A 57671-nucleotide genomic window follows, 5' to 3' on the forward strand; every position below is an offset into this window, starting at 1 on the left:
TACTTTGGGGCGTTTGCCAAAGTGACCCGCTGTAAGAGCGGAACCGCCAGCGGCCGCACCCGAAGAAACGGATATACACCCAAAACCACCACAGCATGGCCGGCCCAAAGGCCGCCAAGCCAAAAGTCCAAAAGCCAAAGCCAAAGCCAAAGCCAAAGCCCAAAAGCCGAAACTGACAGCGCCGTCAGCCAGCCGTCACCCTCCTGACCCCCAAACAAGTTTATAAAGACACAACCTGCCCAAACCCCGTCCCCCCTGGCGCCTCACAAGCATGCAAATCCAGAAGAAAAAGGCCCTGCTCGCCACCCTGCTGATAATCGTCGCAGGCCTCGGCCTGTGGTACGCGATGAAACCCGCACCGGCCAAGATCGTCGCCTCTACGGCAATCCCGGTGCGCGTGGTCAGCGTCAGCGCCAAAGACGTGCCGCGCTACACCAGCGGCATCGGTTCGGTGCTGTCGCTGCACAGCGTGGTGGTACGCCCGCAGATCGACGGCATCCTCACCAGGATCCTGGTCAAAGAAGGCCAACTGGTGAACAAGGGCGATCTGCTGGCAACCATCGACGACCGCTCGATCCGCGCCAGCCTCGACCAGGCCCGGGCACAACTGGGCGAAAGCCAGGCGCAACTGCAAGTGGCCCTGGTCAACCTCAAGCGCTACAAGCTGCTCAGCGTCGACGACGGCGTATCGAAGCAGACCTACGACCAGCAACAGGCGCTGGTCAACCAGTTGAAAGCCACTGCCCAGGGCAACCAGGCGGCGATTGACGCGGCGCAAGTACAACTTTCCTACACCCAGATTCACTCCCCGGTCACCGGCCGCGTCGGCATTCGTACAGTCGACGAAGGCAACTTCCTGCGCATGACCGATGCCCAGGGCCTGTTCACCGTGACCCAGATCGACCCGATTGCGGTGGAATTCTCCCTGCCGCAGCAAATGCTGCCGACCCTGCAAGGCCTGATCAACGATCCCCAACACGCGCAGGTCAAGGCCTACATCGGGGCCGACACCGACGGCGAAACCGGCAACCTGCTCGGCGAGGGGCACCTGACCCTGATCGACAACCAGATCAACGCCAACACCGGCACCATCCGCGCCAAGGCCGAATTCGCCAACCCCGGGCAGAAGCTGTGGCCCGGCCTGCTGGTCACGGTAAAGATTCAGACAGCATTGGATAAAGATGCGCTGGTGGTGCCGCCCACTGTCGTACAACGTGGCCTCGATCAACACTTCGTGTACCGGGTCAACGGCGACAAGGTTGAAGTGGTGCAGGTGCAGATGGTTTATCAGGGCAGCGGTCAGGACATCATCAAAGGCGTGAACCCCGGCGACGTCCTGGTCAGTGACGGCCAGTCGCGGCTCAAGCCCGGTTCGACCGTGCAGGTCATGAGCGAACCGCCGCAGGTGGTGCAAGCGGAGCCCAAGCCATGAAGCAGCACAAAGGCGTTTCGACCTGGTGCATCGATCACCCGGTGGCGACCATTCTGCTGACCATCGCCCTGGTGCTGGTCGGCGTGATTGCCTTCCCGCGCCTGCCGATTGCGCCGCTGCCGGAAGCCGAATTCCCGACCATTCAGGTCTCCGCACAACTGCCCGGCGCCAGCCCCGACACCATGGCGTCATCGGTGGCCACGCCGTTGGAAGTGCAATTCAGCGCCATTCCCGGCATGACCCAGATGACCTCCAGCAGCGCCCTCGGGTCGAGCCTGCTGACCCTGCAATTCACCCTCGACAAGAGCATCGACACCGCCGCCCAGGAAGTGCAGGCCGCGATCAACACCGCCGCCGGCAAGCTGCCCAAGGACATGCCGACCCTGCCGACCTGGAAGAAGGTCAACCCGGCCGACAGCCCGGTGCTGATCCTCAGCGTCAGCTCCACGCAAATGCCCGGCACCGAACTCAGCGACCTGGTGGAAACCCTGCTGGCGCGTCAGATCAGTCAGATCGATGGCGTCGGCCAGATCAACATCACCGGTCAGCAACGTCCGGCGATTCGGGTCCAGGCCTCGGCGGACAAACTCGCCGCCATCGGCCTGACCCTCGCCGACATTCGCCTGGCGATCCAGCAGACCAGCCTCAACCTGGCCAAAGGCGCGCTGTACGGTGAGTCGAGCATTTCCACACTGTCGACCAACGACCAGTTGTTCCACCCCGAGGAATACAGCCAACTCATCGTTTCCTACAAGGATGGCGCACCGGTTCACCTGCGCGATGTCGCCAAAGTCGTCAACGGTTCGGAAGATGCCTACGTGCAGGCCTGGGCCGGCGATCAACCGGGGGTCAACCTGGTGATCTCGCGGCAACCGGGGGCCAACATCGTCGAGACGGTCGACCGCATTCAGGCGGCGCTGCCGGGCCTTGAGGCGATGCTGCCGGCGTCGGTGCAAGTGAAAGTGCTGATCGACCGCACGCAGACCATCCGTGCGTCCCTGCACGAAGTGGAAATCACCCTGCTGATCGCGATCCTGCTGGTGGTGGCCGTGATGGCGCTGTTCCTGCGCCAGTTGTCGGCGACGCTGATTGTCTCGGCAGTCCTCGGTGTGTCGCTGACCGCCAGTTTCGCCCTGATGTACCTGCTCGGTTTCAGCCTGAACAACCTGACCCTGGTGGCCATCGTGGTGGCCGTGGGGTTTGTGGTCGACGATGCGATTGTGGTGGTGGAGAACATCCATCGCCATCTGGAGGCCGGCGACAACATGCGCGAGGCCGCGGTCAAGGGCGCCGGCGAGATCGGCTTCACCGTGGTCTCGATCAGTTTCTCGCTGGTGGCGGCGTTCATTCCGCTGCTGTTCATGGGCGGTGTGGTCGGGCGGCTGTTCAAGGAATTCGCCCTGACCGCGACCTCGACCATCCTGATCTCGGTGGTGGTGTCGTTGACCCTGGCGCCGACCCTCGCGGCGCTGTTCATGCGCAAACCGCTGCACCACGCGCACGCCAGACCCGGCTTCAGCGAACGCCTGCTCGGCTGGTATGAAAAAGGCCTGCGCCGCGCCCTCGCCCATCAGAAGCTGATGATTGGCGTGTTCGGATTATCCGTGGCGTTGGCCGTCGGCGGTTATGTGTTTATCCCCAAGGGGTTCTTCCCGGTGCAGGACACCGGGTTCGTCCTCGGCACCACCGAAGCCGCGGCGGATATCTCCTACAGCGACATGGTGAAAAAACACCTGGCGATGGCGGAAATCGTCGCCGCCGATCCGGCCGTGCAGGCGTTTTCCCACTCGGTCGGCGTGTCCGGGAGCAACCAGACCATCGCCAACGGCCGTTTCTGGATCGCCCTGAAAAAACGCGGCGAGCGCGATGTTTCGGCCAGTCAGTTCATCGACCGCATTCGTCCGCAACTGATGAAGGTACCGGGCATCGTGCTCTACCTGCGCGCCGGTCAGGACATCAACCTCAGCTCCGGGCCGAGCCGCGCGCAATACCAGTACGTGCTCAAGAGCAACGACGGCGCGACCCTCAGCACCTGGACGCAGAAACTCACCGACAAGCTGCGCAGCAACCCGGCGTTCCGCGACATCTCCAACGACCTGCAACTGGGCGGCAGCATCACCCACATCAGCATCGACCGCAGCGCCGCGGCGCGCTTCGGCCTGACCGCCAGCGATGTCGACGAGGCGCTGTACGACGCGTTCGGGCAACGCCAGATCAACGAGTTCCAGACCCAGGTCAACCAGTACAACGTGATCCTCGAACTGGACACCCGCCAGCGCGGCAAGGCCGAGAGCCTCAACTACTTCTACCTGCGCTCGCCGCTGAGCGGGGAAATGGTGCCGCTGTCGGCGCTGGCCAGATTCGATGCGCCGACCATCGGCCCGCTGTCCATCGCCCATGACGGCATGTTCCCGGCCGCCAACCTGTCGTTCAACCTCGCCCCCGGCGTGGCGTTGGGCGACGCGGTGGTTCTGCTCAACCAGGCCAAGGCCGAAATCGGCATGCCGACCGCGATCAGCGGCAACTTCCAGGGCGCGGCGCAGGCGTTCCAGAGCTCACTCAAGAGTCAGCCCTGGCTGATCCTCGCGGCACTGGTGGCGGTGTACATCATTCTCGGCGTGCTCTACGAGAGTTTCGTCCATCCGCTGACCATCATTTCCACGCTGCCGGCGGCGGGCCTGGGTGCGGTGATCATGCTCTGGCTGTGCGGCCAGGATTTTTCGATCATGGCGCTGATCGGCCTGGTGCTGCTGATCGGCATCGTCAAGAAAAACGGCATCCTGATGATCGACTTCGCCCTCGAGGCGCAGCGCCAGCGCGGGCTGGCGCCGCAGGAGGCGATTTTCGAAGCGTGCCTGACGCGCTTCCGGCCGATCATCATGACCACCCTCGCCGCCCTCCTCGGCGCCCTGCCGCTGATGCTCGGCTATGGCACCGGCGCCGAACTGCGGCAGCCGCTGGGGATCGCGGTGGTGGGCGGCTTGCTGGTCAGCCAGATGCTGACGCTGTTCACCACGCCGGTCATATACTTATGGCTCGAGCGGCTGTTCCATCGGCCCAGACCAGCGTCCGCGAGCGAGCCGACGCTGGCGACCACAGACTGAGGCGGGGTCATGCGCGTTCTGATTATCGAAGACGAGGAAAAAACCGCGGATTATCTGCACCGCGGTCTGACGGAACAGGGTTACACCGTGGACCTGGCCCGTGACGGCATCGAAGGCCTGCACCTGGCGCTGGAAAGCGATTACGCGGTGATCGTCCTCGACGTGATGCTGCCGGGCCTGGACGGCTTCGGCGTGCTGCGCGCACTGCGCGCGCGCAAGCAGACGCCGGTGATCATGCTCACCGCCCGCGAGCGTGTCGAAGACCGGATCAAGGGCCTGCGCGACGGCGCCGACGATTACCTCGGCAAGCCGTTTTCCTTCCTCGAACTGGTGGCGCGCCTGCAAGCGCTGACCCGCCGTAGCGGCGGTCATGAACCGGTGCAGGTGAGCATCGCCGACCTGTGGATCGACCTCATCAGCCGCAAGGCGACCCGCGCCGGCACGCGGCTGGACCTGACCGCCAAGGAGTTCTCGCTGCTCAGCGTGCTCGCTCGGCGACAGGGCGAAATCCTCTCGAAAACGGCGATTGCCGAGATGGTCTGGGACATCAATTTCGACAGCGACGCGAATGTCGTCGAGGTCGCGATCAAACGGCTGCGAGCCAAGCTCGACGGACCGTTCGAGGAGAAACTGCTGCACACCATTCGTGGCATGGGTTATGTCCTGGAGAGCCGTGGTGTCGAGTAATTCCATCGCCCTGCGCCTGAGTGGCATGTTCACCCTGGTCGCCCTGCTGGTCTTCGTGCTGATCGGCGGCGCGCTGTACCAGCAGGTGGACAAGGGCCTGGGCCTGTTGCCCGAAGCCGAACTGGACGCGCGCTACAGCGTGCTGGAATCGGCGCTCAACCGCTATGGCACGCCCGAGCACTGGGTGAAGATCAATGCCAAGCTCAAGCTGCTCGGTGAAGAGGACAAGCGCATCCGTTTCTGGGTGGTGAGCGGCAATCCGGAATACGAATACGGCGCGCCGGATGCCCTGATCCGCGCATTCGCCGCCGGCCCGCCAGGCATGCGCGACCTGCAGTTGCCCGACCATCCCTACCCGCTGAAAGTGCTGCTTACCGAGTTGCCGGCCAAGGATCAGCGCCCGCCGCTGCGCTTCATGATCGGCATCGACACCGAGACGTTCTACCAGACCCAGCACCAATTGCTGATGGCCCTGATCAGCCTGGCGATTGTCGGCGTGCTGCTGGCCTCGGCACTGGGCTACTGGGTGGCGCGGATCGGCCTCAAGCCGCTGATCAAACTCTCCCAGGAAGCCCAGCGCCTGGCGCCGCCATTGCGCGCCGGACGCCTGCGCCTGTCGCCGCTGCCGCCGGAACTGAAGCAGTTCGTCAGCGCGTTCAACTCGACCCTGGAGCGGGTCGAACAGGCGTGGTCGCGGCTGGAGTCGTTCAACGCCGACGTGGCCCATGAACTGCGCTCGCCGCTGACCAACCTGATCGGTCAGACCCAGGTCGCGCTGACCCGCGGGCGCTCGGCGGAGCATTATTTCGAAGTGCTGCAATCGAACCTCGAGGAGCTTGAGCGGCTGCGCTCGATCATCAACGACATGCTGTTCCTGGCCAGTGCCGACCAGGGCAGCAAGGCCACCAAACTGACCACGACATCGCTGGCCGACGAGGTGGCGACAACCCTCGAGTACCTGGATTTCATCCTCGAAGACGCCCAGGTGCAGGTTCAGGTCAGCGGCGACGCGCAGGTACAGATCGAGATCGCCCACCTGCGTCGGGCGCTGATCAATCTGTTGAGCAACGCCGTGCAGCACACCGCGCCGGGCCAGGTCATCGAGGTGCGGATCGAAGTCATGGAACATCAGGTCAGCATCGGCGTGGCCAACCCCGGTGCGCCGATTGCCAGCGAGCATCTGCCGCGCCTGTTCGAACGCTTCTACCGGGTCGATGCCTCGCGCAGCAACAGCGGCAACAACCATGGCCTGGGCCTGGCGATCGTCAAGGCGATTGCGCTGATGCATGGCGGCGATGTGTTCGTGCGCAGTGATCGCGGGATGAACACCTTCGGCATTCACTTGCCGGTCTGACTGCGTCTACGGGCTACAGGGTCTCGCCGGCGCAGAGCGTGGGATCGCTCAGTACGATCGATACTGCAGGCGCTGCCGCAGGCGGCGATCTTTGCCTCTTCTGTAACAGTCATTTATGAAAATCACGCTGTTTCCCCCTGCCCGGCACCCTTATCTTTGCCCGCACCAAACAGCACTTGCCAAGCAAGAAGGTTTTCCAGATGTCCAACAGTATGGGTATTGCCAGCGCTTTCGTTTTGTCCTCATTGATCCTGTCGCCGATGGCGATGGCTGAAGAATCCCACGCCTTCGTCGCGCAGAATTCCGCACGCAACCAGGCGTATGAACAGCACCAGGCAGAAATGATGGCCAAAGCCAAAGACGCCACGCAGGCCCCTCAGGCTGCCGCTTCCCAGGCGCGCTCCGCTGCCGAGAAAGACAGCTGAGGCACGCGCCGCTGCGTTTCCCTCGACGCGGTTGTTTGGCTCTTCCCGTTCAACCGTCGTCCCTGCAGGCCGCTGACTTTCAGCGGCCTTTTTTCGTTGTGGTCTGAAAGCCGTTTGGTGCGTCTTTTCAAACAAGAAACATCCTGCACCTCAATTCATTGCGGTGCCAGTTGACCCAAGGAGCTTTACCGCACGTGCGTTACCCAGTCCGCTTCACCCCGTTGTTCATTGCAATCGCCGCAACGATTGCACCTTGCGCCCATGCCGCCGAGCCTGAACAGGCAGGTTTCATCGAAGGCTCGAGCCTCAACCTCAACGCCCGCAACTACTACATGAACCGCAACCGCCTGCAGCAGACGGATGACAACATCGAGTGGGGCCAGGGCTTTCTCGGGGTATTCCAATCCGGCTACACCGAAGGCACAGTCGGTTTCGGTATCGACGCGCACGCCATGCTCGGGCTGAAACTCGACGGCGGTGGCGGCACGGACAACTCCAGCATCCTGCCGGTCAGCGACGGCAGCGGCAAGGCACCGGGGTCGTTCTCCACGGCCGGTGGCACCTTGAAAATGCGCGCGTTCGACACGGAGCTGAAGGCCGGCGACCTGTTCCTTACCAACCCGGTGATCGCCGGCGGTGACTCGCGCATGCTGCCGCAGACCTTCCGCGGCGTCAGCCTCGCCAACCACAGTTTCGATGGCTGGCTGATCGAGGGTGGCCAGGCCAGCTTCACCAAGCCGTACAACCAGAGTGGCCACACGCGCATCGGCACCTCCTACGGCAGCCTCGCCGACGGCGACGAAAGCCGCCATCTGAACTGGGCCGGGGTGAGCTGGAGCGGCATCGAAGGGCTGACCAGCAACCTCTACGCCGCCGAGCTCAAGGACATCTGGAATCAGTACTACTACGACCTCGACTACACCTGGGCGCTGAACGATCTGGTCAGCCTCAACCCGGGCCTGCACTACTACCACACCCAGGACACCGGCGATGCGCTGCTGGGCGCCATCGACAACAACACCTACAGCCTGCATTTCACCGTCGGTATCGGCAGCCACAGCGTCACTGCCGCCTATCAACGGGTCAACGGCAACACGCCCTTCGACTACATCAGCCAGGGCGACAGCGTCTACCTCGACAATTCGCAGCAATACTCGGACTTCAACGGCCCCAACGAGCGCTCGTGGAAACTCAAGTACGCCTACGACTTCGCCGGTGTCGGCATGCCCGGCCTGACTTCGGCCGTGTCCTACTCGCGCGGCACGCTGGACCTGACCAAGGTCGACCCGGCCAGCCAGGGCTACGCGTCGTGGTACAGCGCCGAAGGGCGCAACGCCAAACACTGGGAACGCGACATCGACCTCAAGTACGTGGTGCAGAGCGGCCAGGCCAAGGATCTGGCCGTACGCCTGCAATGGGCGACCAACCGCGGCGGCAACGGCTATGGCGCCATCGATTCGGACACAGATGAATACCGTGTCATCGTCGACTACCCGATCAACGTCTTCTAAGATCGGCGCTACGCTAAAGAGGCCAGCCTGACGCGCTGGCCTTTTTCATGCCGGCGCCAGCGGCGTTTGTGCAACTACGCTGATAAGACCCTCCAACCGACAGCCCTATCATGATCGCGAGCCGTACCCCACCCTCCACGGGCAAGACCGGACGCCCCGAGCGGCTGTTGATCCTGGGCAGCCTGCTGAGCGTGATCGCGATTGTCTGCATCGTCACCTTCCTGCTGATCCGCGAACATGCCAGCGCCCAGGAGGCGGCCACCCGTGGCGCCACCACCATCGCCCAGTTGATCGACGCCGATGTACTGCGCACCGTCGAGCTGTACGACCTGACGCTGCAAGGGCTGATCGCCGCGGCCCAGCGCGAGGACCTGAAGAATGTCTCGCCGTCGATCCGCCATCTGGCGTTGTTCGACCGCTCCACCACGGCGCGCTTCAAGGGTGACATCCTGCTGCTGGACAAGCACGGCGACGTGATCGCCGATTCCTCGCGGATCGAGCCCAAACCGGGCAACTTCGCCGACCGCGATTATTTCCTCGCCCATGCCTTCAATCGCGACGCCGGCATGTTCATCAGCCGCCCGTTCAAAACCCGCTGCGACTGCGAATACGCCGATCAGTGGCGGATCAGTTTCAGTCGGCGGATGTCCTCCGAGACCGGTGAATTCATCGGCGTGGCCGTGGCGTCGATGAAGCTCGATTACTTCGACGAACTGTTCAACAGCCTCGACATCGGCAGCGACAGCACGCTGAACATCATCAATGACGACGGCGTGCTGCTGGCGCAGAAGCCCTACCTGCAACGCGACTCGATCGGCAAGAGCTTCGCCACCCGGCCGAACGTGGTGCGCATCCTGCGCGAGGGCAATGGCAGCTTCAGCAGCGTCTCGAGCATCGACCAGCAGAAACGGCTCTACACCTACTCGCGGGTCGGCAACCTGCCGTTGACGGTGATCGTTGCGCTGTCCAGCGATGAGGTGTTCGCCGCCTGGCGGCGTACGGCGCTGCTGATCAGCGGCGCCACCGGCGTGCTGTGCATCGGCCTGCTATGGCTGACCTGGCTGCTGGCCCGCGAGTTGCGCCTGCGTCATCGCGCGGAACGCGAACTGGCGCAACTGGCGGCCACCGATGACCTCACGGGCGTGGCCAACCGGCGCATGCTCGACCAGTCCCTGCGCCATGAGTGGTTCCGCGCCCAGCGTTCCGGCAAGCCGTTGTCGGTGATGATGATCGACGCCGACCACTTCAAGGCTTTCAACGATCGCCACGGGCACCAGGCCGGGGATCAGGCGCTGCGCGATCTGGCCCGGGTGATCAGCGCCAACGTGCGACGTCCGGCGGATCTGGTGGCGCGTTATGGCGGTGAGGAGTTCTCGGTGATCCTCGCCGAAACCGATGGCGCCGGCGCGCGGCAGATTGCCGAGCATATCCGCGAAGCGGTGCAGCAGTTGCCGTGGGTCGAAGGCGCCGAGCGGGCCATGACGGTGAGCATCGGCATCAGCACCTGGACCACCCGCAGCGAGAGCACGCTGGAGCAGCTGTTGTTCGCGGCGGACAAGGCCCTGTACCAGGCCAAGGAAAGCGGACGCAACCGGGTGGTCGCTGGCTGAGTGGAGCGCAGGTTTGCAGCGAAAAACCGCAGTCGTGCACAGCACACGGCGGACATAAAAAAAGGCCACCCGAGGGTGGCCTTCAAAAAACTAGAGAGGTTTTTTACTTACACGGCCGCAACCGGGCGCATGTAAGAGATTGGTGCGGTGCTGGCGTCTTCGAACGTCACGACTTCCCAGGCATCTTTCTGCTCAATCAACTTGCGCAGGAGCTGGTTGTTCAGTGCGTGACCGGACTTGAAGCCCTTGAACTCACCAATCAGGCTGTTGCCCAGCAGGTACAGGTCGCCAATCGCATCGAGGATCTTGTGCTTGACGAATTCGTCTTCGTAGCGAAGGCCGTCTTCGTTAAGTACGCCATCGGAATCGACCACGATCGCGTTTTCCACGCTGCCGCCGAGTGCGAGGTTCTGCTTGCGCAGGTACTCGATGTCACTCATGAAACCGAAAGTACGCGCGCGGCTGACTTCTTTTACGAACGAAGTGCTGGAAAAGTCCACGCTTGCACTTTGCGTGCGGTCCCGGAAAACCGGGTGATCGAAATCGATCTCGAAGCTCACCTTGAACCCTTCGAAAGGGACGAAAGTGGCGCGCTTGTCGCCGTCTTCCACTGTCACTTCACGCAGGATGCGGATGAATTTCTTGGCGGCGTCCTGTTCTTCCAGGCCTGCCGATTGAATCAGGAATACGAAGGGTCCGGCGCTGCCATCCATGATCGGGACTTCGGACGCGGAGAGCTCGACGTAGGCGTTATCGATGCCCAGGCCAGCCATGGCCGAGAGCAAGTGCTCTACCGTGTCCACTTTGACGTCACCATTTACCAGGGTGGTCGACATAGTGGTTTCACCGACGTTTTCCGCGCGGGCAGGAATCTGCACCACAGGGTCGAGGTCAGCGCGACAAAACACAATGCCAGTGTCGACAGGCGCAGGCTTGAGGGTCAGATAGACCTTCTCCCCGGAGTGCAGGCCGACACCTGTGGCACGGATAATATTCTTCAGGGTGCGTTGTTTAATCATGGCATGGGCCGCTTCAGCGCAAATTGCGAACTGGTATCAACAAAGGCTGGCGATGATAGCAGACCGAGCCTTTGCTGAACACCAATCACCCGAATACCCCTGATACATTTCATCAATCGGCCTGACGACGCAGGAAAGCCGGGATGTCCAGGTAGTCCAGGTCATCCTGCGGATTCATCTTCGCGGCAGTCGCAGCACCGGCCTGAGCCTGGTTGCGCATGACGGTCGGACGATCCAGGTCACGGTAGTTCACCGCTGGAGCTTCCTGACGAGCGGGTGCCGGCTGTTGCACCTGGGCAGCTGCCATCGAGGTGTGGACGGTGTTGTCGATGACCTTCACAGGCTTCTCGATTTTCGCGCCCAGACCGGTGGCAACCACGGTCACGTGCAGTTCGTCGCGCATGTCCGGATCGATCACGGTACCGACCTTGACCATCGCGTGCTCGGAAGCGAAGGCTTCGATGATGCTACCCACGTCGGAGTACTCACCCAGGGACAGGTCAGGACCGGCGGTGATGTTCACCAGGATGCCGCGTGCGCCTTGCAGGTTCACGTCTTCCAGCAGCGGGTTGCGGATGGCCGCTTCGGTCGCTTCACGTGCACGGTTCGGACCGCTGGCGCAGCCAGTGCCCATCATCGCCATGCCCATTTCGCTCATCACGGTACGCACGTCGGCGAAGTCGACGTTGATCATGCCCGGACGCTTGATGATGTCGGAGATACCGCGCACGGCACCGGCCAGAACATCGTCAGCCTTGGCGAAAGCCGACAAGAGGCTGGCGTCCTTGCCGAGGATGGTCAGCAGTTTTTCGTTCGGAATGGTGATCAGCGAGTCGACGCTTTCCGAGAGCATGCGGATGCCTTCGTCGGCGATCTGCATACGCTTGCGGCCTTCGAACGGGAACGGACGGGTCACCACCGCAACGGTGAGGATGCCCATTTCCTTGGCCACTTCGGCGATGATCGGCGCAGCACCGGTACCGGTACCACCGCCCATGCCAGTGGTGATGAACACCATGTTGGTGCCGGCCAGCACTTCAGCGATGCGCTCGCGATCTTCCAGCGCAGCCTGACGGCCGACTTCCGGGTTGGCACCGGCGCCCAGGCCTTTGGTCACGCCGGTACCCAGTTGCAGGATGGTCCGCGCGCCGATGTTTTTCAGCGCTTGAGCATCGGTGTTGGCGCAGATGAATTCGACGCCTTCGATGTTGCTCTTGACCATGTGGTTGACAGCGTTGCCGCCGCCACCGCCAACACCGATAACTTTGATTACCGGGCTTGCGGGGATGTTGTCTACGAGTTCGAACATTTTCCCTCTCCTTACATTCTCTAGTTTTTTCGCCTACTGCATTTTTGTCGCGGTGTTGCGGTAAAGCGTTAGAAGTTGCCTTGAACCCACTTCTTCAATCGGTCCAGCAACGGCGCTTGCGGCTCTTCGTTGCTGTAGCTGTCGCGGCTGCCGATGCCCGAGAACGAGATCCCGTCGGACTGCTTCTGCAGGCCGTACATCAACAAGCCCACGCCAGTGGAATAAATCGGGTTGCGCACCACGTCATCCAGACCCTTCACGCCGTGCGGCACGCCGAGGCGCACCGGCATGTGGAAGATTTCCTCGGCCAGCTCGGTCGCACCTTCCATCTTCGACGTACCGCCGGTGAGGACGATGCCCGCCGGGATCAGGTCTTCGTAGCCGCTGCGACGCAGTTCGGCCTGGATCAGGGTGAACAGCTCGTCGTAGCGCGGCTCGACCACTTCGGCCAGGGCCTGGCGCGACAGTTCGCGCGGTGGACGGTCGCCGACGCTCGGCACCTTGATGGTTTCACCGGCGCCGGCCAGTTTGGCCAGGGCGCAGGCGTAGCGGATCTTGATCTCTTCGGCGTACTGGGTCGGGGTGCGCAACGCCATGGCGATGTCGTTGGTCACCTGGTCACCGGCAATCGGGATCACCGCGGTGTGGCGGATCGCGCCTTCGGTGAAGATCGCGATGTCGGTGGTGCCACCGCCGATGTCGACCAGGCACACGCCCAACTCTTTTTCGTCGTCGGTCAGCACCGAGTAGGCCGACGCCAGTTGCTCGAGGATGATGTCGTCGATTTCCAGACCGCAGCGACGCACGCATTTTTCAATGTTCTGCGCGGCGTTGACGGCACAGGTGACCACATGGACCTTGGCTTCCAGACGCACGCCGGACATGCCCAGCGGCTCACGCACGCCTTCCTGGTTATCGATCACGTAATCCTGCGGCAGGGTGTGCAGCACGCGCTGGTCGGCCGGGATCGCCACGGCCTGGGCCGCGTCGAGCACGCGCTCGAGGTCCGCCGAGCTGACTTCGCGATCACGGATCGCGACGATGCCGTGGGAGTTCAGGCTGCGGATGTGATTGCCGGCCACGCCGACGAATGCCGAGTGAATGCGGCAACCAGCCATCAGCTGGGCTTCCTCGATCGCGCGCTGGATCGACTGCACGGTGGACTCGATGTTCACCACCACGCCTTTCTTCAGGCCGCGGGACGGATGCGTACCGATCCCGACGATTTCCAGCGTGCCGTCGTCCGCGACCTCGCCGACCAGCGCCACCACCTTGGAGGTGCCGATATCGAGACCGACGATCATTTTGCCGCTTTGCACGTTTGCCATGGGTCCTGCCTCTTCTTAATTCTTTGCGACAGCGGGTTGGGCTGTCGTCGGCGCTACTGGTTCCCGCCAGCCAACGGCGAGGCCGTTGGCGTAGCGCAGATCGATGCGCGCAATGTTCGTAATCTGTTCTTTGAGCGTCTTGTCATAGATGGCAATGAAGCGGCGCATCTTTTCCACCAGGTTGCCGCGGCCCAGCAGCAGTTCGATGCCCGGACCGGCACTGCCGGCGCCGGTGGTCAGGAACCAGCTGCCACGTTCACGCAGCTCCAGGCGCGCAATCGAGAAGCCCAATGGCCTGAGCATCTGGCTCAGCACCTGGTACTGCTGCATCACTTGCTGCTGGGCCCGCTGCGGGCCGAACAGCTGTGGCAGGTGTTCGTAGTTCGCCAGTTCCTTGGGCGTGAACGCCTGGCCCTGGTTGTTGAGCAGCGACTCGTCGCCCCAACGGGCCACGGGCAGTTGCTCCTCGAGGCGGATCACCACCTGGTCCGGCCACACCCGGCGCACTTCGGCGTGAGCGATCCACGGCATCTGCTCCAGCTCGGTGCGCATGCTCGCCAGGTCGATGGTGAAGAAGCTCGACGCCACGTACGGGGCGATGCGCTGCTGTACCGCCTGCTGGCTGATGTAGCTGAGGTCGCCCTGCACGGCGATCTTGGTGATCGGCCGGTCGGCATACGGCAACAGGCGCTGGGCGCCTTCATAGGTGCCGAAACCGAGCGCCACCAGCAACACCGGCCAGAACAGCGCTTTGAGGAAGCCGAAATTGGCTTTGGGCAGGCGCGCGGACATCGGCTCTTTGGCCACCATTCGGCTGGCACCCCGTGGCACCGGCTTGCGGCCGGGTGCGGGAGGCTGATGTCGGAGCTGTGCGCCTTGCATCGTCTTAACCTCGAGGTGCTTCAACACTGGCGGCCAGAATGGCCAGAACCAGTTGCTGGAAATCCAGACCGGCAGCACGCGCCGCCATCGGCACCAGGCTGTGATCGGTCATGCCCGGAGCGGTGTTGACTTCCAGGAACCAGAACTGCCCGTCGGCGTCCTGCATCACGTCCGCCCTGCCCCAACCGGCAATACCCAGCGCCTCACAGGCCTTGGCCGTGAGGTCCATGAGTTCCTGCTCCTTGGCGGCGTCCAGCCCGCACGGAATGCGGTACTGGGTATCGTTGGCGATGTACTTGGCGTCGTAGTCGTAGAACGTGTGCGGTGTACCCAGGGCGATAGGAGGCAACACCTGGTCACGCAGGGTGGCGATGGTGAACTCCGGACCTTGAATCCATTGCTCGACCAAGACTTGCGAATCGTAGGTACTGGCCGCTTTCCAGGCGTCGATCAACTCGGACGCGGAAGTCACTTTGGCCATCCCGATACTTGAACCTTCATGCGCCGGTTTGACGATCAAAGGCAAGCCCAGTTCCGTCACCGCCGAAATACAATCGGCTTCGCTGCACAGTACGGCGTGACGCGGCGTCGGAATCCCGAGGCTGTGCCAGACCTGCTTGGTGCGCAGTTTGTCCATGGCCAGCGCGGAAGCGAGGATACCGCTGCCGGTGTAGGGAATGCCGGCGCATTCGAGCAGGCCCTGCATGGAGCCGTCTTCACCGCCACGGCCGTGGAGAATGATGAACGCACGGTCGATCTTTTCGCTGAGCAGACGCTGCAGCAAATCCTCGCCGACGTCGATGCCGAACGCGTCCACGCCAGCGCTTTGCAGGGCCTCGAGCACGGCCTTGCCGGATTTCAGCGAAACCTCGCGCTCGGCACTCAGGCCGCCGTACAGCACGGCGACGCGGCCGAAGTCTTTCGGCGCGATGGTGGAGAACAGATTGGCGTAGGCAGCAGTCATTTCAACTTCCCCTCGACCGACGCCGCCACGGCGCCAGCGAACAACTCACTTTTCAACAGTTTCGGCGCGAGACCGCCGATATCACCGGCGCCCTGGCACAACAGGATGTCGCCGGCGCGCAGCAGCGGCTTGACCAGCGGCGCCAGATCGACGCCACGCTCGATGTAGATCGGGTCGAGCTGACCGCGCTGGCGGATGCTGTTGCACAGCTTGCGGCTGTCGGCACCCGGGATCGGCTCTTCGCCGGCCGGATAGACTTCCATCAGCAGCAGCACGTTGGCGTCGGCCAGGACATTGACGAAATCGTCGTACAGGTCGCGGGTGCGGCTGTAGCGGTGCGGCTGGTAGACCATCACCAGGCGGCGCTCCGGCCAGCCACCGCGCACGGCCTTGATCACCGCCGCCACTTCGGTCGGGTGGTGACCGTAGTCGTCGACCAGCATGACGTTGCCGCCGTCCACCGGCAGTTCGCCGTAGACCTGGAAGCGTCGGCCGACGCCCTGGAACCCGGACAGGCCCTGGACGATGGCTTCATCGCTGACGCCTTCGTCGCTGGCGATGCAGATGGTCGCCAGCGAATTGAGGACGTTGTGATTGCCCGGCATGTTCACGGACACGTCCAGCGGCTCACGGTCAGGGCGCAGCACGGTGAAGAAGGTCTGCATGCCTTGCTGGCGCACGTTGATCGCGCGCACATCGGCGTCTTCGCTGAAGCCATAGGTGACGGTCGGACGCTTGACCAGCGGCAGGATTTCACGCACCACCGGGTCGTCCAGGCACATCACCGCCAGACCGTAGAACGGCAGGTTGTGCAGGAACTCGACGAAGGTTTTCTTCAGTTTGTTGAAGTCGCCGTCGTAGGTCGCCATGTGGTCGGCGTCGATGTTGGTGACCACGGCCACCAGCGGTTGCAGGTGCAGGAAACTGGCGTCGCTCTCGTCGGCCTCGGCGATCAGGTAGCGGCTGGTGCCGAGCTGGGCATTGGTGCCCGCGGCATTCAGCCGGCCACCGATGACGAAGGTCGGATCCAGGCCACCGGCGGCGAATACCGACGCGATCAGACTGGTGGTGGTGGTCTTGCCATGGGTACCGGCCACGGCAATGCCGTGACGATAGCGCATCAGCTCGGCAAGCATCTCGGCCCGCGGTACCACCGGGATACGGCGTTCCAGCGCGGTCGCGACTTCCGGGTTCGAGGTATTGACGGCGCTCGACACCACCAGCACATCGGCGGCAGCGGCGTTCTCGGCGCGGTGACCGATGAAAATGTGGGCGCCGAACGATTCCAGACGCTCGGTGACCGGCGAGGCCTTGAGGTCGGAACCGGACACTTCATAGCCCAGGTTCAGCAACACTTCGGCAATGCCGCACATGCCCACGCCGCCGATGCCGACGAAGTGGATGCGACGGATCCGGCGCATTTCCGGTTGCGGCATGGCTTTCTGATTCTCAACCATGGGCCACCTCCAGACAGGTATCGACCACACTGCGGGTGGCTTCGGGTTTCGCCAGACGGCGGGCCGCACGGGCCATTTCTTCGAGTCGTTGCGGTTGCATCAAGACCTCTGTCAGGCGCGCGGCAAGGTCCGCGGCACCAGTCGTTCTCTGCGGCATCAGGAAGGCAGCGCCTTCACGGGCCAAATAATCGGCGTTGCGGGTCTGGTGATCGTCGATCGCGTGGGGCAAAGGCACCAGCATCGATGGCAGACCGGCGGCGGCCAGTTCACTGATGGTCAATGCGCCGGCGCGGCACACCACCAAGTCAGCCCAGCCATAGGCCTGGGCCATGTCTTTGATGAACGGCTGCACCTGCGCGTCGACGCCGGCGGCGCGGTAGCGCTCTGCAGTCACTTCATCGTGGTTTCTGCCAGCCTGATGAAACACTTCCGGACGCAGGTCGGCAGGGACTTGCGCCAGGGCTTCAGGCAGCAACTTGTTCAACGGCTCTGCGCCCAGGCTTCCGCCCAGGATCAGCAAACGCGCCTTGCGGCCGGCCAGGGCCTGCCGCGGTGTTTCGAGGAACAGCTCGCTGCGCACCGGGTTACCGGTGGTACGGCGGCTGTCCGACAGGGTAAAGGTGTCGGGGAACGCTTCACACACCCGGGCGGCGAACGGCACCAGCAACCGATTGGCGGTGCCGGCCACGGCGTTCTGCTCGTGGACGATCACCGGCACACCGGCCAGTTTGGCGGCGACGCCGCCAGGACCGGTCACATAACCGCCGAAGCCGACCACGCACACCGGCTGCAGGCGGCGAATGATCGCCCGCGCCTGCCACACCGACTTGAGCAGCATGAACGGCGCCTTGAGCAGCGACAGCTTGCCTTTGCCGCGCAGGCCGCTGGCGTTGATGCGGTGCAGTTGCAGACCGGCCGCCGGCACCAGATCGTTCTCGATCCCGCGGGGCGTGCCGAGCCAGTGCACGGTGTAGCCGCGTGCCTGGAACTCGCGGGCACAGGCCAGCGCCGGAAACACGTGGCCACCGGTGCCGCCGGCCATGATCAATACGTTAGCGGCCATGATTCGGCTCCTCGGCGAAGTCGCTCTCATGGAATTCCATCTCTTCACTGCCCAGGTGGGTCCGACTCTCCCACTCGATCCTCAGCAACAGGCCAAGGCAGGCGCAGCAGATCACCAGGGAACTGCCGCCATAACTGAGGAACGGCAGGGTCAGGCCTTTGGTCGGCAGCAGGCCGACGTTCACGCCGATGTTGATCAGGAACTGGCCGATCCACAGGAACGACAGGCCGTAGGCCACATAGGCGGCAAAAAACTGTTTGGCTTTCTCGGCCCACAGACCGATGTACATGCCGCGAATACAGACGAACACGAACAACGCCACGGTGCACAGCGAACCCACCGCGCCGAGTTCTTCGGCGAGTACCGAGAACACGAAGTCGGTGTGCGCTTCCGGCAGGTAGAACTGCTTCTGCACGCTGTTGCCCAGGCCGACGCCCAGCCATTCACCGCGACCGAAAGCGATCAACGCCTGCGACAACTGATAGCCGGCGCCGAACTGGTCGGCCCACGGGTCGGCGAAGTTGGTCAGACGCGCCATCCGGTACGGCTGCATCTGAATCAGCAACACCACAGCGGCCACGGCCAGCACCACCATCAGCGAGAAACGGAACAACCCGACGCCGCCGAGGAACAGCATCGCCGCCGCCGCGCCCATCATCACCACGGTGGCGCCGAAGTCCGGCTCCATCAGCAGCAGGCCGGCCATCGGCAGCAGCACGATGAACGGCTTGAAGAAGCCCATCCAGCTCTCGCGCACTTCCTTCTGCCGGCGCACCAGGTAACCGGCGAGGTAGATCACCACGAACACCTTGGCGATTTCCGACGGCTGCACGTTGAAGAAACTGAAACCGATCCAGCGCATCGAACCGTTCACTTCACGGCCGATCCCCGGGACGATCACCATCACCAGCAGACCGAACGCACCGATCAGCATCATCCAGCCCAGGCGCTGCCAGGTGGCGATCGGAATCATCATGGTGACGATGCAGGCGCCCAGGCCCAGTGCCACATAGATCAGGTGGCGAATCATGTAGTACAGCGCACTGCCCGACTGCGCCGCCGCCACTTCGGTGGACGCCGAGGCGATCATGATCAAGCCCAGGCCGAGCAGCGCCAGGCAACCGGCGAGCATCGGGAAATCGAGATCGATGCCGCGCCCGGTGATGATCGGCGACGGATACGGCTTGATGATATTGCGCAGGCTCATGCCAGTTCCTCCACGGCGCGGACGAACTGGTGACCACGGTCTTCGTAATGCTTGAACATGTCGAAACTGGCGCACGCCGGCGACAGCAGCACGACATCGCCCGGCTGGGCCACGGCACGGCACTGCGCCACGGCGTCGACCAGCGAGCCGACGCGAATCAGCGGCACGCTGTCGCCGATGGCCGCGCCGATCTTGTCGGAGTCGCGTCCCATCAGGATCACGGCGCGGCAATGGGCCGCCACCGGATCGCGCAGGTCATTGAATTCGGCACCCTTGCCGTCGCCACCGGCGATCAGCACGATCTTGCCGGCGATGTCCGCACCCAGGCCTTCGATGGCAGCGAGGGCGGCGCCGACGTTGGTCGCCTTGGAATCGTTGTAATAGCCCACGCCATCCAGGTCACGCACCCACTGGCAGCGGTGCTCGAGGCCGGCAAAGTTGCGCAGGGCGCTGAGCATGGCGTCGAACGGCAGGCCCACGGCATGCCCCAGCGCCAGCGCCGCAAGGGCATTGGACTGATTGTGCGCGCCGCGAATCTTCAGCTCGCGCACCGGCAGCAGGTTCTGGAACTCGAACGCGAGGTATTTCTCGCCGTTCTCTTCGCGGATACCGAACGCCTTGAAATCCGGTTGGGTCAGGCCGAAGGTCCAGCACGGCTGGCCCTCGCCCATCAATGGCCGGGTCAACGCATCCTGACGGTTGACCACGAACTGCCGGGCGCCACGGAAAATCCGGTGCTTGGCCAGGTGGTAGGCCGGCAGGCCGCTGTAGCGGTCCATGTGGTCTTCGCTGATGTTGAGCACGGTGGCCACTTCAGCGTTGAGCTGGTCGGTGGTTTCCAGCTGGAAGCTCGACAGCTCCATCACGTACAGCTCGACGTCGTCGCTGAGCAGGTCCAGCGCCGGCGTCCCGAGGTTGCCACCGACCGCGACACGTTTGCCGGCCGCAGCCGCCATCTCGCCGACCAGGGTGGTGACGGTGCTTTTCGCGTTGGAACCGCTGATGGCCACGATCGGCGCCCGCGCGTTACGCGCGAACAGCTCGATGTCGCCGGACAGTTTCACGCCACGGGCCGCGGCGGCTTGCAGGGCCGGGGTCGCCAGCGCCAGGCCGGGGCTCACGTAGAGCTCGTCGGCACGGCACAGGAACTCGACGTCCAGCTCGCCACAACGCACTTCCACGTGCGGATAGTCACGCTTGAGCGTGGCCAGTTCCGGTGGATTTTCCCGCGTATCGGCAACGGCAAACGCCACGCCCCGGTTCGCCAGGAAGCGAACCAGGGACATGCCGCTCTTGCCGAGGCCGACAACGATGCGGAAGTGGTCAGAAGCGATCAGAGACACTCGTTCTACCTCAGCTTCAGGGTGGCAAGGCCGATCAGCACGAGAATCACGGTGATGATCCAGAAACGGACGATCACGCGCGGCTCGGGCCAGCCCTTGAGTTCAAAGTGGTGGTGAATCGGTGCCATGCGGAACACACGGCGACCGGTCAGTTTGAAGGAAGCCACCTGAATGACGACTGACAGGGTCTCCATCACGAACACGCCGCCCATGATGAACAGGACGATTTCCTGACGGACGATCACTGCGATGGTGCCCAGGGCCGCGCCCAGTGCCAGTGCGCCGACGTCGCCCATGAAGACTTGCGCCGGATAGGTGTTGAACCAGAGGAAACCGAGGCCGGCACCGATCAACGCGCCGCAGAACACGATCAGCTCGCCGGCGCCCGGTACGTAGGGAATCAGCAGGTATTCAGCGAATTTCACGTTACCCGACAGGTAGCAGAAGATGCCCAGGCCGCCGCCGACCATCACGGTTGGCATGATCGCCAGGCCGTCGAGGCCGTCGGTCAGGTTGACCGCGTTGCTCGAACCGACGATCACGAAGTAGGTCAGGACGATGAACCCGGCGCCCAGGGGAATGCTGTAGTCCTTGAGCATCGGCAGGATCAGCGTGGTTTCCACCGGCGTCGCAGCGGTCATATAAAGGAAGATCGCTGCGCCGAGGCCGAACACCGACTGCCAGAAATATTTCCAGCGGCTCGGCAGGCCACGGGAGTTCTTCTCGATCACTTTGCGGTAGTCGTCGACCCAGCCGATGGCGCCGAACAGCAGCGTCACCAACAGCACCACCCACACATAACGGTTGCTCAGGTCAGCCCAGAGCAGCGTGCTGACGCCGATGGAGGACAGGATCAGTGCGCCGCCCATGGTCGGCGTACCCGACTTGGACAGGTGCGATTGCGGGCCGTCGTTACGTACCGACTGGCCGATCTGACGGTTCTGCAGGGTGCGGATCATCCACGGGCCATAGCACAGCGACAAGACCAGCGCGGTCAGCACACCGAGGATCCCGCGCAGGGTCAGGTACTGGAAGACCGCGAAGCCTTTGTAGAACTGTTGCAGATACTCCGCTAGCAGCAGCAGCATTAATGTTTCTCCAGACTGGTTGCGCACAGGGCCGCCACGATGTTTTCCATCGCCGCGCTGCGCGAACCCTTGATCAAAATGGTGGTGTTTGGGTCCTGCTCGGCGGCGAGGGCCTGGATCAGCTCGGCCTGCGTGCCGAAATGCTGTGCCTGCTCACCGAAAGCGTTCACGGCGTGGACCATGTTCGGGCCGACGGCGTAAAGCGCGGAAACCTTGCCCCGGGCGTACTCGCCCACGTCGCGGTGCCCCTGCTCTGCCCAGTCGCCCAACTCGCCGATATCCCCGAGCACCAGGACGGTGCGGCCGGAAAAGCCGGCGAGTATATCAACCGCGGCACACATCGAGGTGGGGTTCGCGTTGTAGGTGTCATCGATCACGCGCATGCCGTTTTTCGCCAGCTGCGCAACGGTGCGGCCCTTGACCGGCTGCACCGCGCCCAACCCGGTGGCGATGCCGAACAGCGACACGCCCAGGGCATGCGCGGCAGCGGCGGCGGCCATGGCGTTGGCGACGTTGTGGGTGCCCAGCAGATTCAATTGAACGTGCTCGACACCTTGCGGCGTATGCAGGTTGAAGGCCGGGCAACCACGGGCGTCGGTGCTCAGGTCACTGGCGTAGAAATCTGCCTGCGGCTTGTTCAGGGAGAACGTCAGGACCTTGCGCGCACCGGCACGGGTCTTCCAGATGCCAAAGGCCTTGTCATCGAGGTTCAGCACCGCGACGCCATCGGCCGCCAGCCCGTCAATGATTTCGCCTTTGGCTTCGACGATTTTTTCCGGCCCGCCGAACTCGCCAACGTGGGCGGTGCCAGCATTGTTGAGGATCGCCACGTGCGGCTTGGTCAGGCCGACGGTGTAGGCGATCTCACCCAGACGCGAAGCGCCCAGCTCGATCACCGCCGCCGTGTGTTCCGGGGCCAGTTCGAGCAGGGTCAGCGGTGCGCCGAGGTCGTTGTTCAGATTACCGCGCGTGGCCAGCACCGGACCGCGGGTACGCAGGATGCTCGCGAGCATTTCCTTGACCGTGGTCTTGCCGCTGGAACCGGTGATGGCAGCGACGGGCTGGGTGAACGCGGCACGGTTGAGGGCACCCAGTTGGCCGAGCGCCTGACGGGTGTCCTTGACCAGCAGTTGCGGCAGCGTGCTGTCGGCGACTTCGCGCTCGACCAGCGCCGCGACCGCGCCTTTGCCGGCGACCTCATTGAGGTAGTCATGGCCATCGAAGCGCGGCCCGGTCAAGGCGATGAACAGTTGCCCGGCCTTGATCGCGCGGCTGTCGATGCTGACGCCATCGAAACTGGCGTCGGTGCTGACCAGATGCGCATCGAGGGCATTGCTCAGTTCGCTGAGTCTGAGGGCCTTAAGCATGGGCCACCTCCCACGCGGTCAGGGCATGATCGGCTTCGACCAGATCGGAGAAGGCATGGCGCTCGCCGTTGATTTCCTGGTAGTCCTCGTGGCCTTTGCCGGCCAGGACGATCACATCGTCCGCCGAGGCACTGGCGATCAGTTGCGCGATGGCCTGGCCACGGCCAGCGACGAACGTGACTTTGTCCACTGCCGTGAAGCCGGCGCGGATGTCAGCAAAAATCACCGCAGGATCTTCGGTGCGCGGGTTGTCATCGGTGACCAGCACGCGATCGGCCAGGCGCTCGACCACTTCGGCCATCAGCGGGCGCTTGCCGCGATCACGGTCGCCGCCGCAGCCGAACAGGCACAGCAACTGGCCTTTGACGTGCGGGCGCAGTGCGCTCAGGACTTTTTCCAGCGCATCCGGAGTGTGGGCGTAATCGACCACCACCAGCGGCTGCGTGCCACCGCCCAGACGCTGCATGCGCCCGGCCGGACCTTCCAGCTTGGGCAGGACCTTGAGAATTTCGTCGAGGGCGTAGTCCAGGCCGAGCAAGGCGCCGACCGCCGCCAGCACGTTGCTCAGGTTGAAGCGACCGAGCAGCGTGCTGCGCAGGTGATGTTCGCCCTGCGGCGTGACCAGCGTGGCACGCACGCCTTCGTCGTCGAACTGCGCCTGACGGCAATACAGGTAGGCGCTGCTGTCGAGCAGGCTGTAGGTGATCAGCCGCGACTCGCGTTTTTCCGCCGCCAGCTGCCGGCCGAATTCGTCGTCGAGGTTGACCACGCGGCATTTCAAATCATTCCAGGCGAACAGCTTGGCCTTGGCTTCGCCATAGGCCTGCATGGTGCCGTGGTAATCGAGGTGATCGCGGGACAGGTTGGTCATCACCGCGACGTCGAACGCCAGCGCGCTGACCCGGCCCTGATCCAGACCGTGGGACGACACTTCCATGGCCACAGCCTTGGCGCCGGCCTTTTTCAGGTCACCGAGGGTCGCCTGCATGGCAATCGGATTCGGCGTGGTGTGCAGGCCGCTTTGCAGCGCGCCATGGAAACCGGAGCCGAGGGTGCCGACGATGCCGCAATGCTGGCCGAGCAGGTCCAGCGCCTGCGCCACCAGTTGGGTGACGCTGGTCTTGCCGTTGGTGCCGGTCACGCCGATCAGGTTCAGGTGATGGCTTGGCTCGCCATAGAAGCGCCCGGCGATATCCGACAGCTGCGCCGCCAGGCCCTTGACCGGAATCAGCGGCACGTCAGTAATCGGCAGCACAGTGGCGCCTTCCACTTCATAGGCCACGGCCGCGGCGCCACGGGTCAGTGCATCGGCGATGTGCGCACGGCCATCGAACTTGCCGCCCGGTACGGCGAGGAACAGGTCACCGGCACGAACGTTACGACTGTCCAGCGCCAATTCACGGATCAACAGATCGTGGCCGGCGTGGGGGAAGATCTTGTTCAGACTCAAAGACATCAGCCGCGCCCTCCATTGGCTTTCAGCGGAACGACCGGGGTGGCGTTGGCCTGTTGTGTGGTCGGCAGGTTGTCCGGCGTGACGTTCATCAGGCGCAGGGTCCCGGACATCACGCGGCTGAACACCGGTGCCGAAACCAGACCACCGAAGTAACCGGCCTTGCTCGGCTCGTCGATCACCACAACGATGGCGTAACGCGGGTCACTCATCGGGCCGAAACCGGCAAACAGCGAACGATAGGAGTTTTCCGCGTAGCCCTTGGTGCCCACCGAGGTCTTGCGAGCAGTACCCGACTTGCCGGCCACGTGATACGCCGGCACCTGCGCACGGAACACCCCGCGCGGCGCTTCGATCACTTGTTGCAGCATGCCTTGCATGGTTTTCGCCACGGCTTCCGGCAGCACCTGGGTGGTCTGCGGCGGCTTGTCGGTTTTGATCAGGGTCAGCGGGGCGAGACGGCCGTTGTTGGCCAGCGCCGAGAACGCGTGCACCAGCTGGATCGCGGTCACGGAAATACCGTAGCCGTAGGACAGCGTCGCGGTTTCCGCCTTGCGCCATTCGCGGTAGTTCGGCAGGTTGCCGACGCGCTCGCCCGGGAAGCCGAGGCCGGTGTCCTGGCCGAGGCCGACTTTCTGCGCGAGGCGGAAAATCGTTTCGCCACCGATGTCGAACGCAACCTTGCTCATGCCGACGTTACTGGAATTGATCAGGATCCCGGTCAGGTCGAGCACCGGACCTTCGGTCTTGGACACGTCCTTGATGGTGTACTTGCCGATCTGCAGGGAGCCCGGATACACCTCGACGGTGTCGCTCGGCTTCCAGCGTCCGGTTTCGATGGCAGCGCTCATCGAAATGGCTTTCATGGTCGAACCCGGCTCGAACACGTCGATCATCGCGCGGTTACGCATCATTGCCGGTTGCAGGTTGCGGCGGTTGTTCGGGTTGTAGGTCGGCTGGTTGACCATGGCGAGGATCTCGCCGGTCTTCACGTCCATGATCACCAGGCTGCCGGCCTTGGCGCCGTTCTCGATGATCGCGTTACGCAGCTCGCGGTTGGCCAGGTACTGCAGGCGCAGGTCAATGGACAACGCCAAGGGCTTGCCGGCCTTGGCGTTTTTGGTGACCTGGACATCCTTGATCAGGCGTCCGCGCCGATCCTTGATGACCTGCCGCTTGCCGGGCACCCCGGCCAGCCATTCGTCGTAGGCCAGTTCGACACCTTCGCGACCGTGGTCGTCGATGTCGGTGAAGCCGACCATGTGCGCGGTGACTTCACCGGCAGGATAGAAGCGGCGAAACTCTTCGATGCCATAGACGCCCGGCACTTTCAGGTCGAGCACGGCCTGGCCCTGCTCGGGGGTCAGGCCGCGCACCAGATAAATGAATTCTTTGTTGGCCTGGGCTTCAAGGCGTTCGGCCAGCGCTTTCGGATCCTGGCCCAGGGCGGCGGCGAGCGCCGGCCACTTTTCCTTGGCAAGCTGCATTTCCTTGGCGTTGGCCCACAGCGTGGTCACCGGCGTACTGACGGCCAGCGGCTCGCCGTTGCGGTCGGTGATAAGGCCACGGTGTGCCGGAATCGGGATGTGCCGCACACTGCGCGCGTCGCCCTGGCCTTTGAGGAAGTCACGGTCGACCACTTGCAGGTCGATGATGCGCCAGCAGATCGCGGCCACCATCACGCCAAGCAGACCCACCACCAGGCGGAAGCGCCACGGGAAGAGTGCCCCTTCGAGTTTCATCATGGCGCCACCATCTTCACGTCAGCCGCGCCAGGGATGTGCATCTTCAATTGTTCGGTGGCCAGCACTTCGATCCGGCTGTGCGCGGTCCAGGTGCTTTGCTCGAGAATCAGCCGGCCCCACTCGGCCTGCGCCTTGTCGCGCACGCTGAGTTCGTTGTACAGGGTGTTGAGCAACTGCCGGTTCCAGTGCGCGCTGTAGGACACACCGATGGCCGACACGAGCACGCCGATGAACAGCAGCAGCATGAAGAAGCTGCCGCCGGGCAATGGCTTGGCGAAAAGCTTGCTCACCGCAACTTCTCCGCGACACGCATGACCGCGCTACGGGAACGTGGGTTGGCCTTCAGCTCGGCGTCGGAGGCCGTCTGTGCTTTGCCATGGACTTTGATTTTCGGTTCGAACGCAACGTGGCGAACCGGCAGGTTGCGCGGCAGGTTGTCGGCTTCGCCTTTTACCAGCTTGCGCATGAACAGTTTGACGATGCGGTCTTCCAGGGAGTGGAAGCTGATCACCACCAGGCGCCCGCCTACTTCGAGGGCTTCGAGCGCTGCGTCGAGGCCGGCCTCGAGATCGCCCAGTTCGTTGTTGACGTGAATGCGCAGGCCCTGGAAGGCGCGGGTCGCCGGGTTCTTGCCCTTTTCCCACGCCGGGTTGGCGACTTTCAGCACTTCGGCCAGATCGGCGGTGCGCTCGAACGGCTTGATGTCGCGGCGCTCGGCCACGGCACGGGCCATGCGCCCGGAGAAACGTTCTTCGCCGTATTCCTTGAACACCCGGGCGATTTCCTCCACCGGCGCGGTGTTGACGAACTCGGCCGCGCTGATACCGCGCGACGGGTCCATGCGCATGTCCAGCGGACCGTCGTTGAGGAAACTGAAACCGCGCTCAGGGTCGTCGAGTTGCGGCGACGACACCCCGAGGTCGAGCAGAATGCCGCTGACCTTGCCGGCCAGGCCGCGCTCGGCGACTTCCGCACCGAGCTCGGCAAAGCTGCGCTGCACAACGACAAAGCGGCCGTCTTCGGCCGCTAGCGTTTGCCCGGTGGCAATCGCTTGAGGATCTTTGTCGAACCCGAGGAGCCGGCCATCTGGCCCGAGCTTGCTGAGGATCAACCGACTGTGGCCACCGCGCCCGAACGTGCCGTCCAGATAGCAGCCATCAGGACGTACGGCGAGAGCCTCGACGGCTTCGTCAAGCAGTACGGTGATGTGGTTAAAGCCGCTATCAATAGTCACAGGATCAAATCACGCAGTTCGTCAGGCATGGCGCCCGGTTGTTGAATAGCAGCCAGGTCAGCGGCAGAAACCGCATTCCAGGCATCCTCGTCCCACAGTTGGAACTTGTTCAGTTGGCCCACCAGCATCGCGCGCTTGTCGAGCTTGGCGTATTCGCGCAGACGCGGTGGAACCAGGAAACGACCACTGCCGTCGAGTTCGAGGTCGACGGCGTTACCAATCAATAAACGTTGCAGGCGACGGTTCTCTTCGCGAAGCGAAGGCAGTGCGCGCAATTTGGTTTCAATAATTTCCCACTCATCGAGCGGGTAGACACACAAACATGGATCAACGGCGTCGATCGTCACGATCAACTGCCCGGAGCTGCGCGAAACGAGCTCGTCACGGTACCGGCTCGGCATGGCGAGACGGCCCTTTGCGTCGAGACTGATAGCGTTAGCTCCGCGAAACACGTCAGCGTTTCTCCAATTTTTAGCGTTTTGAGCTCAAAAAACCCACTTCATGCCACTTTCCGCCACTTGCGCACACTATAGGAATGCGCCCACCACACCGTCAAGGCGCGGATTAAAGGAAAACCCTTACAGAACGGAGATTTAGGAGCATAAAAGGAGAGGTAACGAGAATCTGGCGGATACTTGCGGGCAATAACTTGAGACAGCACTGAAAGCTGCGCTCGAAAGTTAAAGTAATTTGTTAAGAGTAAGATTTTTTCGGTATTACAAAAGCGCTTCTGCTGTTGATTGAAGCAAGGTGGGAAATGGCTATTACTGCGTTTGCCGCTGCCGGATATCCAGCGCAGGCCTGCTGATAATAAACAGCCCTGTCGCCTTTAATTCAAGCAGGGAAAAAGAAAAAGGTGGAGAGTCGATCTGTAAGCCGGGTTCTGTCTTGAACAGTCATTCGTCTACGATGGCCATCACTGGACATCTTTAGCAACCTACCCGGTCCCAGCGCGGGCCACGCCTTGGGACCCTATTTGGTCTTGCTCCAAGTGGGGTTTACCTAGCCACGAACTGTTGCCAGACGTGCGGTGCGCTCTTACCGCACCTTTTCACCCTTACCGGCGCCGAAGCGCTTAGGCGGTTATTTTCTGTGGCACTTTCCGTAGGCTCACGCCTCCCAGGCATTACCTGGCACTTCGCCCTATGGAGCCCGGACTTTCCTCCCCCCCCTAATTTTCATAGAGGGCAGCGACTGTCCGATCGACTCTCCGCCGCGCAGGTTAACGGCACAGCGGCCGAAGAACAAGCGCTAATAGCCGCCGCAGCGCTCGGCGCGACGGGTTACGCGCCCTTCTGTTTATCCAGCGCCACCTGATAGAGAACGTTTTTCCGCTCGCCGGTGATTTGCGCTGCCAGTGCAGCGGCACGCTTGAGCGGCATCTCTTCGAGCAACAGATCGAGAACGCGCATCGCCTCGCTGCTGACCGCGTCCTCCGACTCCGGTGGCGTCCAGCCCGCAACCACCACCACGCACTCGCCGCGCTGCTGATTGCTGTCCGCCTCGACGAACGCACGCAACTCGGCCAATGGCAGGCCCTTGAGGGTCTCGAAGGTTTTGGTCAGCTCACGCGCGAGCAAGGCCGGGCGCTCGCCACCGAACACCGTTTCCATATCCTGCAGGCATTCAAGGATGCGGTGCGGCGCTTCGTAGAACAGCAGCGTGCGCGGCTCTTCCTTGAGCGCTTCCAGGCGCGCCTTGCGCCCGACCGCTTTGGCCGGCAGGAAACCTTCGAAGATGAAACGGTCGGACGGCAGGCCTGCCGCGGACAGCGCCGCGATCAACGCACACGCGCCCGGCACCGGCACCACGCTGATCCCGGCCGCACGCGCCTGACGCACCAAGTGATAACCCGGATCGGAAATCAGCGGCGTACCGGCGTCGGAGATCAGCGCCACGTTGTCGCCGGCCAGCAAGCGCGTGATAAAGCGGCTGCCCTCATCGCGCTCGTTGTGTTCATGGCAGGCCGCCAGTGGCGTGGCGATGCCGAAGTGCTGCATCAGGCGCTGCGAGTGCCGGGTATCTTCGGCGGCGATCAGCGCCACCTCGCGGAGGATTTTCAACGCCCGGGCGCTGATGTCGTCCAGGTTGCCGATGGGCGTCGCCACCACATAAAGCGAGCCAGCAGCGGAATTCAAAGGACCTGGAGCAGTCAAAGCGCACACCTCATGATCGGTAAAAGCGGGCATTGTAGCGCGTCATGCGCCTGGCGACTTGCAAGGCCGCGCGGCGGTTTCGCTGCCGATTGTGCGGCGCCGCAACATTTGCTCCAGCTAAATTGACGGTTTCACGCCACTAACATCGCGCCCCGGCCAGCGCTTGGGTACAATTCCACGCTAATTTGATCGAGTATCAGGAACACTTACATGATCGCTTGCCTGCGGCTGTTCACTGCCCTCTGCCTCGCTGCCTTGCTGGCGGCCTGCGCCAGCTCTCCCTCCTCCAGCCTTGGCGAACTTCCACGGACCCCGGATGCCAGCATCGAGCAGCTGCTCGAACAGGCCGCCCAGAGCAAAACCCCGGACAAGGCCGCCGTGTTGCGCCTGAGTGCGGCGGATCTGGCCTATCGTCAGGGTAACGCCGGGCAGTCCGCGCAGATCCTGCAACAAGTGCCGATGGATGTGCTCAAGCCAGGCCAGCAGGTGCTTGCCAGCACCCTGTCCGCCGAACTGGCGATGACCCGCAACCAGCCGAAAGCCGCGCTGACCGCCCTGACTCACCCGAGCCTGCAGCGCCTGGGCGAGATGTCGCCAGAGCTGCAGGTGCGTACCGGCACCGTGCATGCCCGCGCCCTCGAAGCCGATGGCCAGACCCTGGCCGCCGCCCGCGAGCGAGTGTTCATTGCGCCGATGCTGGAAGGTGAAGCAGCGAGCAAGAACCACGAAGCGATCTGGACCCTGGTGGCGTCGCTGCCAGCCGATCAATTGCAGGCCGGCAGCAACGACGATCTCGGCGGCTGGCTGAGCCTGGCCCTGGCGGTGAAAACCGCTGGCACCCTGGAACAGCAACAGGCCGCCATCGATGCCTGGCGCGCCCAGCACGCCAAACATCCGGCAGCGATCAACCTGCCGCTGCCGCTGACCAAACTCAAGGAACTGGCCAGCCAGCCCCTGAGCAAGATTGCCCTGCTGCTGCCGCAGGACGGCCAGCTGGCGTCGGTCGGCAAGGCCCTGCGCGAAGGCTTCATGGCAGCGCACTACCAGGCGCAACAGGCCGGGCAGAAACCACCGGCCATCGAGTTCTACGACAGCTCGAAACTGACCTCGATGGACGAGTTCTACCGCAAGGCCCAGGCCGACGGCGTGCAACTGGTGGTCGGCCCACTGGAGAAACCTCTGGTCAAACAGCTGAGCAGCCGTCCACAACTGCCGATCACCACCCTGGCGCTGAACTACAGCGAAGGCGAGCAAGGTCCGCCGCAACTGTTCCAGTTCGGCCTGGCCGCTGAAGACGAAGCCCGCGAAGTCTCCCGTCGCGCCCGTGCCGACGGCCTGCATCGCGCTGCGATCATGGTGCCGAAAGGCGAATGGGGCGACCGTGTCCTGCGCGCCTTCAGCCAGGACTGGCAAGCCAACGGCGGCAGCATCGTGGCCACCGAACGCGTCGATCAGCCGGTGCAGCTGGCCCAGCAGATCGCCGACATGTTCCAGCTGCGCCAGAGCGAAGCTCGCGCCAAGAGCCTGCAGAATGCCGCCGGCACCAACGTTGCCGCACAGCCGTCGCGTCGCCAGGACATCGAATTCATCTTCCTCGCCGCGACCCCGCAACAGGCGCAGCAGATCAAGCCGACCCTGAACTTCCAGTACGCCGGTGACGTGCCGGTCTACGCGACTTCCCACGTGTTCAGCGCCAGTGGTGACGTCAACCAGTACAACGACATGAACGGCGTGCGCTTCTGCGAAACCCCGTGGCTGCTGGAAACCAGCGACCCGCTGCGCCAGCAGGTCATCGCACAATGGCCACAGGCCGCTGGCAGCCTCGGTCGCCTGTACGCCATGGGTGTTGACGCCTATCGTCTGGCCCCGCGCCTGGGTCAACTCAAGGCTCTGCCGGACAGCCGTATCGAAGGTCAGTCGGGCAGCCTCGGCATGACCCAGACCCAACGCGTGGTGCGCCAGTTGCCATGGGCACAGTTCGTCAGCGGTCAGGTCCAGCGCCTGCCGGACACTCCGCGCTGATGCCCGACCGGTCACACCTGCAAAGCGGCAAGGATGCCGAGCGCCGGGCGCTCGAGCATCTGCAACACCAGGGTCTGCGCCTGCTGGCGCAGAACTGGACATGCAAACGCGGTGAGCTTGATCTGGTCATGCTTGATGGCGATACAGTAGTATTCGTCGAAGTCCGTTACCGTAAGAACACTCAATGGGGCGGCGCACTCGATAGCATCGATGAGCGCAAACGGCAGAAGCTGATTTTCGCCGCGCAGTATTTTCTTCAGCGCGAGACGCGCTGGGCCAATTCCCCCTGCCGCTTCGACGTGGTGGCTATCGACAGCCATCAGGATCCGTTGAACTGGTTGCAGAATGCTTTCGACAGTTGATCGACTGCACCGACCCGGACATATTCACTCAACATTTTTGCTCTTTGCTTTGCGGGCTGCACATTCATGTGCCGGACATCCGCGCTAATCAAGGTCACACAGATGGACATGCAATCCCGAATTCGCCAGCTTTTCCAGGCCAGCATCGACACCAAGCAACAGGCGATGGACGTACTTGCACCGCACATCGAGCAAGCCAGCCAGGTGATGGTCAACGCCCTGCTCAACGAAGGCAAAATGCTTTCGTGCGGCAACGGTGGCTCCGCCGGCGACGCCCAGCACTTCTCTTCGGAGCTGCTCAACCGCTTCGAGCGCGAGCGCCCGAGCCTGCCGGCCATCGCCCTGACCACCGACAGTTCGACCATCACTTCGATTGCCAACGACTACAGCTACAACGAAGTGTTCTCCAAGCAGATCCGCGCACTCGGCCAACCAGGGGATGTGTTGCTGGCCATTTCGACCAGCGGCAACTCGGCAAACATTATTCAGGCGATCCAGGCCGCACATGATCGCGAAATGATTGTCGTAGCATTGACCGGACGCGATGGCGGCGGCATGGCGTCGCTGCTGTTGCCCGAGGACGTCGAGATTCGCGTACCGGCCAACGTCACCGCACGTATTCAGGAAGTCCACTTGCTGGCGATCCATTGCCTTTGCGATCTGATCGACAGCCAACTGTTCGGGAGTGAAGAATGACCCCTAATCGCCTTGGCCTTCTGGCCTTGACTCTGTGCCTCGGCATCAGCGGCTGCACCTCGGTGGTGAATGCCAGCCGTGAAGCGCCGATCGAAGACGACCGCGGCACGCGCACCTTCGGCAGCAAGATCGACGACTCGTTGATCGAGACCAAGGTCGGCGTCAACGTGGCCAAGGCCGATCCGGCCCTGGACAACGATTCGCACATCGTCGTCACCAGCTTCAACGGCGTCGTGCTGCTGGCCGGCCAGACCCCGCGCGAAGACCTCAAGGCCAAGGCCGAACAGGCCGCCGGCAATGTGCAGCGGGTGAAAAAAGTGCACAACGAACTGCAGATCCTGCAGCCCTCCTCCCTGCTGGCGCGCCAGAACGATGCCTGGCTGACCACCAAGATCAAGACCCAGATGCTCACCGACGCCAGCATTCCCGGCTCGCGCATCAAGGTCGTGACCGAGAACGGCATCGTCTACCTGCTGGGTCTGCTGACCAAACAGGAAGCGGCCCAGGCGACCAATCTGGTCCAGGGTGTTTCCGGCGTGCAGAAGATTGTGAAGCTGTTCGAGTACATCGACTGAGCATGACTCGGCGGCAATAAAAAAGGCGACCCTTGCGGGTCGCCTTTTTTATTTCACCACTTTCAGGCTTGGCCGGCCGCTGGGGCGCGGCGGCTCGCTGTCCGGTGGCGGCAGATCGTCATCCGGCTCGATGTCGTCCTCGTCGTCCATGGGCGACTCGAGGTCGAACACCATGCCCTGGCCATTCTCCCGGGCGTAGATACCCAGAATCGCGGCAATCGGCACGTACAGGCTGTGCGGGACGCCACCGAAGCGACCTTCAAAGGTCACCACGTCGTTGTCCATGTGCAAATGCCGCACGGCACTGGGCGAAATGTTCAGGACAATCTGCCCGTCACTGGCGAAACCCTGCGGCACCTGCACCGCCGGGTATTCGGAATTGACCAGCATGTGCGGGGTGCAATCGTTATCCACAATCCACTCGTAGAGCGCGCGGACCAGATAAGGTCGACTGGAGTTCATAGCGGCTCCTTAAGCCTTAGCGCATGTCGCGTTCGACACCAGACAGACTCGCCTGGAATGCCTCACGCGCAAACTGACGCTCCATGTAATCAAGCAGCGGCTTGGCAGGCCGCGGCAGTTCTATACCCAGAATCGGCAGACGCCAGAGTATTGGCAATAGGCAGCAATCCACCAGACTTTGTTCCTCACTGAGGAAAAACGGCTTGTCGGCGAACAACGGCGACACGCCGGTCAGGCTTTCCCGCAATTCCTTGCGTGCCACGACACGGGCCGCTTCCTTGGTCCGCGAATCCAGAATCAGATCCACCAGACCACACCAGTCACGCTGGATGCGGTGCATCAGCAGACGGCTGTTGGCACGCGCCACCGGGTAAACCGGCATCAGTGGCGGATGCGGGTAACGCTCATCCAGATATTCCATCACCACGGTCGACTCCCACAACGCCAGGTCACGATCGACCAGCGTGGGCAGACTGCCGTAAGGGTTTACCTCAATCAGTTTAGGCGGCTGGCGACCCGCTTCAACGTAAATGATTTCGGCGCTGACACCCTTCTCTGCAAGCACGATGCGCACTCGGTGGGAATAGTGGTCGGCGGGGTCGGAGTAACAGGCCAACCGATTGGTCACGCCCATGGCGATCCTCCTCGCTTGTTGAAATTATCGGAGCCGGAAAAACGCGCGCGCCCAGAGGGCGCCTCCCGCAACGTCTGGCGAACCGGACCTTGCGTTTTCAGAGGCGCCCTTGGGCGCGCGCGATTAACAGCAATTGCTTGAAGCGTATCAGTGCACGTCTTTCCAGTATTCACGCTTGAGCAGGTAGGCGAACACAAAGAAGAACGCCAGGTACAGCAAGACGTAAGTACCGATGCGCTGATGTTGCAGCTTAACCGGGTTAGCCGAGTAAGCCAGGAAGGTTACCAGATTCTTGACCTTCTCATCGAACTGCTCTTCGTTCAGAGTCCCGGTTTTCGGCACGATGGTCAGTTGATCGCACGCCTCATGCGTCAGCGGCGTACCGGTCAGCGGATCATATTGCTTCTTGCCGTCCTCGACGATCTGCACCTGCTTGCAGCCCACGACCTGGCGACCTTGCAGGCCCACCAGCACGTTAGGCATGCCGACGTTGGGGAAGACCTTGTTGTTCACGCCCCATGGACGTGCCGGATCTTCGTAGAACGAACGCAGATAACCGTAGAGCCAGTCGGTGCCACGCACGCGTGCCACCAGGGTCAGGTCCGGCGGCGCCGCACCGAACCAGGTCTTGGCGTCGGCCGGCTGCATGCCGATGTTCATGTGATCGCCGATCTTGGCACCCGTGAACACCAGCTTCTCCAGCATCATTTCATGCGGGACACCGAGGTCATCGGCCACCCGCTCGTAACGCTGGAACTTGGCACTGTGGCAACCCATGCAGTAGTTGGCAAACGTACGTGCACCATCCTGCAGGGCAGCCTTGTCGGAAACGTCGATGTCGACTTTTTCCAGTTCCGGACCACCGTGTTCGGCAGCGAAAGACAGCACAGGCAGAGCAGCAAAAATCAGAGCAAAAAATAACTTTTTCATCAGCCAGTCACCCTTTCCGGAACCGGTTTGGTCTTCTCGAGCCTGGTGTAGAACGGCATCAGAATGAAGTAGGCGAAGTACAGGATGGTGCACACCTGCGACAGCAGCGTACGTTCCGGCGTCGGGGCGAGCACACCGAGAATGCCGAGGATGACGAACGAAATGCAGAACACCACCAGCCAGATCTTGCTCAGCCAGCCCTTGTAGCGCATCGATTTGACCGGACTGCGGTCCAGCCACGGCAGCACGAACAGCACCGCAATCGCCGCCCCCATGGCGATGACGCCGAAGAGTTTGTCAGGGACTGCGCGCAGGATTGCGTAGAACGGCGTGAAGTACCAGACCGGCGCAATGTGCTCAGGTGTCTTGAACGGGTTGGCCTGCTCGAAGTTTGGTTTTTCGAGGAAGTAGCCGCCCATTTCCGGGAAGAAGAACACAATGAAGCAGAAGATAAACAGGAACACTACCACGCCGACGATGTCTTTCACGGTGTAGTACGGGTGGAAGGCGATGCCGTCCAGCGGGATCCCGTTCTCGTCCTTGTGCTTCTTGATGTCGACGCCGTCGGGGTTGTTCGAACCGACTTCGTGCAGCGCCAGAATGTGCAGCACCACCAGACCGAGAATGACGATCGGCAAGGCCACCACGTGCAGGGCGAAGAAGCGGTTCAGGGTGATCCCGGAAATCAGGTAGTCACCGCGAATCCACTGGGTCAGGTCGTTGCCGATGACCGGGATCGCGCCGAACAGCGAGATGATCACCTGAGCCCCCCAGTAGGACATCTGGCCCCATGGCAGCAGATAACCCATGAAGGCTTCGGCCATCAGCGCCAGGTAGATCAGCATGCCGAACACCCAGACCAGCTCGCGCGGCTTCTGGTACGAACCGTAGAGCAGGCCACGGAACATGTGCAGATAGACCACGATGAAGAACGCCGAGGCGCCGGTGGAGTGCAGCAGACGCAGGATCGAGCCGTACTCGACGTCGCGCATGATGTATTCGACGGAAGCGAACGCTTCTTCTGCCGACGGGGTGTAGCTCATCGTCAGCCAGACACCGGTGACGATCTGGTTGACCAGCACCAACAGCGCCAGGGAGCCGAAGAAGTAGAAGAAGTTGAAGTTTTTCGGAGCGTAATACTTGCTGAGATGGTCTTCCCACATCTTGGTGGCGGGGAAGCGCGCATCAACCCAATCCATGAACTTGCTCATCACGCTTTCTCCGTATCGACGCCAATGACAATGATGTCGTCGGTCTCATAGGAATGCGGGGGTACTGGCAGGTTCAAAGGCGCAGGTTGCGACTTGTAGACGCGGCCAGCCAGATCGTAGTGGGAACCGTGGCAAGGGCAGAAATAACCGCCTACCCAGTCTTTGCCCAGATCCGCGGGTGCCACTTCGGGACGGAAGGTCGGTGAGCAACCCAGGTGGGTGCAGATCCCGATCAGCAGCAGGATTTCCGGCTTGATCGATCGCACTTCAGGGTCGACATAGGTGGGTTGCGTAGAGTTTTTGGAGGTTGGATCGGAGAGCTGGCCCTCGATCTTCTTGAGATTCCCCAGGATTTCCTCGGTACGGCGGACAATGAACACCGGCTGGCCACGCCATTCAGCAATCATCTGCTGGCCTGGCTCGACTTTGCTGACATTCACTTTCACCGGTGCTCCGGCAGCTTTCGCCTTGGCACTGGGAAACCATGACCCCACGAACGGGACCGCAGCCCCCACCGCTCCTGCAGCACCCACCACGGATGTGGCTGCTACCAAGAAGCGACGCCGGCCTGCATTCACGCCGTCATTGCTCATTCAGTCCTCTCCCATCAGCTTTGTGGCCTGTTAAATCAGGCATCTACTAAATTGAAACTATGTACTTATAAAAATTTTGCCGAATGGTAATGAAAACCCCCAATTCTGACAAGGTAATTACCCGGAGGGCTGGCCCTCAAGCCTTGTAGTATAGGGGGTCTACGAATGTGGCAAGTTGTCACAGCGCAATTCTTTGAGAAATCGCAGGCATAAAAAAACGCCCGCTTCCGTGAGGAATCGGGCGTTCTTTTTGAACGTGGAAGCGGAATTAACGCTTCGAGTACTGCGGACGCTTACGCGCTTTACGCAGACCAACTTTCTTACGTTCAACTTCACGGGCGTCGCGGGTAACGAAGCCAGCTTTGCGCAGAGCGCTACGCAGGGTTTCGTCGTAGTCCATCAGAGCGCGGGTGATGCCGTGGCGGATTGCGCCAGCCTGACCACTTACACCACCGCCGATCACGGTGACGTAGATGTCGAACTTCTCGACAGTCTCGGTCAGTTCCAGCGGCTGACGAACTACCATGCGGGCAGTTTCGCGGCCGAAGAAAGTTTCCAGCGAACGGTTGTTGATGGAGATGTTACCAGTACCCGGACGCAGGAAAACGCGTGCGGTTGCGGTCTTGCGACGGCCAGTGCCGTAATTTTGAGTCGCCGACATAATGAACTATTCCGTTAAATCTTCAGTTCTTGGGGCTGCTGAGCAGTATGAGGGTGTGCAGCGCCCGCATAGACTTTCAGCTTACGGTACATGTCGCGACCCAGCGGGTTCTTAGGCAGCATGCCTTTAACCGCGGTCTCGATCACGCGCTCAGGGGCCTTGGCGATCAGCTTTTCAAAGTTGATCGACTTGATGCCGCCCGGGAAACCGGAGTGGGAGTAGTACATTTTGTCAGTGGTTTTAGCGCCGGTTACACGGATCTGCTCGGCGTTGATGACGACGATGTAGTCGCCGGTGTCAACGTGAGGAGTGTACTCAGGCTTGTGCTTGCCACGCAGACGGCTCGCGATTTCGGTGGCCAGACGACCCAGGGTCTGACCAGCAGCGTCGACGACAAACCAGTCGCGCTTTACTGTTTCCGGTTTAGCAGTAAAAGTTTTCATTCTTTATAGCCTCAGGGGCCGCCTGTAAATAAGACGGCGGATCTTACTGAATAGTGCGTACTTTGACAAGTCAAAGGCAGCCGGATACAGACGCTTTCGGGGGCTCGGGTCGGCGCGTCCGTTCAACGGCAAGATTCTTCGGCGGCGGCGCATCACTTCCACTGCAGAAAGAGGTCGGCAATTATGCAGATTGCGAAAAATTTTTCAACCTGCTTTTATGATTGTTTTGCCCAAGGAGCACCCGATGGACTATCGCCAGCTAGGCCGTACCGACCTGAACGTGAGTGCAATCTGCCTCGGCACCATGACCTGGGGCGAGCAAAACACTGAAGCTGAAGCCTTCGCCCAGATCGAGCGAGCCAAGGAAGCCGGGATCAACTTCATCGACACCGCCGAGATGTACCCGGTGCCGCCGAAGGCCGACACCTATGCCACCACCGAGCGCTACATCGGCAATTACTTCAAGCATCGTGGCGACCGCGCCGACTGGATCCTCGCCAGCAAGATCGCCGGCCCGGGCAACACCATCGACTACATCCGCGACAAGAACCTGCGCCACAACCGCCAGCACATCCGCGCGGCGGTGGATGCCAGTCTAGAGCGCCTGCAGACCGACTACATCGACCTCTACCAGTTGCACTGGCCGGAACGCAGTACCAATTTCTTCGGCCAACTCGGCTACAAGCACAAGATCGAAGCCAACCTGACACCGCTCGAAGACACCCTCGAAGCGCTCGACGAACAGGTCAAGGCCGGCAAGATCCGCCACATCGGCCTGTCCAACGAAACCCCGTGGGGCACCATGCGTTTCCTCGCCCTGGCCGAAGCCCGTGGCTGGCCGCGCGCAGTGTCGATCCAGAACCCGTACAACCTGCTCAACCGCAGCTTCGAGGTCGGCCTGGCGGAAATCGCCATCCGCGAACAGTGCGGCCTGCTTGCCTACTCGCCGCTGGCGTTCGGCTTCCTGTCGGGCAAGTACGAGGGTGGCGCGCGTCCGCCGAAAGGCCGCCTGAGCCTCTACAGCCGCTTCAGCCGCTACTTCAACCCGCAATCGGAAGCCGCCTGCAGCCGCTATGTGGCCCTGGCCCGCGAGCATGGCCTGGATCCGGCGCAAATGGCCCTGGCGTTCGTCACCCAGCAACCGTTCGTCACCAGTAACATCATTGGCGCCACGACCCTTGAGCAACTGGACAGCAACATCGCCAGCTTCGACCTGAAGCTTTCCGACGAAGTGCTGGCAGGGATCGAGGCGATTCACAAGGATCATCCGAACCCGGCGCCTTGATCGACCGCTAGAAGCTTCGCGAGCAGGCTCGCTGCCACAAGGATCACGCTGTACCTGTGGTAGCGAGCCTGCTCGCGAAGGTGCCCGTCAATTCACTGCAGAACTCACAGCGACCGCGCGATGATCTCCTTCATGATCTCGTTGGTGCCGGCGTAAATCCGCTGCACCCGCGCATCCGCCCATGCCCGTGCCACCGGGTATTCCCACATGAAGCCGTAGCCGCCATGCAACTGCACGCACTCGTCGAGCACCTTGCATTGCAGGTCGGTGCCCCAGTACTTGGCCATCGCCGCCGTCGGCACGTCGAGCTTGCCTTGCAGGTGCAGTTCCAGGCAGCGGTCGACGAAGACCCGGCCGATCTGAATCTCGGTGGCCATTTCCGCCAGTTTGAAGCGGGTGTTCTGGAAGTCGGCAATGGCCTTGCCGAACGCCTTGCGTTCGCGGGTGTAATCGAGTGTCCATTGCAGCGCCGCCTCGGCCGAGGCCAGGCCGCCGATCGCCACGGTCAGGCGCTCCTGCGGCAATTCCTGCATCAGGTAGGCGAAGCCTGCGCCGGCCTGCCCCAGCAGGTTTTCCTTCGGCACGCGTACGTCCTGGAAGAACAATTCCGACGTGTCCTGAGCCTTCATTCCGACCTTCTCCAGGCGCTTGCCCTTGTCGAAGCCCGGCGTGTCGGCCTCGACCAGGAACAGACTGGTGCCCTTGGCGCCGGCCTTCGGATCCGTCTTGGCCACCACGATCACCAGATCCGCGAGAAAGCCGTTGGTGATGAAGGTTTTCGAGCCATTGATCACATAGTGGTCGCCGTCGAGCACCGCGGTGGTCTTCACCCCTTGCAGGTCGGACCCGGCGCCCGGTTCGGTCATGGCGATGGCGCTGACCATCTCTCCAGACACCAGTTTCGGCAGGTATTTGTGTTTCAGCGCTTCGCTGCCGTAATGCAGGATGTACGGCGCAACAATGTCCGAGTGCAGGGAGAAACCGATGCCGGTCAGGCCCAGGCGCCCGACCTCCTCGATCACCACGGCACTGTAGAGAAAATCCGCCCCCAGGCCGCCGTATTCCTCCGGCAGGTGCGAGCAGAGCATGCCCGCCTCCCCCGCCTTGTTCCACAGTTTACGGTCGATGTAGCCTTGCTTTTCCCATTGTCCATGGAACGGCACGGCCTCTTTTTCGAGGAATGTTCTGACGCTGTCGCGGAACAGTTCGTGCTCGGAGCTGAACAAGGTTCTGGGGATCATGCGGCACCTTTTCGTTATTGTTGGTCGGAACAGACCCTCAGAGCCTATGCCTCGCTTCCGATACAGGACACTGGACACATCCGACAAAAAATAAGACGATCCAGCCGTCTGGTGACCACTTTCCCTTATAAAAACAAAACAAAAGTTGAATTATGTCCAAGCAAGTCTCCACGCCCTTGCGGCGCGTCAGCATCCTGGCAATCGACCGGGTTTTCGCTTCCACCCTCATGCAGGCCAAGGATTTCTTCCACCTGGCCAGCCTGCGCTACGGCAAACAACTGGGCCACGGCCTGACTCCGGCGTTTGAAACCCGCCTGGTCAGCCCCGACGGCAAACCGGTGAACAGCTTCAGCGACGTGATCATGCCGGTGGACGGCGGCCTGGAAAACGCCGACGTCATCATCCTTCCGGCGTTCTGGGACGATTTCGATACGCTGTGCAAACGTTATCCACAGATCCTGCCCTGGCTGCGCGAACAGCATGCTCGCGGTGCGGTGCTCTGCGGCGAGGCCACCGGGGTGTTCTGGCTGGCCGAAGCCGGCCTGCTCAACGGCAAGGAGGCGACCACCTACTGGCGCTTCTTCAACGCCTTCGCCGAGCGCTTCCCACGGGTGCAGCTCAATCAGGACAAGCACCTGACCGACGCTGACAACCTGTACTGCGCCGGCGGCACCACCTCGGCCTGCGACCTCTACATTTACCTGATCGAGCGTTTCTGCGGCGCGAATGTCGCCCAGGCCGTGGCCCGCGACATTCTCTATGAAGTGCAGCGCAGCTATTCGCCGGGACGCATCGGGTTTGGCGGGCAGAAACTGCATCAGGACGTGATCATCCTGCAGATCCAGCACTGGCTCGAGGAGCATTTCGCCGACAAGTTCCGCTTCGAGGACGTTGCCCGCGAACACGGCATGAGCATTCGCAATTTCATGCGCCGCTTCCAGACCGCCACCGGCGACAAACCGCTGCATTATCTGCAACGCCTGCGCATCGAGACCGCCAAGGGCCTGCTCTCCGGCAGTCGCAAAAGCATCAAGACCATCAGCTACGAAGTCGGCTACGACGATGCGAGCTTCTTCGCCCGCCTGTTCCGCCAGCATACGGAGCTGTCACCGAACCAGTATCGGCAGCAGTTTCAGCAGGCGGCATAACTCGCTGCCCACGCACAAAACTGCTGTGGGCGTGGGCTTGCTCGCGAAAGCGTACGTTCAGTTGGCATCTATTTAGCTGACACACCGCATTCGCGAGCAAGCCCGCTCCCACAGGGTTACTGCGTCGCATAAAAAAAAGGCCTGCAATTGCAGGCCTTTTTCATGCTTCGAATCTGCTCAAGGCTTGTGCGCCCGCGACAGGAATTCGTGCGATTGCATCTCCAGCAGACGGCTGAGCGTGCGCTGGAATTCGAACGTCAGGCGCCCGCCGGTGTACAGGTCTTTCAATTCGACTTCGGCAGAAATGATCAACTTGACGTTACGGTCGTAGAACTCGTCGACCATGTTGATGAAGCGTCGGGCGATGTCGTCGGTGGCGACGCTCATCTGCTCGACACCGCTGAGCAGCACGGCGTGGAAAATCTTGCCCAGTTCGATGTAGTCGTTCTGGCTGCGCGGGCCATCGCACAGTTCGCGGAAATCGAACCAGGCCACGTCATCGCAGGTGCGCAGGGCACGGATTTCGCGGTTTTCGATGATCAGCACATCGTTCTCGACGGCTGCGGTGCACTCTGGCGTCAGCGCGCGGAAGCTCTTGCGCAGGCTTTCGTGGGCCGCTTCATCCAGTGGATAGTGGAACAGCTCGGCCTGCTCGAGGTGACGCAGACGATAGTCGACACCGCTGTCGACGTTGACGATTTCGGTGTTCTGCTTGATCAGGGCAATCGCCGGCAGGAAGCGCGCGCGTTGCAGACCGTCCTTGTACAGGCCGTCCGGGACGATGTTCGAAGTGGCGACCAGGGTCACGCCGTTCTTGAACAGCTCTTCCATCAGCGTGCCGAGGATCATCGCGTCAGTAATGTCGGAGACGAAGAATTCGTCGAAGCAGATCACCCGCGACTCCGTGGCGAAGCGCTTGGCGATGATGGTCAGCGGGTTTTTCTCGCCGCCGAGGGTTTTCATCTCTTCGTGCACGCGCTTCATGAAGCGGTGGAAGTGAGTACGGGTCTTTTCCTTGAACGGCAGCGCTTCGAAGAAGGTGTCGACCAGGTAAGTCTTGCCGCGACCGACGCCGCCCCAGAAGTACAGACCCTTGACCGGCGTCTGATCCTTCTTGCCAAACAGCTTGCCCAGCAAACCCGGTTTGTTCTGCTCGGCCGCGATCAGATCGTCGTACAGCCGCTGCAAATGACGCACGGCCGTTTCCTGCGCAGCGTCATGGAAGAAATCCGGGCGTTTCAGATCAGCTTGATATCGTTCTAGGGGCGTCATAATTCGTTAGCAAGGCAACAAAAACGGGCCGTCACTGTAGCGATGGCCCGTGGGAATGGCAATCGGCCCTTGGTCGGGCCGTGCCGCCGATTATTCCTGAACCGGGGTCAGCGCGACGCGCAGAGCCGCGATGGCCGCATCGCGTGCAGCTGCATCGGCGAACGCCGGGCTGTCGCCAACGCACTCGCCTTCCAGCCAGACGCTGAAGCTCAGGTCTGCAGGGCGGATGTCCAGTGCCTGGCCGGCCTGCAGCTGCTTGGTCACCTGGCCTGCGGTTTTGCCGTCGGCAAAGTTGCGCGACAGCAACAGTTGCTCGCCATCGGCTGCCAGCAGACGGAAGCGGAAACTGCCGTCGTCTTCACGGAAGCTGACGAAGCGTGCGGCTTTCGCAGCTTTCTTCTTGGTGGTCGCCGCCACTTGCACCTGATTGACGAACGAACGCAGGCCAACTGCTTCACGCAGTTCGTTGAGGAACGGCGTCGCGACCGCACGGGCCTTTTGCGCACCGTGCTGGAGGATGTCTTCCAGATCCGCCGGGCGCTCGATCAACTGGTGATAACGCTCGCGGGACTCGCCCAGTTCATTGTCGAGCAGCTGGAACAGGCGATTCTTCGCCTCGCCCCAACCCAGGCCACCGAGCAGCTCACTGCGGAATTCGTCGGCCTGCGCAGGCGTTGCGAACGCCTGGAACAGGGTGAACAGGTGCGAGTTGTCCGGATCCTTGGCTTCGCCCGGCGCGCGGGAGTCGGTAACGATCCGCGAGATCGCGTCCTTCATCTCCTTGGCGCTGGAGAACAGCGGGATGGTGTTGTCGTAGCTCTTGGACATCTTGCGCCCGTCGAGCCCCGGCAGCGTCGCCACGCTTTCCTCGATCAGCGCTTCGGGCATGGTGAAGAACTCCTTGCCCTGGCCGAACAGGTGGTTGAAGCGCTGGCCGATGTCACGGGCCATCTCCACGTGCTGAATCTGATCGCGACCGACCGGCACCTTATGCGCGTTGAACATCAGAATGTCCGCCGCCATCAGCACCGGGTAGCTGTACAGGCCCATGGTGATACCGGCATCCGGGTCTTCGCCGGCTTCGACGTTCTTGTCCACCGAGGCCTTGTAGGCGTGGGCGCGGTTGAGCAGGCCCTTGGCGGCGACGCAGGTCAGCAGCCAGGTCAGCTCGGGAATTTCCGGGATATCGGACTGACGGTAGAAAGTCACGCGGTCGACATCCAGGCCACCCGCCAGCCAGGTCGCGGCGATTTCCAGACGCGAGCGCTGGATGCGCAGCGGGTCATCGCATTTGATCAGGGCGTGGTAGTCGGCCAGGAAGTAGAACGAATCGGCATGGCTGTCGCGACTGGCGAGGATCGCCGGGCGGATGGCGCCGGCGTAGTTGCCCAGGTGCGGCGTGCCGGTGGTGGTGATGCCGGTGAGGATGCGGGTACGGTTCGTCATGGGTAATCGCTTGTCAGACTGCAATCAATTCGAGAGACGCGGCAGGATCAGATCCTTGAGATCGGTCAGCTTGCCATGAAAAAAGTGTCCGCATTCTGCCACTTTCAGCAGCTCATGGGGGCGCTGGAGTTTTTCCGACCAGTCGTAGACCCACTGCGGATCGATGACCTCGTCGGTCTCCGGCTGGATCACGGTCAACTCGCCGTGTTGTGGCAGTTGATCCAGATCGCCCAGGCGCATGACCGCCGGCGCGACCATGAACAGTTGCTTGAGCTGCACGCCTTGGGCTTCGAGACGACCGCCGAGACTTGCTGCAACAAAGCCGCCGAAGGAGAAACCGAACAGGGTCAGCGGCAGATCCGGGTGTTTTTCCCGCAGCCAGGCAGCCGCCGCCTGAGCGTCGTCGACCTCACCACTGCCCATATCGTGGGCACCTTCGCTGGCGCCGACGCCGCGGTAGTTGAAACGCAGGGTAATCAGGCCGGCGTCGCGCGCGGTGCGCTGCAGGGTCGAGACGACCTTGTTGAGCATGGTGCCGCCCTGCACCGGGTTCGGGTGGCAGATCAACGCAATGCCGCGTGGCTGCTCGTGATCGAGGTACAGCGCTTCAAGTTGGCCGACAGGGCCGGCAATGACTACAGGGGTTTCACGCATCAGCAAGGAAGGAACTCCGTGACCTCGAATCGGGTCGACTCGTCTAGCAAATTGTCTGTGCCAATCTATTGCGAGTGAATCGCGGTATACAGCGCAGGTTCGAGCCGTTAACGTAAAGCAAAGCCGTTTATAGAGGAAGGACTCGTGGAACACTCGCTCTTAGTTTGGTTGTTACCGACTCTTGCCCTGGTTGTGGGTGTCGCCATTGGATTCCTGATCGCACGCGTTGCGCCGAACGCCGCGCCCAGCCGCACGCAGCGTCAACTGGACGATATCCAGGAGCGCTTCGACAGTTACCAGAACGAGGTGGTGACCCACTTCAACAGCACCGCCAATCTGGTCAAGAAGCTGACCCAGAGCTACCAGGAAGTGCAGGATCATCTCGCCGAGGGTGCCAACCGCCTGGCCCTGGACGAACAGACCCGTCAACGCCTGCTGGCCTCCCTGCACGCTGACGCGGCAGTGGCTCCTCGTGAACGCCTGACACCACCGCGCGATCAAGAGCCGCCGCGCGACTACGCACCGAAGACCCCGAACTCGCCGGGCATGCTCGATGAGCATTATGGTCTGAAGAAGTAATCTGCCTTCGCTGCAAACAGAAAGCCCCCGGACAGTGATGTGTCCAGGGGCTTTTTTGTGTCAGATGATTTGTGGCTGATGGTTATGGCCCCTTCGCGAGCAGGCTCGCTCCCACAGGGTTATGTGTGAAACACAAATTTTGTCTACACACTCACAATACCCGTGGGAGCGAGCCTGCTCGCGAAGAGGCCGGCACAGGCCACACAAAAAAATGCCCGGTCACCAGGACCGGGCATTTTTCATTGCCGCGAGCGCTTACGGATACTGCTGCACCGTACCCGGCTGCTGTTGCTGGCCACCGTACTGCTGGCCCGGGATCGCCTTCAGGTTGACCTCGACGCGACGGTTCTGCGCGCGGCCATTGACGTCGCCGTTGCTGGCAATCGGATTATCCGGACCGGCGCCACGGGCCGACAGGTTGGCACCGCTGACACCCTGCGAGGTCAGGTAGGTCGCCACGCTCTGCGCACGACGCTGGGACAGGTCCATGTTGTGCTGGCGGCTGCCGGTGCTGTCGGTGTAGCCGACGATTTCGATCTGGTTCTGGTTGAACTCTTTCAGCGAGTTGGCCAGGTTGTTCAGCGGTTGGTAGAAGCTTGGGGCGATGTTCGCCGAATCGGTGGCGAAGGTGATGTTACCCGGCATGATCAGCTTGATCTGATCGCCCTGGCGCTGCACTTCGACCCCGGTGTTGGCCATGCTGGCACGCAGTTTCTTCTCCTGCTGGTCGGCGTAGTAACCGTAACCGGCCGCCGAAGCACCGACCACTGCAGCGCCGATCAAGGCACCCTTGCCACGGTTGTTGTGGTCGATGGCGGCACCCGCCAAGGCACCGGCCAGCGCACCGAGACCACCGTACTTGGCGGTTTTACTCATGCCCTGGGAGCCACCATCAGCCTGGCCCTGATTGTCATACGGGTTGGGCGAGGCGCAGCCGGACAGCACGGCCACGGCAGTAGCGACAATAATCAAACGACGCGTGGTGAACATGGAGAGCTCCTACTTTTGCATTCTGTGGTGCAGCGGCCCTTGGCATGGACCCGTGCGGGCGTTGGATCATGACAACGCGTAAAAATTCCGCCGCCCACTGATGACAAAATATTTAGGCGCGCACGAACGGGTTCTCACGCATCTCATCGCCCAGACGTGTGTCCGGACCATGTCCGGCAACGACGATGGCGTCCTCGTCCAGGGTGTACAGCCGCTGCTTGATCGATCGCACGATGGTCGCCTGATCGCCGCCCCACAAATCCGTGCGTCCTACTCCGCGCCGGAACAACGTGTCACCGGCAATCAGCAGTTTAGCCTCGGAAAACCAAAAGCTCATGGAACCGGGTGTATGCCCCGGCGTGTGCAGCGCCACACCGCAGCCACAGGCCAGTTCCTCGTCGTCGCTGAGCCAGCGATCGGGCGCTGGCACCGGTGTGTAAGGCACGCCGAACATCTGGCACTGCATCTCCAGGTTGTCCCACAGGAACTGGTCGTCCTTGTGCAGGTGCAGGGTCGCGCCGGTCTTTTCCTTCATCTGCCCGGAAGCGAGAAAATGATCGAGGTGCGCGTGGGTGTGGATGATGCTGACCACCTTCAGGCCCAGGGCATCGAGGCGCGCCATGATCAGATCGGGGTTGCCGCCCGGATCGACGACAATGGCTTTTTTCGTCAGCGGATCGCCGATGATCGTGCAATTGCACTGCAACGGGCCGACGGGGAAGGTTTCGCGAATGAGCGTGGCAGCAGACGTGTTCATGGGCAGTTCTTTCGAGTCGATTTGCCACAGGATACCAGCCGGACTTTTCTTCGTGCTCATTGCCACCCGCTGTCGCTTCAACCAATGAGGACGGCGAACCATGGCTGACGCTCGACCAGGCTAGGCCAACATGCCCAACGCCTTGGCCCGCGCCACTGCCTGCGTGCGCCGCTCCACCCCGAGTTTGCTGTTGATGTGGCTGGCGTGGGTTTTCACCGTGTGCAGCGAGATGAACAGCTGCTCGCTGATTTGCTGATTCGAGCAGCCCTGGGCGATCAGCCGCAACACCGCCAGCTCGCGACTGCTGAGTTGCTCGGCTGGAGAACAATCGACAGCGGTACGCGCGACCGGCGCAGGAAAATGCTCCAGCAATTGCGCCCCGGCCAGGCTCGGCCCCGCCAGCAACTGCGCGCGCAGCCACTCAGCGTGCTCCTTGAGCAACACCTCGAACGGTTGCAGCACCCCGCCACTGGCAGCTTCCAGCGCCTGGGCCAGCGCCTTGCGCGCCTCCGGTTCACGACCATGGGCCAGCAGCATCGTCACTTTCTGCGTCAGCGCCATCACGCTCAACAACTGCCGACCGGTTTGCTGGCCGTTTTCCAGCAAGACGTTCAGGCGCCCTTCGGCGAGCATCGGCTGGCCCTGGATCACATCGAGCAAGGCTTGTTGCAATTCGACATGCAGCGGCAACTGCGGATGAAACTCCGGCGGCGCCGCCGCGCGTTCGCCGGTGTAGGTCTGGCCCAGGCGCGTCAGCCACGCCTCGGCCAGATCGGTGCGGCCCTGCGCCAGCCACAATTCGCATTTGACCAGGGTGATCATCGCCAGGTAGTAGATCGGCGGCACGTCCCAGATGTGCATCAGGCGCTCGGCTTCGGCCAGCTCGGCGAAGGCCCTGGCGAATTCGCCGCTGTTGCCATCCAGGCGGGCAATCACGCAGTGGCCGATCAGCACACTAATATCGCGACAGGCTCGCGCCTCGCCGATCCCCGCCAGCAGCCGCGCGCGCGCAGCCTGCGGTTGCAGGCGCATCGCCAACAGGAACCCCTCATACAAGGTGAGCCGCGCACGCACCGCGTACAACCGTTGCGCAGACAACCCGCGCAGACGCTCCAGGCCCTGGTGAACCTCATCCAGCGCCCGCACGATCTCGCCCCGCGCCTGCAGCACCCGGGCACGATCGTAATGAGCCAGGGCCTCGAACAGCGGATTGCCGACCCGCTGCGCCAGTTCCAGGGATTCACGGTTCAGGCCGCGGGCGCGCCACAGGTCGCCATCGGCGATCGCCAGGTTGGACAACGTCGACAGACACATCAGGCGTTGCCCGTAGCGCTTGGCCGGCAGGCTTTCCAGGGCTTCGCTGCAATAGCGCAAGGTCAGCTCCCGGTGGCCGCGCCCGCGGGCGATGATGCCGCTCAGGGCCAGCCATTGCGCGAGCATGGATTTCTGCGCGGTGGCCGACGGCGCCGGGAGGAAACGGCTCAGGTGGCTGGCCAGTTCTTCGGCCGCATCCAGCTGGCAGGCCAGGCCCAGCGCCCAGCTGTACAACACGATCAGGCGCGGGGTGCTGATCAGCAGGCTGTCGGGCAAGTCCATCTTCCAGCGCAGCAACATGCCGACGTTCTGCTCGGCGAGCAGTTGCTCCTCGGAGAGGTTCTGCACCAGATTCGCCGCCACATCCAGATGGCCGGCGCGCAGCGCCTGCTCCACCGCTTCATCGAGCAGGCCCTGGGCATTGAACCAGCGACAGGCACGCAAGTGCAGGGTCGCGGCCGGCACCATGGCCTGGGCCAATGGCCGACTGCGCAGCAGATCGGAGAACAGATGATGATAGCGAAACCAGTGACCGTGCTCATCCAGCGGCACCAGAAACACCTGGTGTGCGAGCAGGAAACGCAGGATCTCGGCGCTGTCGTGGGCGTCGCGCACGGCATCGCAGAGCTCGCTGCAAAAACGCTCCTGCGGCGCGGTTTCATAGAGGAACGCCTGCACTTCGGCGGGCAGGCAGTCGATGACCTCTTCGAGCAGATAGTCGCGAATCAACCCTTCGCCACCGTTCAGCGCCTGGGGCAGTGCCGCATCGTTACCGGCCTCGGCGACCGCCAGCAGCCAGAAGCGCAACCCGGCCACCCAGCCTTCGCTGCGCTGGATCAGGTTTTCCAGGGCCTCGCCGCGCAGTGAACTGCTGTGACGATCGAGCAGGGTCAGGGCCTCATCGTGAGTCAGACGCAGATCCTGCTCATGCAGTTCGAGCAACTGGCGTGACAGGCGCAGGCGCGCCAGATGCCAGTCCGGCCGCTGACGGCTGGTGACCATCACCAGCAGCCCGTCGGGCAAATGATTGAGGAAAAACTGCAGGCAACGATCGAGCACCGGGCCCTGGGCGAGATGATAATCGTCGAGCACCAGCAACAACGGCGCCTTCGGATCGAGGTGCAGCGCCAGCTCGTCGAGCAGACCGTCGAGCCATTCCTCGAAGGCGAATGGCTGGTGCCGCTGGCGCATTTTCAACAGGCCGAGCGCACGACTGCCCAGTTGCGCAAAGTAATCCTGTAAACCTTCGAGCAGCCGTTCGAGGAAACGTCCGGGATCGCTGTCGCGGGCACTGAGGCCCAGCCACAGACTCTGCCAATGCGCCGGCAGGCTCTGGCAGAACTCCACCGCCAGCGAACTTTTGCCGAACCCGGCCGGGGCACTGACCAGCAACAGACGTCCACCGAGCCCGGCCTGCAGGCGCTCGCACAGGCGTGGTCGCAACACATAACCGTCAGGCAGTGGCGGACGGAAGAAACGTCCGTCCAGTGCCGCGACGGCAACGCTTGCGGGACCCGGAATTGGGGACAGATCAGTCATGGCCGGCTCTTGTTCGAATGGCTGTTGGCGGCGTTGCAGATGTCCGCAGACTAGCCTTAAACGAACCGGTTATGAAGGTTGCTGCTACAAATGGCTACAAAAAGACTACGGAAAAAAGTGACAGACAAAAAAACGCCCCGAACCAGTCGGGGCGTTTTGTTCGAGGATGCGGCCTCGGATTAACCCTTAGCGGATACCGTCCTGGCCCAGGTTGCCTGGCTGGAATTCGCTCTTGCTGGCCGAGAAGCCGAAGTCATAAGCCGATTTCTCTTCGTTCTTCATGCCCAGCGCCAGGTAACGGCCCGATTGCAGGTCGTACAGGGTTTCCAGGGCGTACCACGGTACTTGCTTGTCGTAGTAGTCCTCGGCATGCGCCTCGGCGACGCGCCACAGTTGGCCGCGACCGTCATAGTGGTCGATGACGGCTGCCTGCCAGGTGTCTTCGTCGATGTAGAAGTCACGCTTGGCGTAGATATGGCGCTGGCCCGGCTTCAGGGTGGCCACCACATGCCAGACGCGACGCAGCTCGTAACGGGTCAGGTCCTGGTTGATGTGGCCGGCCTTGATGATGTCGGCGTACTTGAGTGTCGGCGAATCGATCTTGTAGCTGTTCGAGGCAATGTAGATTTCCTTCTTGCCCTCGAGTGCCCAGTCATAGCGATCCGGTGCACCGTTGTACATGTCCAGGTTGTCGGAAGTACGCAGGCCGTCCGCCGCGGTGCCCGGGCCGTCATAGGACACTTGCGGCGCCTGACGCACACGGCGCTGGCCGGTGGCATAGACCCAGGCCTTGCGCGGCTCCTTGACCTGGTCGAGGGTTTCGTGGACCAGCAGCACGGTACCGGCCAGACGCGCCGGCGCGGTCACCTTCTGCTTGAAGTAGAACAGCACGTTGCCCGGGTTGTTCGGGTCGTAGTCCTTCATCTTGTCGCGGAACACGAACTGGTCCTGGAAGTACACCAGGCTGAACGAGCCGTTGGTTTGCGGCGTGGCCTGGGTCACCAGACGGGTCACGCTGCCCCCGCGGTAGCGGGTGATGTGGTTCCAGATGACTTCCAGGCCGCTTTTCGGAATCGGGAACGGCACGGCGGTATCGAAGTTTTCCAGACCGTTGCCACCGGCGACCAGGTTGGTGGTGGTGGCGTTCTTCTTGATCGCGGCGAATACGCTGTCCGGCACGGTGGAACCGCGATGGGACGGGTAGACCGGCATCTTGAAGGTCTCCGGGTAGCGCTTGAACATCGCGTACTGGCCCGGGGCAAGCTTGTCCTTGTACTGGTCGACGTTCTGCGCGGTGATGGTGAACAGCGGCTTTTCACTGCCGAACGGGTCCGACAGGAAGCCCTTGCTGTCGACCGTGCCGGCGTTTTTCGCCAGCGGTTTCCAGGCCGGGATCGAGCCGTCGGCGTTACCGGCCATTTCGGCGCCCATCGGGGTCAGGCTCTTGCCGAGCTTGTCGGCCTCGGCAGCGGGGACCGCCGCCATCACACTGGTCGCCAGCAGCGAAAGCCCCAGAACACCGGCGTGGAACAGACTCTTTGTTATTTTCATATGTGTGTTCGTCCTGAAAAAAACTGTGCTTAGAAGTTCACGCCGACGCTGAGGGCAACGAAGTCGCGATCATCCACCGTGCTGTAGTCGCCACCAAAGAAGTTGGTGTAGTTCAGACTCGCCGTGTAGGTGTTCTGGTACTCGGCATCCAGCCCGAGGCTGATCGCCTTGCGACCTTCTTCGAAGTTGCCGCCAGGGCCTGGCGAGTAACCCTTGACGTCGTGGGACCAGGCCACGTTCGGCTTCAGGTTGACGCCAGCGAACACGTCGCTGTAGTCCCAGATGGCCCGGCCGCGATAACCCCAGGAAGTGGCGGTAGTGAAGCCGTCGTTGTTGCAGTTGCTGGAGCGGTTGCTGGTCGAGGCACCCGGGCCGGCACCATTGATGGTCGACGTGTTGAGGATCTGCGAGCAGGTGTTCAGGCCGGCGGTGGACGGCAGTTCACCCGGGCCGAAGACCGGATCACGACCGTAGCGAGCCTCGGACTTGCTTTCCAGACCGCCCACGTGGGTCACGCCGACTTCACCCACCAGGGTCAGGCGGTTGGCGCCCATGACCTGGTCGAAGAAGTGCGTCAGGGTGGTCTGCAGCTGGGTGATTTCCTTGCGGTTGTAACCGTGCAGGTCGGTCCCCGGCGCGGCGGACAACAGCGAAGCATTGGTCAGGGCGCCACCCAGTGGCCGTACACCGGCGAACAGGATGTCGGTGGAGTTCAGTTGCACCGGCGCATTCGGCCGGTAGCTGATCTCACCGCTCCACGCGGTACCGGTAGGCAGGGTGGTGGAGAAGCTCAGGCCGTACAGGCGGATGTCTTCCGGGTATTCGATGAAGTATTTCGAGTTACCCGCGACCACCAGCGGCCCCAGCGCCTGGAACGGGCCGGGCAGCGCTGCGACGCCGTTGTAGATCGATTGTGGCGCACCGGTCGCACTGAAGATCGGCGCACGGCTGTGGTAGTTCATGAAGTAGGCACCGAACTCGGTCGCCAGCGGATCGAACATGTACTTGGCGGACACACCCCACTGCCCGTTGTCGCGCGCGTTGCGGTTGGGCGAACGGCGCACCAGTACGCCTTCTTCGTTGACGTCGACGCCAGCGGCGGCCAACGGACCGAGGGCGATGCCCGGAATGGTCGAGCGCTTGTTCAGCACCCGCAGGTTGTCGTCGCAACCGGTGGTGACGATGTCGGGCTGGGAGAAGAACGTGCCGCAGTTGTCAGTGACGGTCTTCTGCCAGTCGATCTGGTAGAAACCTTCGGCCGAAAGGTTTTCGGTGATGCTCTGCGACAGGTAGAACATGTTGACCGGAATCAGGCCTTCCTTGATTTCGGCACCCGGACGGCGGAACGCGGAAACGTCGATCGGGTTGATCGAGTTGATGCCGCCGCCGATGAAGGTACTTTCACCCCAGTTGACCACCTGCTTGCCCAGACGCACCGAACCCGGCTCATCGGCAATGGCATAGTTGTGGTAGATGAAGGCGTCGAGGATCTGCCCGCCGGACGACCTGGCCGCGATGTCGCGGTCGTGGTTGCTGACGTTCCTGTATTCCAGGTCCTGGTTCTGCAGCGCGAAGTCATACCAGTATTTGCCGCGGACGAAGACCCCGGTATCGCCGTACTTCAGTTCCAGGTCATGGATACCCTTGAAGATCTTCGAGAAGGCTTGCCCGCTCTTGAAGTTCAGGTGCCCGTTGTCGGAGGTCTGGGACAGGCCCTTGCCGCCGTTGTTGACACCAATGAGGTCCTTGTTCGGCTGCTGAGTCGAAACGCTCATGCCCAGGGAGAGCGAGGAGTCGAACTGGCCTTCGATTTCACCGACGTTGAAACTGACGCCGAATGCGGGCCCGGCGAGCGTGGAGGCAAGACTGACCGCCAGGGGCAGTTTCGCCCGGCGCCAGAACTGGTTTACTGAGGTCATCGACGCTACTCCATGTGCATTATTGTTATGGCAGTGAGTACTTTTAAAAACGCCTGGAGGAGCGGGAGCCAGAGCTGCCCGAAATCACTCCAATGTTGCATCGCCCCGAGTCGTGCGGTTGCCCCGTTCTTAAAAATCCTTGAGCGGACTATAGCCAGCAGGTGGTACTGCTTGATCCCTCTAAAGTGTGATTTGCAGCTGCCGGCCACTCTGGAACAGTCCTTTCGCCAGTCCGACACATGTCGGCACGGCAAGGATGGCTGAAAATTCGGATTTAACAAGCCAAGCGCTTGCTTGGTGGGCCTGGCGCGCCGTTTTCGGCGCGCCGGCGTACGCTCAGAGCGTGGAGAGGAAGGTGCTGTTGGTGGCTTGCCACTCGGTGATGTCGAGGCGGATACGCTTCTTGTCGAGCTTGCCGACACTGGTCTTGGGAATTTCCGTAACAAGGGCGATCTGACTAGGGATCGCCCACTTGCTCAGGTGCCCGAGTTCAACGAACGGCTTGAGGTGTTCCTTGAGTTCCCGCGCACCGATTTCGTGGCCCTCGCGTATCACCAGCAGGGCAAACGGCCGCTCGCCCCACTGCGGATCGGCAATCCCCACCACTGCTACCTCGCGTACCGCGACGTGACGGCTGATCAGGTCCTCGAGATCCAGCGAAGAGATCCACTCGCCGCCGGTCTTGATCACGTCCTTGATACGGTCGCGGATATCGATCACGCCCATGCTGTCGAGGGTCGCCACGTCACCGGTGTGCAGCCAGCCGCCGGCCCACAGCTCGGCGCCCTTCTGCGGTTCGTTGAAGTAACCCTCGGTCAGCCACGGCGCGCGCAACACCAGTTCGCCCTGGGTTTCGCCGTCGGCCGGGAGGAAGTTGCCGTCGGCGTCGACGATGGCCGCTTCCACCAGCGGCCCCGGCACCCCGGCCTTGATCCGGTAGGTGGTGCGTTCATCCTCGGAGCCGGCCATCAGCTCGTCGTTCAGGTGCGCGCAGGACACCAGCGGCCCGGTTTCCGACATGCCATACGCCGCCGTGAGCTGGATGCCCCTCGCCTTGGCGGTTTCATACAGCGTGCGGTTGAGCGCACTGCCGCCGATGACGATTTTCCAGCCGCCGAAATCGGTGCCCTGCGCGCCCTTGGCGTTGAGCAGCATCTGCAGGATGGTCGGCACGCAGTGGGAAAACGTGACCTTTTCCTTGCGCCACAGCTCGACGAGGAACTCCGGGTCATAGCGCCCCGGGTACACCTGTTTGAGGCCGAGCATGGTCGCCACGTACGGCAGGCCCCAGGCGTGTACGTGAAACATCGGGGTGATCGGCATGTACACGTCGTTGGTGCCCAGCAGCCGTACGCTGTCGATGGCGCCCATGATGGTCGACACCCCCATGGTGTGCAGCACCAGTTGCCGGTGGGTGAAGTACACGCCCTTCGGATTGCCGGTGGTGCCCGTGGTGTAGAACGTGGTGGCGACGGAATTCTCGTCGAAATCGGCGAAATCGTACTGTGCGCTGGCGGCGGCCAGCAGCTGCTCGTACTCGCCGACCAGGTTCGGCAACTCGGCGGTTTTTTCCGGCGCATCGGTGAGCAGCAGGGTTTTCTCCACCGTGGTCAGGTGCGGCGCGATGGCCTGGTACAACCCGACGAACTCGCTGTTGACCAGCACGAAGCGGTCCTCGGCGTGGTTCATGGTGTAGAGGATCTGCTCCGGTGACAGACGCACGTTGATGGTGTGGATCACCGCGCCGATCATCGGAATCGCAAACATGCATTCGAGGTAGCGATGGCTGTCCCAGTCCATCACCGCCACGGTGTCGCCAGACTTGACCCCGGCCGCGCTCAGTACGTTGGCCAGGCGTGCCACGCGCTCGATCAGGGTCGGGTAGCTGTAGCGCAACTGGTCACGGTAGATGATCTCGCGGGTTTTCTCGTAACGGGCGCCCGACATCAGCAACCGTTTGATCAGCAATGGATACTGGTAGGCCCCTTCGGCGGGCGGGATAACGCGAGTCTGCAACATAAGAATCCCTTTTTCTGACTGCACGGTGTTGGCTTGGAGCGCTTTACTCTAGAACCCTTATACGCCAGCCAAATCAGCCGAAGGAATGATTTGCAGAGCCGTACAAATGCTAGCTTTGCGCCAGCATTTGCCGGGATTCGTCACCGCTCAGGCCGTTTGCCCTACAGCCGCTTCAGAAGTCGTGCGTGGGAAAACCACCGCCGCGAGGAAAGTCAAAGCACCAAACCTCGCCAGAATCAGATAAAGCCCCACAAAACCATGGCGAGGTTCGACATAGGCAATCAGTGGAATCGCCGTCGCACTGGCACCGAACGATAAACAGTAACGCAAGGCAAACACTCGCGACTGCCATTGCGGCGCGACGAAGTTGGCAACCATCGAATCGTTCACCGTGACCTGGCCGAACACCACGAACATCAACGCCGCCCCGACGGCGATCACCGCCCAGCCATCGACATACGCCAGCGCGAACAGCAACGGCGCCTGATGGAAGCGCTGCCCCGCCTGCTCGCCGGGGACAGCGTGCAGAGCGTGACGCGGGTCTGGGTTACGGCAGCGCCCGGGCGTTCAGCGCGATGTTTCGCCGTTAGCTCGGGGACAATCCCCGGGAGTACCTCAACGCCCTGAATCAGCTTCGCTCGATCAATGCATCTCGGTGAACGCGAGTTTCACCCCGATGGCGATCAGCACCGCGCCCATGGTGCGGTCGAACCAGTGGCCCATGCGGGCGAAACCGGCGCGCACCCGCTGCTGGCTGAACAGCATGGCCACCAGGCAGAACCAGGTTGCGGTCGCGACAGCCAGGTACACGCCGTAACCCGCCTGCACCGCCAGCGGGGTGTGCGGATTGATGACCACGGTGAACAGCGACAGGAAGAACAGCGTGGCCTTCGGATTCAGCCCGTTGGTGACGAAACCGGAGGTGAACGCACCGCGCGCTGTGCGCTCGCCGGCTTCCTTGTGCAGGTCGTCCGTGACGGTTTTCGCCGGTTGCGCGCGCAGGGCCTTGAAGCCGATGTACAGCAGGTAAGCCGCCGCCGCCCATTTCAGCGCGTTGAACAGCACGATCGACTGCGACACGATCAGACCGATGCCGAGCAGCGAATAGCCGACATGCAAGAAAATCGCCGTGCCCACACCCAGTGCCGTCCAGGTGCCGGCGCGTCGACCATGGGTCACGCTTTCACGTACCACCACGGCGAAATCAGGACCGGGGCTGGCGACGGCCAACAGATGGATCAGGGCAACGGTCAAGAATTCGGTCCAGTACATGGTGGGCTCCTTTCGGCCAGGCGTAACGAGTTGTTTCATCTGATAGGCTCGGCAGATTACGCCTTCCCTTCAAAGCACAACAGGTACAGTTGATGACGAACGCCCACCGCGCCGTATTCCTCGATCACCCGTCGCTGGATCTTGGCGATCTCGACCTGAGCCCTTTGCGTGATTGCTTCAGCGATCTGCAACTGTTCGCCCAGACCCTGCCCGCGCAAGTCAGCGAACGCCTGCAGGGTGCGACCGTGGCGATCAGCAACAAGATCCTCATCGACGCTGCTGCCATGGCCGCCAATCCGCAACTGAAACTGATCCTGATCACGGCCACCGGCACCAACAATGTCGATCTGGCCGCCGC

The 57671-nt window shown here is 62.2% G+C and carries 50 protein-coding genes, 1 other RNA gene and 2 pseudogenes (1 of these 53 running past the window's edge); 16 read left to right on the plus strand and 37 right to left on the minus strand.

The genetic code is table 11. From position 1 onward, the window contains the following. Positions 1 to 271 precede the first annotated feature (271 nt). The 7 genes from QRN70_RS18440 (at position 272) to QRN70_RS18470 (ending at position 10123) form a co-directional block, all read left to right on the plus strand. Positions 272 to 1432, plus strand: coding sequence for an efflux RND transporter periplasmic adaptor subunit (locus QRN70_RS18440; protein ID WP_285419376.1), 1161 nt, complete (start codon positions 272 to 274; stop codon positions 1430 to 1432). Then, complete coding sequence (locus QRN70_RS18445; protein ID WP_285419377.1) at positions 1429 to 4536, plus strand: multidrug efflux RND transporter permease subunit; 3108 nt, start codon at positions 1429 to 1431, stop codon at positions 4534 to 4536. The genes QRN70_RS18440 and QRN70_RS18445 overlap by 4 nt, the downstream gene beginning before the upstream one ends. A gap of 9 nt (positions 4537 to 4545) precedes the next feature. Continuing rightward, the gene (locus QRN70_RS18450) at positions 4546 to 5223 is read left to right on the plus strand and encodes a heavy metal response regulator transcription factor (RefSeq protein WP_285419378.1); all 678 of its coding nucleotides are present in this window, start codon (positions 4546 to 4548) and stop codon (positions 5221 to 5223) included. Continuing rightward, positions 5213 to 6577 (plus strand): heavy metal sensor histidine kinase, encoded by a 1365-nt coding sequence (locus QRN70_RS18455; protein WP_285419379.1) that lies wholly within the window; start codon positions 5213 to 5215, stop codon positions 6575 to 6577. Before QRN70_RS18450 ends, QRN70_RS18455 begins: the two co-directional genes overlap by 11 nt. Positions 6578 to 6777: 200 nt before the next feature. Further along, entirely contained in the window at positions 6778 to 7002 is a 225-nt protein-coding gene (locus QRN70_RS18460) for a hypothetical protein (protein ID WP_285419380.1), read from the plus strand. Between the two features lie 194 nt (positions 7003 to 7196). Beyond that, positions 7197 to 8513 (plus strand): OprD family porin, encoded by a 1317-nt coding sequence (locus tag QRN70_RS18465; RefSeq protein ID WP_285419381.1) that lies wholly within the window; start codon positions 7197 to 7199, stop codon positions 8511 to 8513. Positions 8514 to 8623: 110 nt separating this feature from the next. Continuing rightward, positions 8624 to 10123 carry a sensor domain-containing diguanylate cyclase gene (locus tag QRN70_RS18470; protein WP_285419382.1) on the plus strand — a complete coding sequence of 500 codons (1500 nt, stop codon included), beginning with the start codon at positions 8624 to 8626 and terminating at the stop codon, positions 10121 to 10123. Between the two features lie 107 nt (positions 10124 to 10230). On the opposite strand, the gene lpxC is transcribed toward QRN70_RS18470, so the two are convergent. The 18 genes from lpxC to rsmI form a co-directional block, all read right to left on the minus strand. Further along, on the minus strand, positions 10231 to 11142 hold the full coding sequence (gene lpxC / locus QRN70_RS18475) for a UDP-3-O-acyl-N-acetylglucosamine deacetylase (RefSeq protein WP_285419383.1): 912 nt from the start codon (positions 11140 to 11142) through the stop codon (positions 10231 to 10233). A gap of 112 nt (positions 11143 to 11254) precedes the next feature. Then, entirely contained in the window at positions 11255 to 12451 is a 1197-nt protein-coding gene (gene ftsZ, locus QRN70_RS18480; protein WP_025109282.1) for a cell division protein FtsZ, read from the minus strand. Between the two features lie 68 nt (positions 12452 to 12519). Next, entirely contained in the window at positions 12520 to 13779 is a 1260-nt protein-coding gene (gene ftsA, locus QRN70_RS18485; RefSeq protein WP_007989901.1) for a cell division protein FtsA, read from the minus strand. A 15-nt stretch (positions 13780 to 13794) separates the two neighbouring features. After that, positions 13795 to 14661, minus strand: a complete 867-nt coding sequence (locus QRN70_RS18490; protein WP_285419384.1) for a cell division protein FtsQ/DivIB — start codon at positions 14659 to 14661, stop codon at positions 13795 to 13797. Between the two features lie 4 nt (positions 14662 to 14665). Next, positions 14666 to 15625 (minus strand): D-alanine--D-alanine ligase, encoded by a 960-nt coding sequence (locus QRN70_RS18495; RefSeq protein ID WP_285419385.1) that lies wholly within the window; start codon positions 15623 to 15625, stop codon positions 14666 to 14668. Beyond that, complete coding sequence (murC, locus tag QRN70_RS18500) at positions 15622 to 17082, minus strand: UDP-N-acetylmuramate--L-alanine ligase (RefSeq protein WP_108590198.1); 1461 nt, start codon at positions 17080 to 17082, stop codon at positions 15622 to 15624. The genes QRN70_RS18495 and murC overlap by 4 nt, the downstream gene beginning before the upstream one ends. After that, a complete protein-coding gene (murG, locus tag QRN70_RS18505; protein WP_285419386.1) occupies positions 17075 to 18145 on the minus strand; it encodes an undecaprenyldiphospho-muramoylpentapeptide beta-N-acetylglucosaminyltransferase in 1071 nt (356 codons plus the stop codon). Before murG ends, murC begins: the two co-directional genes overlap by 8 nt. Then, positions 18135 to 19352, minus strand: coding sequence for a putative lipid II flippase FtsW (ftsW, locus tag QRN70_RS18510; protein ID WP_502941615.1), 1218 nt, complete (start codon positions 19350 to 19352; stop codon positions 18135 to 18137). The genes murG and ftsW overlap by 11 nt, the downstream gene beginning before the upstream one ends. Continuing rightward, entirely contained in the window at positions 19349 to 20695 is a 1347-nt protein-coding gene (murD, locus tag QRN70_RS18515; protein ID WP_285419387.1) for a UDP-N-acetylmuramoyl-L-alanine--D-glutamate ligase, read from the minus strand. The genes ftsW and murD overlap by 4 nt, the downstream gene beginning before the upstream one ends. Positions 20696 to 20700: 5 nt before the next feature. Then, positions 20701 to 21783, minus strand: a complete 1083-nt coding sequence (mraY, locus tag QRN70_RS18520; protein ID WP_015096766.1) for a phospho-N-acetylmuramoyl-pentapeptide-transferase — start codon at positions 21781 to 21783, stop codon at positions 20701 to 20703. Continuing rightward, positions 21783 to 23150 carry a UDP-N-acetylmuramoyl-tripeptide--D-alanyl-D-alanine ligase gene (locus QRN70_RS18525; protein WP_285419388.1) on the minus strand — a complete coding sequence of 456 codons (1368 nt, stop codon included), beginning with the start codon at positions 23148 to 23150 and terminating at the stop codon, positions 21783 to 21785. Before QRN70_RS18525 ends, mraY begins: the two co-directional genes overlap by 1 nt. After that, positions 23143 to 24606, minus strand: a complete 1464-nt coding sequence (locus tag QRN70_RS18530) for a UDP-N-acetylmuramoyl-L-alanyl-D-glutamate--2,6-diaminopimelate ligase (RefSeq protein WP_285419389.1) — start codon at positions 24604 to 24606, stop codon at positions 23143 to 23145. The genes QRN70_RS18525 and QRN70_RS18530 overlap by 8 nt, the downstream gene beginning before the upstream one ends. Beyond that, on the minus strand, positions 24606 to 26345 hold the full coding sequence (locus tag QRN70_RS18535; RefSeq protein WP_285419469.1) for a peptidoglycan D,D-transpeptidase FtsI family protein: 1740 nt from the start codon (positions 26343 to 26345) through the stop codon (positions 24606 to 24608). Before QRN70_RS18535 ends, QRN70_RS18530 begins: the two co-directional genes overlap by 1 nt. Then, positions 26345 to 26638, minus strand: coding sequence for a cell division protein FtsL (gene ftsL, locus QRN70_RS18540; protein WP_007956777.1), 294 nt, complete (start codon positions 26636 to 26638; stop codon positions 26345 to 26347). The genes QRN70_RS18535 and ftsL overlap by 1 nt, the downstream gene beginning before the upstream one ends. Then, complete coding sequence (rsmH, locus tag QRN70_RS18545) at positions 26635 to 27582, minus strand: 16S rRNA (cytosine(1402)-N(4))-methyltransferase RsmH (protein ID WP_502941617.1); 948 nt, start codon at positions 27580 to 27582, stop codon at positions 26635 to 26637. The genes ftsL and rsmH overlap by 4 nt, the downstream gene beginning before the upstream one ends. After that, on the minus strand, positions 27579 to 28034 hold the full coding sequence (mraZ, locus tag QRN70_RS18550) for a division/cell wall cluster transcriptional repressor MraZ (RefSeq protein ID WP_003205355.1): 456 nt from the start codon (positions 28032 to 28034) through the stop codon (positions 27579 to 27581). The genes rsmH and mraZ overlap by 4 nt, the downstream gene beginning before the upstream one ends. Positions 28035 to 28438: 404 nt before the next feature. Beyond that, positions 28439 to 28792: RNase P RNA component class A (rnpB, locus tag QRN70_RS18555), an RNA gene on the minus strand. Positions 28793 to 28865: 73 nt separating this feature from the next. Next, positions 28866 to 29771: a 16S rRNA (cytidine(1402)-2'-O)-methyltransferase gene (gene rsmI, locus QRN70_RS18560; protein ID WP_285419390.1), complete on the minus strand. Its 906-nt coding sequence runs from the start codon at positions 29769 to 29771 to the stop codon at positions 28866 to 28868. Between the two features lie 177 nt (positions 29772 to 29948). Here rsmI and QRN70_RS18565 point away from each other — a divergent pair, with 177 nt between their 5' ends. The 4 genes from QRN70_RS18565 to QRN70_RS18580 all read left to right on the plus strand — a co-directional run bounded on the left by QRN70_RS18565 (position 29949) and on the right by QRN70_RS18580 (position 33393). Further along, positions 29949 to 31760, plus strand: a complete 1812-nt coding sequence (locus tag QRN70_RS18565) for a penicillin-binding protein activator (protein ID WP_285419391.1) — start codon at positions 29949 to 29951, stop codon at positions 31758 to 31760. Next, positions 31760 to 32122, plus strand: a complete 363-nt coding sequence (locus QRN70_RS18570) for a YraN family protein (RefSeq protein WP_285419392.1) — start codon at positions 31760 to 31762, stop codon at positions 32120 to 32122. Before QRN70_RS18565 ends, QRN70_RS18570 begins: the two co-directional genes overlap by 1 nt. 102 nt (positions 32123 to 32224) lie before the next feature. Further along, positions 32225 to 32818: a phosphoheptose isomerase gene (locus QRN70_RS18575; RefSeq protein WP_007928463.1), complete on the plus strand. Its 594-nt coding sequence runs from the start codon at positions 32225 to 32227 to the stop codon at positions 32816 to 32818. Further along, positions 32815 to 33393: a BON domain-containing protein gene (locus tag QRN70_RS18580; protein ID WP_285419393.1), complete on the plus strand. Its 579-nt coding sequence runs from the start codon at positions 32815 to 32817 to the stop codon at positions 33391 to 33393. Before QRN70_RS18575 ends, QRN70_RS18580 begins: the two co-directional genes overlap by 4 nt. Positions 33394 to 33441: 48 nt before the next feature. On the opposite strand, the gene QRN70_RS18585 is transcribed toward QRN70_RS18580, so the two are convergent. From QRN70_RS18585 to rplM, 7 genes are all read right to left on the minus strand, one after another. Then, complete coding sequence (locus tag QRN70_RS18585; protein WP_285419394.1) at positions 33442 to 33855, minus strand: ClpXP protease specificity-enhancing factor; 414 nt, start codon at positions 33853 to 33855, stop codon at positions 33442 to 33444. 16 nt (positions 33856 to 33871) lie between these two features. Then, on the minus strand, positions 33872 to 34489 hold the full coding sequence (locus QRN70_RS18590; protein ID WP_285419395.1) for a glutathione S-transferase N-terminal domain-containing protein: 618 nt from the start codon (positions 34487 to 34489) through the stop codon (positions 33872 to 33874). A 147-nt stretch (positions 34490 to 34636) separates the two neighbouring features. Next, a complete protein-coding gene (locus tag QRN70_RS18595) occupies positions 34637 to 35419 on the minus strand; it encodes a cytochrome c1 (protein ID WP_064383969.1) in 783 nt (260 codons plus the stop codon). Then, a complete protein-coding gene (locus QRN70_RS18600) occupies positions 35419 to 36630 on the minus strand; it encodes a cytochrome b (protein ID WP_285419396.1) in 1212 nt (403 codons plus the stop codon). The genes QRN70_RS18595 and QRN70_RS18600 overlap by 1 nt, the downstream gene beginning before the upstream one ends. Continuing rightward, on the minus strand, positions 36630 to 37223 hold the full coding sequence (gene petA / locus QRN70_RS18605) for a ubiquinol-cytochrome c reductase iron-sulfur subunit (protein WP_285419397.1): 594 nt from the start codon (positions 37221 to 37223) through the stop codon (positions 36630 to 36632). The genes QRN70_RS18600 and petA overlap by 1 nt, the downstream gene beginning before the upstream one ends. A 268-nt stretch (positions 37224 to 37491) precedes the next feature. Beyond that, complete coding sequence (gene rpsI, locus QRN70_RS18610; protein WP_119427677.1) at positions 37492 to 37884, minus strand: 30S ribosomal protein S9; 393 nt, start codon at positions 37882 to 37884, stop codon at positions 37492 to 37494. A gap of 14 nt (positions 37885 to 37898) precedes the next feature. After that, positions 37899 to 38327 carry a 50S ribosomal protein L13 gene (rplM, locus tag QRN70_RS18615; protein ID WP_003228062.1) on the minus strand — a complete coding sequence of 143 codons (429 nt, stop codon included), beginning with the start codon at positions 38325 to 38327 and terminating at the stop codon, positions 37899 to 37901. 244 nt (positions 38328 to 38571) lie between these two features. Here rplM and QRN70_RS18620 point away from each other — a divergent pair, with 244 nt between their 5' ends. Beyond that, complete coding sequence (locus QRN70_RS18620) at positions 38572 to 39612, plus strand: NADP(H)-dependent aldo-keto reductase (RefSeq protein WP_285419398.1); 1041 nt, start codon at positions 38572 to 38574, stop codon at positions 39610 to 39612. 104 nt (positions 39613 to 39716) lie between these two features. On the opposite strand, the gene QRN70_RS18625 is transcribed toward QRN70_RS18620, so the two are convergent. After that, positions 39717 to 40853 (minus strand): acyl-CoA dehydrogenase family protein, encoded by a 1137-nt coding sequence (locus QRN70_RS18625; protein ID WP_285419399.1) that lies wholly within the window; start codon positions 40851 to 40853, stop codon positions 39717 to 39719. Positions 40854 to 41104: 251 nt separating this feature from the next. On the opposite strand from QRN70_RS18625, the gene QRN70_RS18630 reads away from it, so the two are divergent. Next, positions 41105 to 42001: a GlxA family transcriptional regulator gene (locus QRN70_RS18630; protein WP_285419471.1), complete on the plus strand. Its 897-nt coding sequence runs from the start codon at positions 41105 to 41107 to the stop codon at positions 41999 to 42001. Positions 42002 to 42178: 177 nt separating this feature from the next. Here QRN70_RS18630 and zapE read toward each other — a convergent pair whose 3' ends face one another. The 3 genes from zapE to QRN70_RS18645 all read right to left on the minus strand — a co-directional run bounded on the left by zapE (position 42179) and on the right by QRN70_RS18645 (position 45373). After that, on the minus strand, positions 42179 to 43273 hold the full coding sequence (zapE, locus tag QRN70_RS18635; RefSeq protein WP_285419400.1) for a cell division protein ZapE: 1095 nt from the start codon (positions 43271 to 43273) through the stop codon (positions 42179 to 42181). A 90-nt stretch (positions 43274 to 43363) separates the two neighbouring features. After that, the gene (locus tag QRN70_RS18640) at positions 43364 to 44719 is read right to left on the minus strand and encodes a tryptophan--tRNA ligase (protein WP_285419401.1); all 1356 of its coding nucleotides are present in this window, start codon (positions 44717 to 44719) and stop codon (positions 43364 to 43366) included. Between the two features lie 24 nt (positions 44720 to 44743). Next, a complete protein-coding gene (locus QRN70_RS18645; RefSeq protein ID WP_285419472.1) occupies positions 44744 to 45373 on the minus strand; it encodes an alpha/beta hydrolase in 630 nt (209 codons plus the stop codon). 144 nt (positions 45374 to 45517) lie between these two features. On the opposite strand from QRN70_RS18645, the gene QRN70_RS18650 reads away from it, so the two are divergent. Next, a complete protein-coding gene (locus QRN70_RS18650) occupies positions 45518 to 45952 on the plus strand; it encodes a Z-ring associated ZapG family protein (RefSeq protein ID WP_285419402.1) in 435 nt (144 codons plus the stop codon). Positions 45953 to 46207: 255 nt separating this feature from the next. On the opposite strand, the gene QRN70_RS18655 is transcribed toward QRN70_RS18650, so the two are convergent. The 7 genes and pseudogenes from QRN70_RS18655 to QRN70_RS18685 all read right to left on the minus strand — a co-directional run. Then, positions 46208 to 46942 (minus strand): YiaD family glycine zipper/OmpA-like lipoprotein, encoded by a 735-nt coding sequence (locus QRN70_RS18655; RefSeq protein ID WP_065261680.1) that lies wholly within the window; start codon positions 46940 to 46942, stop codon positions 46208 to 46210. A 112-nt stretch (positions 46943 to 47054) separates the two neighbouring features. Continuing rightward, positions 47055 to 47699 (minus strand): MBL fold metallo-hydrolase, encoded by a 645-nt coding sequence (locus QRN70_RS18660; RefSeq protein WP_285419403.1) that lies wholly within the window; start codon positions 47697 to 47699, stop codon positions 47055 to 47057. A gap of 120 nt (positions 47700 to 47819) precedes the next feature. Further along, the gene (locus QRN70_RS18665) at positions 47820 to 50552 is read right to left on the minus strand and encodes a winged helix-turn-helix domain-containing protein (protein WP_285419404.1); all 2733 of its coding nucleotides are present in this window, start codon (positions 50550 to 50552) and stop codon (positions 47820 to 47822) included. 186 nt (positions 50553 to 50738) lie between these two features. Next, positions 50739 to 52103 (minus strand): DUF1329 domain-containing protein, encoded by a 1365-nt coding sequence (locus QRN70_RS18670; protein ID WP_285419405.1) that lies wholly within the window; start codon positions 52101 to 52103, stop codon positions 50739 to 50741. A 29-nt stretch (positions 52104 to 52132) separates the two neighbouring features. Beyond that, positions 52133 to 54022, minus strand: a complete 1890-nt coding sequence (locus tag QRN70_RS18675) for a DUF1302 domain-containing protein (protein ID WP_285419406.1) — start codon at positions 54020 to 54022, stop codon at positions 52133 to 52135. Positions 54023 to 54358: 336 nt separating this feature from the next. Then, positions 54359 to 56041 carry a fatty acid--CoA ligase gene (locus QRN70_RS18680; RefSeq protein ID WP_285419407.1) on the minus strand — a complete coding sequence of 561 codons (1683 nt, stop codon included), beginning with the start codon at positions 56039 to 56041 and terminating at the stop codon, positions 54359 to 54361. 147 nt (positions 56042 to 56188) lie between these two features. Further along, positions 56189 to 56527 (minus strand): annotated as a pseudogene (locus tag QRN70_RS18685) (MFS transporter); the annotation flags it as partial. Between QRN70_RS18685 and QRN70_RS18690 the strand changes: the two are divergent. Further along, positions 56513 to 56628 (plus strand): annotated as a pseudogene (locus QRN70_RS18690) (helix-turn-helix domain-containing protein); the annotation flags it as partial. The pseudogenes QRN70_RS18685 and QRN70_RS18690 sit on opposite strands and share 15 nt — an antisense overlap. 55 nt (positions 56629 to 56683) lie before the next feature. Here the strand turns inward: QRN70_RS18690 and QRN70_RS18695 are convergent. Continuing rightward, positions 56684 to 57313, minus strand: coding sequence for a LysE family translocator (locus QRN70_RS18695; protein WP_285419408.1), 630 nt, complete (start codon positions 57311 to 57313; stop codon positions 56684 to 56686). A 92-nt stretch (positions 57314 to 57405) separates the two neighbouring features. On the opposite strand from QRN70_RS18695, the gene QRN70_RS18700 reads away from it, so the two are divergent. Continuing rightward, positions 57406 to 57671: the 5' portion of a 2-hydroxyacid dehydrogenase gene (locus QRN70_RS18700; protein ID WP_285419409.1), read on the plus strand. 700 nt of this gene lie beyond the right edge of the window; only the first 266 of its 966 coding nucleotides appear in the window; the start codon lies at positions 57406 to 57408; the stop codon falls past the right edge of the window.

The organism is Pseudomonas sp. efr-133-TYG-5, from assembly GCF_030209175.1.
Taxonomy (GTDB): Bacteria; Pseudomonadota; Gammaproteobacteria; order Pseudomonadales; family Pseudomonadaceae; genus Aquipseudomonas.

Excerpts from the sequence above, each read along its gene's own strand:
- QRN70_RS18440 (WP_285419376.1), top strand. The coding sequence starts at position 272 with ATGCAAATCCAGAAGAAAAAGGCCCTGCTCGCCACCCTGCTGATAATC.
- QRN70_RS18445 (WP_285419377.1), top strand. The coding sequence starts at position 1,429 with ATGAAGCAGCACAAAGGCGTTTCGACCTGGTGCATCGATCACCCGGTG.
- QRN70_RS18450 (WP_285419378.1), top strand. The coding sequence starts at position 4,546 with ATGCGCGTTCTGATTATCGAAGACGAGGAAAAAACCGCGGATTATCTG.
- QRN70_RS18460 (WP_285419380.1), top strand. The coding sequence starts at position 6,778 with ATGTCCAACAGTATGGGTATTGCCAGCGCTTTCGTTTTGTCCTCATTG.
- QRN70_RS18470 (WP_285419382.1), top strand. The coding sequence starts at position 8,624 with ATGATCGCGAGCCGTACCCCACCCTCCACGGGCAAGACCGGACGCCCC.
- lpxC (WP_285419383.1), bottom strand. The coding sequence starts at position 11,142 with ATGATTAAACAACGCACCCTGAAGAATATTATCCGTGCCACAGGTGTC.
- ftsZ (WP_025109282.1), bottom strand. The coding sequence starts at position 12,451 with ATGTTCGAACTCGTAGACAACATCCCCGCAAGCCCGGTAATCAAAGTT.
- ftsA (WP_007989901.1), bottom strand. The coding sequence starts at position 13,779 with ATGGCAAACGTGCAAAGCGGCAAAATGATCGTCGGTCTCGATATCGGC.
- QRN70_RS18490 (WP_285419384.1), bottom strand. The coding sequence starts at position 14,661 with ATGCAAGGCGCACAGCTCCGACATCAGCCTCCCGCACCCGGCCGCAAG.
- QRN70_RS18495 (WP_285419385.1), bottom strand. The coding sequence starts at position 15,625 with ATGACTGCTGCCTACGCCAATCTGTTCTCCACCATCGCGCCGAAAGAC.
- murC (WP_108590198.1), bottom strand. The coding sequence starts at position 17,082 with ATGGTTGAGAATCAGAAAGCCATGCCGCAACCGGAAATGCGCCGGATC.
- murG (WP_285419386.1), bottom strand. The coding sequence starts at position 18,145 with ATGGCCGCTAACGTATTGATCATGGCCGGCGGCACCGGTGGCCACGTG.
- ftsW (WP_502941615.1), bottom strand. The coding sequence starts at position 19,352 with ATGAGCCTGCGCAATATCATCAAGCCGTATCCGTCGCCGATCATCACC.
- mraY (WP_015096766.1), bottom strand. The coding sequence starts at position 21,783 with ATGCTGCTGCTGCTAGCGGAGTATCTGCAACAGTTCTACAAAGGCTTC.
- QRN70_RS18525 (WP_285419388.1), bottom strand. The coding sequence starts at position 23,150 with ATGCTTAAGGCCCTCAGACTCAGCGAACTGAGCAATGCCCTCGATGCG.
- QRN70_RS18530 (WP_285419389.1), bottom strand. The coding sequence starts at position 24,606 with ATGTCTTTGAGTCTGAACAAGATCTTCCCCCACGCCGGCCACGATCTG.
- QRN70_RS18535 (WP_285419469.1), bottom strand. The coding sequence starts at position 26,345 with ATGAAACTCGAAGGGGCACTCTTCCCGTGGCGCTTCCGCCTGGTGGTG.
- rsmI (WP_285419390.1), bottom strand. The coding sequence starts at position 29,771 with ATGCCCGCTTTTACCGATCATGAGGTGTGCGCTTTGACTGCTCCAGGT.
- QRN70_RS18565 (WP_285419391.1), top strand. The coding sequence starts at position 29,949 with ATGATCGCTTGCCTGCGGCTGTTCACTGCCCTCTGCCTCGCTGCCTTG.
- QRN70_RS18570 (WP_285419392.1), top strand. The coding sequence starts at position 31,760 with ATGCCCGACCGGTCACACCTGCAAAGCGGCAAGGATGCCGAGCGCCGG.
- QRN70_RS18575 (WP_007928463.1), top strand. The coding sequence starts at position 32,225 with ATGGACATGCAATCCCGAATTCGCCAGCTTTTCCAGGCCAGCATCGAC.
- QRN70_RS18580 (WP_285419393.1), top strand. The coding sequence starts at position 32,815 with ATGACCCCTAATCGCCTTGGCCTTCTGGCCTTGACTCTGTGCCTCGGC.
- QRN70_RS18585 (WP_285419394.1), bottom strand. The coding sequence starts at position 33,855 with ATGAACTCCAGTCGACCTTATCTGGTCCGCGCGCTCTACGAGTGGATT.
- QRN70_RS18590 (WP_285419395.1), bottom strand. The coding sequence starts at position 34,489 with ATGGGCGTGACCAATCGGTTGGCCTGTTACTCCGACCCCGCCGACCAC.
- QRN70_RS18595 (WP_064383969.1), bottom strand. The coding sequence starts at position 35,419 with ATGAAAAAGTTATTTTTTGCTCTGATTTTTGCTGCTCTGCCTGTGCTG.
- QRN70_RS18600 (WP_285419396.1), bottom strand. The coding sequence starts at position 36,630 with ATGAGCAAGTTCATGGATTGGGTTGATGCGCGCTTCCCCGCCACCAAG.
- petA (WP_285419397.1), bottom strand. The coding sequence starts at position 37,223 with ATGAGCAATGACGGCGTGAATGCAGGCCGGCGTCGCTTCTTGGTAGCA.
- rpsI (WP_119427677.1), bottom strand. The coding sequence starts at position 37,884 with ATGTCGGCGACTCAAAATTACGGCACTGGCCGTCGCAAGACCGCAACC.
- rplM (WP_003228062.1), bottom strand. The coding sequence starts at position 38,327 with ATGAAAACTTTTACTGCTAAACCGGAAACAGTAAAGCGCGACTGGTTT.
- QRN70_RS18620 (WP_285419398.1), top strand. The coding sequence starts at position 38,572 with ATGGACTATCGCCAGCTAGGCCGTACCGACCTGAACGTGAGTGCAATC.
- QRN70_RS18625 (WP_285419399.1), bottom strand. The coding sequence starts at position 40,853 with ATGATCCCCAGAACCTTGTTCAGCTCCGAGCACGAACTGTTCCGCGAC.
- zapE (WP_285419400.1), bottom strand. The coding sequence starts at position 43,273 with ATGACGCCCCTAGAACGATATCAAGCTGATCTGAAACGCCCGGATTTC.
- QRN70_RS18640 (WP_285419401.1), bottom strand. The coding sequence starts at position 44,719 with ATGACGAACCGTACCCGCATCCTCACCGGCATCACCACCACCGGCACG.
- QRN70_RS18645 (WP_285419472.1), bottom strand. The coding sequence starts at position 45,373 with ATGCGTGAAACCCCTGTAGTCATTGCCGGCCCTGTCGGCCAACTTGAA.
- QRN70_RS18655 (WP_065261680.1), bottom strand. The coding sequence starts at position 46,942 with ATGTTCACCACGCGTCGTTTGATTATTGTCGCTACTGCCGTGGCCGTG.
- QRN70_RS18660 (WP_285419403.1), bottom strand. The coding sequence starts at position 47,699 with ATGAACACGTCTGCTGCCACGCTCATTCGCGAAACCTTCCCCGTCGGC.
- QRN70_RS18665 (WP_285419404.1), bottom strand. The coding sequence starts at position 50,552 with ATGACTGATCTGTCCCCAATTCCGGGTCCCGCAAGCGTTGCCGTCGCG.
- QRN70_RS18670 (WP_285419405.1), bottom strand. The coding sequence starts at position 52,103 with ATGAAAATAACAAAGAGTCTGTTCCACGCCGGTGTTCTGGGGCTTTCG.
- QRN70_RS18675 (WP_285419406.1), bottom strand. The coding sequence starts at position 54,022 with ATGACCTCAGTAAACCAGTTCTGGCGCCGGGCGAAACTGCCCCTGGCG.
- QRN70_RS18680 (WP_285419407.1), bottom strand. The coding sequence starts at position 56,041 with ATGTTGCAGACTCGCGTTATCCCGCCCGCCGAAGGGGCCTACCAGTAT.
- QRN70_RS18695 (WP_285419408.1), bottom strand. The coding sequence starts at position 57,313 with ATGTACTGGACCGAATTCTTGACCGTTGCCCTGATCCATCTGTTGGCC.